Annotated in this window: 52 protein-coding genes and 4 pseudogenes (1 of these 56 only partly in view); 26 read left to right on the plus strand and 30 right to left on the minus strand. The window is 65.4% G+C overall.

The window, feature by feature from the left end; translation table 11 throughout:
• Positions 1–40: 40 nt before the first annotated feature.
• Positions 41–631, minus strand: coding sequence for a polyhydroxyalkanoate synthesis repressor PhaR (phaR, locus tag A5906_RS39930; protein ID WP_080140538.1), 591 nt, complete (start codon positions 629–631; stop codon positions 41–43).
• Between the two features lie 316 nt (positions 632–947).
• Between phaR and A5906_RS39940 the strand changes: the two genes are divergently transcribed.
• The 3 genes from A5906_RS39940 (at position 948) to yddG (ending at position 4,127) form a co-directional block, all read left to right on the plus strand.
• Positions 948–2,126, plus strand: a complete 1,179-nt coding sequence (locus tag A5906_RS39940) for an acetyl-CoA C-acetyltransferase (RefSeq protein ID WP_080140540.1) — start codon at positions 948–950, stop codon at positions 2,124–2,126.
• 240 nt (positions 2,127–2,366) lie between these two features.
• Positions 2,367–3,092 carry an acetoacetyl-CoA reductase gene (gene phbB, locus A5906_RS39945; RefSeq protein WP_080140541.1) on the plus strand — a complete coding sequence of 242 codons (726 nt, stop codon included), beginning with the start codon at positions 2,367–2,369 and terminating at the stop codon, positions 3,090–3,092.
• Positions 3,093–3,257: 165 nt separating this feature from the next.
• Positions 3,258–4,127: an aromatic amino acid exporter YddG gene (yddG, locus tag A5906_RS39950; protein ID WP_080140542.1), complete on the plus strand. Its 870-nt coding sequence runs from the start codon at positions 3,258–3,260 to the stop codon at positions 4,125–4,127.
• Positions 4,128–4,169: 42 nt separating this feature from the next.
• Here yddG and A5906_RS39955 read toward each other — a convergent pair whose 3' ends face one another.
• Both A5906_RS39955 and gloB read right to left on the minus strand, forming a co-directional pair.
• Positions 4,170–4,592: a cupin domain-containing protein gene (locus A5906_RS39955; RefSeq protein WP_080140543.1), complete on the minus strand. Its 423-nt coding sequence runs from the start codon at positions 4,590–4,592 to the stop codon at positions 4,170–4,172.
• 37 nt (positions 4,593–4,629) lie between these two features.
• Positions 4,630–5,397 carry a hydroxyacylglutathione hydrolase gene (gloB, locus tag A5906_RS39960; RefSeq protein WP_080140544.1) on the minus strand — a complete coding sequence of 256 codons (768 nt, stop codon included), beginning with the start codon at positions 5,395–5,397 and terminating at the stop codon, positions 4,630–4,632.
• 108 nt (positions 5,398–5,505) lie between these two features.
• Here gloB and A5906_RS39965 point away from each other — a divergent pair, with 108 nt between their 5' ends.
• On the plus strand, positions 5,506–6,252 hold the full coding sequence (locus A5906_RS39965; protein ID WP_080140545.1) for a methyltransferase domain-containing protein: 747 nt from the start codon (positions 5,506–5,508) through the stop codon (positions 6,250–6,252).
• 126 nt (positions 6,253–6,378) lie between these two features.
• On the opposite strand, the gene A5906_RS39970 is transcribed toward A5906_RS39965, so the two are convergent.
• The 5 genes from A5906_RS39970 to A5906_RS39990 all read right to left on the minus strand — a co-directional run bounded on the left by A5906_RS39970 (position 6,379) and on the right by A5906_RS39990 (position 13,519).
• The gene (locus A5906_RS39970; RefSeq protein ID WP_080140546.1) at positions 6,379–7,149 is read right to left on the minus strand and encodes a DUF4167 domain-containing protein; all 771 of its coding nucleotides are present in this window, start codon (positions 7,147–7,149) and stop codon (positions 6,379–6,381) included.
• 458 nt (positions 7,150–7,607) lie between these two features.
• Positions 7,608–8,498, minus strand: a complete 891-nt coding sequence (prmC, locus tag A5906_RS39975; protein ID WP_136615835.1) for a peptide chain release factor N(5)-glutamine methyltransferase — start codon at positions 8,496–8,498, stop codon at positions 7,608–7,610.
• Complete coding sequence (prfA, locus tag A5906_RS39980; RefSeq protein WP_080140547.1) at positions 8,495–9,580, minus strand: peptide chain release factor 1; 1,086 nt, start codon at positions 9,578–9,580, stop codon at positions 8,495–8,497. Before prfA ends, prmC begins: the two co-directional genes overlap by 4 nt.
• Positions 9,581–9,639: 59 nt before the next feature.
• Positions 9,640–11,907, minus strand: coding sequence for a phosphoenolpyruvate--protein phosphotransferase (ptsP, locus tag A5906_RS39985; RefSeq protein ID WP_080140548.1), 2,268 nt, complete (start codon positions 11,905–11,907; stop codon positions 9,640–9,642).
• A gap of 355 nt (positions 11,908–12,262) precedes the next feature.
• Positions 12,263–13,519 (minus strand): aspartate kinase, encoded by a 1,257-nt coding sequence (locus A5906_RS39990; RefSeq protein WP_080140549.1) that lies wholly within the window; start codon positions 13,517–13,519, stop codon positions 12,263–12,265.
• Between the two features lie 151 nt (positions 13,520–13,670).
• Here A5906_RS39990 and A5906_RS39995 point away from each other — a divergent pair, with 151 nt between their 5' ends.
• From A5906_RS39995 to A5906_RS40005, 4 genes and pseudogenes are all read left to right on the plus strand, one after another.
• A complete protein-coding gene (locus A5906_RS39995; RefSeq protein WP_080140550.1) occupies positions 13,671–14,138 on the plus strand; it encodes a PH domain-containing protein in 468 nt (155 codons plus the stop codon).
• A 14-nt stretch (positions 14,139–14,152) separates the two neighbouring features.
• A pseudogene (locus tag A5906_RS45880) lies at positions 14,153–14,395 on the plus strand (bifunctional 2-polyprenyl-6-hydroxyphenol methylase/3-demethylubiquinol 3-O-methyltransferase UbiG); the annotation flags it as partial.
• 1 nt (position 14,396) lies between these two features.
• Positions 14,397–14,903 (plus strand): annotated as a pseudogene (gene ubiG, locus A5906_RS40000) (bifunctional 2-polyprenyl-6-hydroxyphenol methylase/3-demethylubiquinol 3-O-methyltransferase UbiG); the annotation flags it as partial.
• Between the two features lie 282 nt (positions 14,904–15,185).
• On the plus strand, positions 15,186–16,085 hold the full coding sequence (locus tag A5906_RS40005) for an EamA family transporter (RefSeq protein WP_080140551.1): 900 nt from the start codon (positions 15,186–15,188) through the stop codon (positions 16,083–16,085).
• Here the strand turns inward: A5906_RS40005 and A5906_RS40010 are convergent.
• Genes A5906_RS40010 through A5906_RS40025 form a run of 4 tightly spaced genes read right to left on the minus strand, consistent with a single transcriptional unit; the run spans position 16,082 to position 18,556 of the window.
• Positions 16,082–16,564, minus strand: coding sequence for a DUF1178 family protein (locus A5906_RS40010; protein WP_080140552.1), 483 nt, complete (start codon positions 16,562–16,564; stop codon positions 16,082–16,084). The genes A5906_RS40005 and A5906_RS40010 overlap by 4 nt on opposite strands.
• Complete coding sequence (locus A5906_RS40015; RefSeq protein WP_080140553.1) at positions 16,561–17,439, minus strand: carbon-nitrogen hydrolase family protein; 879 nt, start codon at positions 17,437–17,439, stop codon at positions 16,561–16,563. Before A5906_RS40015 ends, A5906_RS40010 begins: the two co-directional genes overlap by 4 nt.
• Positions 17,436–17,711, minus strand: coding sequence for a glutaredoxin 3 (gene grxC / locus A5906_RS40020; protein ID WP_080140692.1), 276 nt, complete (start codon positions 17,709–17,711; stop codon positions 17,436–17,438). The genes A5906_RS40015 and grxC overlap by 4 nt, the downstream gene beginning before the upstream one ends.
• A 47-nt stretch (positions 17,712–17,758) precedes the next feature.
• Positions 17,759–18,556, minus strand: a complete 798-nt coding sequence (locus A5906_RS40025) for a ComF family protein (RefSeq protein WP_080140554.1) — start codon at positions 18,554–18,556, stop codon at positions 17,759–17,761.
• A gap of 206 nt (positions 18,557–18,762) precedes the next feature.
• Here A5906_RS40025 and A5906_RS40030 point away from each other — a divergent pair, with 206 nt between their 5' ends.
• The gene (locus tag A5906_RS40030; protein ID WP_167523715.1) at positions 18,763–19,632 is read left to right on the plus strand and encodes a methyltransferase domain-containing protein; all 870 of its coding nucleotides are present in this window, start codon (positions 18,763–18,765) and stop codon (positions 19,630–19,632) included.
• A gap of 134 nt (positions 19,633–19,766) precedes the next feature.
• Here A5906_RS40030 and A5906_RS40035 read toward each other — a convergent pair whose 3' ends face one another.
• The 3 genes from A5906_RS40035 to A5906_RS40045 form a co-directional block, all read right to left on the minus strand.
• Positions 19,767–20,177, minus strand: coding sequence for a (deoxy)nucleoside triphosphate pyrophosphohydrolase (locus A5906_RS40035; protein ID WP_080140555.1), 411 nt, complete (start codon positions 20,175–20,177; stop codon positions 19,767–19,769).
• A gap of 105 nt (positions 20,178–20,282) precedes the next feature.
• Positions 20,283–21,524, minus strand: a complete 1,242-nt coding sequence (gene argJ, locus A5906_RS40040) for a bifunctional glutamate N-acetyltransferase/amino-acid acetyltransferase ArgJ (RefSeq protein WP_080140556.1) — start codon at positions 21,522–21,524, stop codon at positions 20,283–20,285.
• Positions 21,525–21,626: 102 nt separating this feature from the next.
• On the minus strand, positions 21,627–22,541 hold the full coding sequence (locus A5906_RS40045; RefSeq protein ID WP_080140557.1) for a peptidylprolyl isomerase: 915 nt from the start codon (positions 22,539–22,541) through the stop codon (positions 21,627–21,629).
• 352 nt (positions 22,542–22,893) lie between these two features.
• Between A5906_RS40045 and secA the strand changes: the two genes are divergently transcribed.
• Complete coding sequence (secA, locus tag A5906_RS40050) at positions 22,894–25,734, plus strand: preprotein translocase subunit SecA (protein WP_080140558.1); 2,841 nt, start codon at positions 22,894–22,896, stop codon at positions 25,732–25,734.
• Positions 25,735–26,251: 517 nt separating this feature from the next.
• Here the strand turns inward: secA and A5906_RS45885 are convergent.
• From A5906_RS45885 to A5906_RS40070, 4 genes and pseudogenes are all read right to left on the minus strand, one after another.
• A pseudogene (locus tag A5906_RS45885) lies at positions 26,252–27,640 on the minus strand (L,D-transpeptidase family protein); the annotation flags it as partial.
• A gap of 330 nt (positions 27,641–27,970) precedes the next feature.
• On the minus strand, positions 27,971–28,933 hold the full coding sequence (locus A5906_RS40060; protein ID WP_080140559.1) for an acetyl-CoA carboxylase carboxyltransferase subunit alpha: 963 nt from the start codon (positions 28,931–28,933) through the stop codon (positions 27,971–27,973).
• Between the two features lie 303 nt (positions 28,934–29,236).
• On the minus strand, positions 29,237–30,196 hold the full coding sequence (gene xerD / locus A5906_RS40065; protein ID WP_080140560.1) for a site-specific tyrosine recombinase XerD: 960 nt from the start codon (positions 30,194–30,196) through the stop codon (positions 29,237–29,239).
• 17 nt (positions 30,197–30,213) lie between these two features.
• Complete coding sequence (locus tag A5906_RS40070; RefSeq protein WP_080140561.1) at positions 30,214–30,360, minus strand: histidine kinase; 147 nt, start codon at positions 30,358–30,360, stop codon at positions 30,214–30,216.
• Positions 30,361–30,569: 209 nt separating this feature from the next.
• On the opposite strand from A5906_RS40070, the gene A5906_RS40075 reads away from it, so the two are divergent.
• Genes A5906_RS40075 through A5906_RS40085 form a run of 3 tightly spaced genes read left to right on the plus strand, consistent with a single transcriptional unit; the run spans position 30,570 to position 33,662 of the window.
• Complete coding sequence (locus A5906_RS40075) at positions 30,570–31,193, plus strand: shikimate kinase (protein WP_080140562.1); 624 nt, start codon at positions 30,570–30,572, stop codon at positions 31,191–31,193.
• Positions 31,190–32,338 carry a 3-dehydroquinate synthase gene (gene aroB, locus A5906_RS40080; RefSeq protein WP_080140563.1) on the plus strand — a complete coding sequence of 383 codons (1,149 nt, stop codon included), beginning with the start codon at positions 31,190–31,192 and terminating at the stop codon, positions 32,336–32,338. The genes A5906_RS40075 and aroB overlap by 4 nt, the downstream gene beginning before the upstream one ends.
• A gap of 19 nt (positions 32,339–32,357) precedes the next feature.
• Positions 32,358–33,662: an HlyC/CorC family transporter gene (locus tag A5906_RS40085; protein WP_080140564.1), complete on the plus strand. Its 1,305-nt coding sequence runs from the start codon at positions 32,358–32,360 to the stop codon at positions 33,660–33,662.
• 89 nt (positions 33,663–33,751) lie between these two features.
• Here the strand turns inward: A5906_RS40085 and A5906_RS40090 are convergent, their stop codons facing one another.
• A complete protein-coding gene (locus A5906_RS40090; RefSeq protein WP_136615858.1) occupies positions 33,752–34,021 on the minus strand; it encodes a BolA family protein in 270 nt (89 codons plus the stop codon).
• A gap of 156 nt (positions 34,022–34,177) precedes the next feature.
• Here A5906_RS40090 and A5906_RS40095 point away from each other — a divergent pair, with 156 nt between their 5' ends.
• Positions 34,178–34,807 carry a J domain-containing protein gene (locus A5906_RS40095; protein ID WP_080140566.1) on the plus strand — a complete coding sequence of 210 codons (630 nt, stop codon included), beginning with the start codon at positions 34,178–34,180 and terminating at the stop codon, positions 34,805–34,807.
• A gap of 207 nt (positions 34,808–35,014) precedes the next feature.
• Here A5906_RS40095 and A5906_RS40100 read toward each other — a convergent pair whose 3' ends face one another.
• The gene (locus tag A5906_RS40100; RefSeq protein WP_080140567.1) at positions 35,015–36,109 is read right to left on the minus strand and encodes a citrate synthase/methylcitrate synthase; all 1,095 of its coding nucleotides are present in this window, start codon (positions 36,107–36,109) and stop codon (positions 35,015–35,017) included.
• A gap of 81 nt (positions 36,110–36,190) precedes the next feature.
• On the opposite strand from A5906_RS40100, the gene A5906_RS40105 reads away from it, so the two are divergent.
• The gene (locus A5906_RS40105) at positions 36,191–37,420 is read left to right on the plus strand and encodes a citrate/2-methylcitrate synthase (protein WP_080140568.1); all 1,230 of its coding nucleotides are present in this window, start codon (positions 36,191–36,193) and stop codon (positions 37,418–37,420) included.
• A 133-nt stretch (positions 37,421–37,553) separates the two neighbouring features.
• On the opposite strand, the gene A5906_RS40110 is transcribed toward A5906_RS40105, so the two are convergent.
• Complete coding sequence (locus A5906_RS40110; RefSeq protein ID WP_080140569.1) at positions 37,554–38,525, minus strand: LysR family transcriptional regulator; 972 nt, start codon at positions 38,523–38,525, stop codon at positions 37,554–37,556.
• Between the two features lie 111 nt (positions 38,526–38,636).
• On the opposite strand from A5906_RS40110, the gene A5906_RS40115 reads away from it, so the two are divergent.
• Both A5906_RS40115 and A5906_RS40120 read left to right on the plus strand, forming a co-directional pair.
• Positions 38,637–39,371: an SDR family oxidoreductase gene (locus A5906_RS40115; RefSeq protein ID WP_080140570.1), complete on the plus strand. Its 735-nt coding sequence runs from the start codon at positions 38,637–38,639 to the stop codon at positions 39,369–39,371.
• Between the two features lie 71 nt (positions 39,372–39,442).
• Entirely contained in the window at positions 39,443–39,823 is a 381-nt protein-coding gene (locus A5906_RS40120) for a nuclear transport factor 2 family protein (protein ID WP_080140694.1), read from the plus strand.
• Between the two features lie 11 nt (positions 39,824–39,834).
• On the opposite strand, the gene A5906_RS40125 is transcribed toward A5906_RS40120, so the two are convergent.
• Entirely contained in the window at positions 39,835–40,494 is a 660-nt protein-coding gene (locus A5906_RS40125) for a DedA family protein (protein ID WP_080140571.1), read from the minus strand.
• A 295-nt stretch (positions 40,495–40,789) separates the two neighbouring features.
• Here A5906_RS40125 and cobS point away from each other — a divergent pair, with 295 nt between their 5' ends.
• From cobS to A5906_RS40155, 6 genes are all read left to right on the plus strand, one after another.
• Positions 40,790–41,788 carry a cobaltochelatase subunit CobS gene (cobS, locus tag A5906_RS40130; protein WP_025032652.1) on the plus strand — a complete coding sequence of 333 codons (999 nt, stop codon included), beginning with the start codon at positions 40,790–40,792 and terminating at the stop codon, positions 41,786–41,788.
• Positions 41,789–41,931: 143 nt separating this feature from the next.
• Positions 41,932–43,836 carry a cobaltochelatase subunit CobT gene (gene cobT, locus A5906_RS40135; RefSeq protein ID WP_080140695.1) on the plus strand — a complete coding sequence of 635 codons (1,905 nt, stop codon included), beginning with the start codon at positions 41,932–41,934 and terminating at the stop codon, positions 43,834–43,836.
• Positions 43,833–44,903 carry an esterase-like activity of phytase family protein gene (locus A5906_RS40140; RefSeq protein WP_080140572.1) on the plus strand — a complete coding sequence of 357 codons (1,071 nt, stop codon included), beginning with the start codon at positions 43,833–43,835 and terminating at the stop codon, positions 44,901–44,903. Before cobT ends, A5906_RS40140 begins: the two co-directional genes overlap by 4 nt.
• Positions 44,904–44,979: 76 nt before the next feature.
• A complete protein-coding gene (locus tag A5906_RS40145; protein WP_080140573.1) occupies positions 44,980–45,675 on the plus strand; it encodes a hypothetical protein in 696 nt (231 codons plus the stop codon).
• 306 nt (positions 45,676–45,981) lie between these two features.
• Positions 45,982–47,094 carry an NADH:flavin oxidoreductase/NADH oxidase gene (locus A5906_RS40150; protein WP_080140574.1) on the plus strand — a complete coding sequence of 371 codons (1,113 nt, stop codon included), beginning with the start codon at positions 45,982–45,984 and terminating at the stop codon, positions 47,092–47,094.
• Positions 47,095–47,409: 315 nt separating this feature from the next.
• Positions 47,410–47,817: a hypothetical protein gene (locus A5906_RS40155; protein WP_080140575.1), complete on the plus strand. Its 408-nt coding sequence runs from the start codon at positions 47,410–47,412 to the stop codon at positions 47,815–47,817.
• 184 nt (positions 47,818–48,001) lie between these two features.
• On the opposite strand, the gene A5906_RS40160 is transcribed toward A5906_RS40155, so the two are convergent.
• The 3 genes from A5906_RS40160 to A5906_RS46070 all read right to left on the minus strand — a co-directional run bounded on the left by A5906_RS40160 (position 48,002) and on the right by A5906_RS46070 (position 50,421).
• The gene (locus tag A5906_RS40160) at positions 48,002–48,247 is read right to left on the minus strand and encodes a PilZ domain-containing protein (RefSeq protein ID WP_026312067.1); all 246 of its coding nucleotides are present in this window, start codon (positions 48,245–48,247) and stop codon (positions 48,002–48,004) included.
• Between the two features lie 460 nt (positions 48,248–48,707).
• Complete coding sequence (locus A5906_RS40165; protein ID WP_080140576.1) at positions 48,708–50,051, minus strand: T6SS phospholipase effector Tle1-like catalytic domain-containing protein; 1,344 nt, start codon at positions 50,049–50,051, stop codon at positions 48,708–48,710.
• Positions 50,052–50,286: 235 nt separating this feature from the next.
• Positions 50,287–50,421, minus strand: coding sequence for a hypothetical protein (locus tag A5906_RS46070; RefSeq protein WP_260387632.1), 135 nt, complete (start codon positions 50,419–50,421; stop codon positions 50,287–50,289).
• Positions 50,422–50,744: 323 nt separating this feature from the next.
• On the opposite strand from A5906_RS46070, the gene A5906_RS40170 reads away from it, so the two are divergent.
• The 3 genes from A5906_RS40170 to A5906_RS40180 all read left to right on the plus strand — a co-directional run bounded on the left by A5906_RS40170 (position 50,745) and on the right by A5906_RS40180 (position 52,339).
• Positions 50,745–51,041, plus strand: coding sequence for a hypothetical protein (locus A5906_RS40170; RefSeq protein WP_080140696.1), 297 nt, complete (start codon positions 50,745–50,747; stop codon positions 51,039–51,041).
• A 253-nt stretch (positions 51,042–51,294) separates the two neighbouring features.
• Positions 51,295–51,573: a DUF1488 family protein gene (locus A5906_RS40175; protein ID WP_080140577.1), complete on the plus strand. Its 279-nt coding sequence runs from the start codon at positions 51,295–51,297 to the stop codon at positions 51,571–51,573.
• 217 nt (positions 51,574–51,790) lie between these two features.
• Positions 51,791–52,339 (plus strand): hypothetical protein, encoded by a 549-nt coding sequence (locus A5906_RS40180; RefSeq protein ID WP_245327149.1) that lies wholly within the window; start codon positions 51,791–51,793, stop codon positions 52,337–52,339.
• Between the two features lie 302 nt (positions 52,340–52,641).
• On the opposite strand, the gene ftsZ is transcribed toward A5906_RS40180, so the two are convergent.
• The 4 genes and pseudogenes from ftsZ to A5906_RS42330 form a co-directional block, all read right to left on the minus strand.
• Positions 52,642–53,898, minus strand: a complete 1,257-nt coding sequence (gene ftsZ / locus A5906_RS40190) for a cell division protein FtsZ (RefSeq protein ID WP_080140579.1) — start codon at positions 53,896–53,898, stop codon at positions 52,642–52,644.
• A 200-nt stretch (positions 53,899–54,098) separates the two neighbouring features.
• On the minus strand, positions 54,099–54,614 hold the full coding sequence (locus tag A5906_RS40195; RefSeq protein ID WP_080140580.1) for a hypothetical protein: 516 nt from the start codon (positions 54,612–54,614) through the stop codon (positions 54,099–54,101).
• 162 nt (positions 54,615–54,776) lie between these two features.
• A pseudogene (locus tag A5906_RS45890) lies at positions 54,777–54,923 on the minus strand (DUF2235 domain-containing protein); the annotation flags it as partial.
• A 55-nt stretch (positions 54,924–54,978) separates the two neighbouring features.
• On the minus strand, positions 54,979–55,580 hold the 3' portion of the coding sequence (locus A5906_RS42330; RefSeq protein WP_136615839.1) for an HhH-GDP family DNA glycosylase. 52 nt of this gene lie beyond the right edge of the window; only the last 602 of its 654 coding nucleotides appear in the window; the start codon falls outside the window, past its right edge — the gene reads right to left on this strand; its stop codon occupies positions 54,979–54,981.

The following is a 55,580-nucleotide window of genomic DNA, read 5'->3' on the forward strand; positions in this document are numbered from 1 at the left end:
GCGCCCGCCGCTTGCGGACGCGCCGGCACGAACGGAGGACCTACTCGTCCTTCTTGGACATCCGCTCGAGGCGCTCCTGCATTTCCTTCATCTGCTGGCGCAGGTCGTCGATGTTGCTGTCCTTGGGCGCCTCGGCGTTGGCGTCGGGCTCCGGCTCGGGACTGGCCGCCGGGCGGGGCGCGGCGAACGGCTTGAACATCGAGAAGGTCTGCTGGAACAGCTCCATGTTGCGGCGGACCTGCTCCTCCAGCGGCGCAAAGGGCGTGCCGGACAGCGTGTTGGCGATCTGCTTGCGGAATTTCTCCTGCTCCTGGGTCAGCGTCGCGATCGACTGCTCCAGATATTTCGGCACCACCATCTGCATGCTGTCGCCGTAGAAGCGGATCAGCTGGCGCAGGAAGGTGGTCGGCAGCAGGTTCTGGCCGGCCTTGTTCTCCTGCTCGAAGATGATCTGGGCCAGCACGGAGCGGGTGATGTCGTCGCCGGTCTTCGCGTCGTAGACCAGGAAATCTTCGCCGTCCTTGACCATGGCGGCGAGGTCTTCCAGCGTCACGTAAGTACTCGTTCCGGTGTTGTAGAGCCGGCGGTTCGCGTATTTCTTGATCGTGGTGGGTTGGTCTGATTTCGCCATGGGCTCTCACTTGCAAAAACGCTGAGAACGGGAACCCGGCGGTCGATGCCGCAGGGCGGGAAGAGTACGCAACGCAACAAAATAAGCATTTTCAAAGGGGTCACGCTACCGTTTTGTGCGCCACGGTTAATCGGGCAGCAAAATCGTGCTTGCGAAAGCGCCAAGAACGCTATTTTGAATGCGCTGCGGCATGAATTCGGTCCCCCGCCGATTGACATGCCTCAACGACGTTAACAGGATGGCTGACGAGACTGGCGAGCGTTTTTCCAGCCCCGCCTGCCCCTTCACAAGAACCTCAAGCCCCAGGAGATGCCCCATGTCAGACGATGTCGTCATCGTCAGCGCCGCCCGCACCCCGGTCGGAAGCTTCAACGGAGCCTTCGCGACCCTTCCTGCCCATGACCTCGGCGCGATCGCCATCAAGGCCGCGCTGGAGCGCGGTGGCATCGAGCCCGGCCGCGTCTCGGAAGTCATCATGGGTCAGATCCTGACCGCCGCCCAGGGCCAGAACCCGGCCCGCCAAGCCTCGATCATGGCCGGCATTCCGGTGGAGAGCCCGGCCTGGGGCGTGAACCAGCTTTGCGGCTCTGGCCTGCGCACGGTCGCACTCGGCTACCAGGCGCTGCTCAACGGCGATTCCGAGATCGTGGTCGCTGGCGGCCAGGAATCCATGAGCATGGCTCCGCACGCCCAGCACCTGCGCGGCGGCGTCAAGATGGGCGGCCTCGAACTGGTCGACACCATGATCAAGGACGGCCTGTGGGATGCCTTCAACGGCTACCACATGGGCAACACCGCCGAGAACGTCGCGCGCCAGTGGCAGATCACCCGCGCGCAGCAGGACGAGTTCGCGGTCGCCTCGCAGCAGAAGGCCGAGGCCGCGCAGAAGGCCGGCAAGTTCAACGACGAGATCGTTCCCGTCACCATCAAGACCCGCAAGGGCGACGTGGTCGTCAGCGCCGACGAATATCCGCGCCATGGCGCCACGCTCGACGCGATGGCGAAGCTGAAGCCGGCCTTCGAGAAGGACGGCACGGTCACCGCGGGTTCGGCCTCGGGCATCAACGACGGCGCTGCCGCCGTGGTGCTGATGACGGCGAAGCAGGCCGCCAAGGAAGGCAAGAAGCCGCTCGCGCGCATCGTGTCCTGGGCGCAGGCCGGCGTCGATCCGAAGATCATGGGCTCGGGTCCGATCCCGGCCTCGCGCGCCGCGCTGAAGAAGGCCGGCTGGAACGTCGGCGATCTCGATCTGATCGAAGCCAACGAGGCCTTCGCGGCGCAGGCCTGCGCCGTCAACAAGGACCTCGGCTGGGACACCTCGAAGGTCAACGTCAATGGCGGCGCGATCGCGATCGGCCATCCGGTCGGTGCCTCCGGCGCGCGCGTGCTGGTGACGCTGCTGCACGAGATGCAGAAGCGCGATTCGAAGAAGGGTCTTGCTACGCTGTGCATCGGCGGCGGCATGGGCATCGCGATGTGTCTGGCGCGCGACTGAGGATCGCTGACGCGTGCGCTGCACGCGTCGGTGAGTGCGTTGCACGCGACTAAAAAGGCAGCGGTTGCAAATCAAATATTCTTCGCAACTTTGCAAGCCTCGACTAAAGAGAAACGCCCGGCTCACGCCGGGCGTTTTGTTCTTGATGTCCGTCAAACGACCCGCATAATCCGTAGCTAAAAACGATCACTCAAAAGCGTCCGAAGAGTCCAAGGAAGAGTCCAAGGGAAGGAATACGATATGGCACGTGTTGCACTGGTGACGGGTGGTACGCGGGGCATCGGAGCTGCGATCAGCAAGGCGCTGAAGGCGGCCGGCTACAAGGTCGCGGCAAGCTATGCCGGCAACGATGCGGCGGCCGAAAAATTCAAGGCCGAGACCGGCATCGCCGTCTACAAATGGGACGTCAGCAATTTCGACGCCTGCGCCGAAGGCGTGAAGAAGGTCGAGGCCGAGGTTGGCCCGGTCGACGTGCTCGTCAACAATGCGGGCATCACCAAGGACGGCGCCTTCCACAAGATGAGCCTCGAGCAATGGAACGCCGTGATCGGCACCAATCTCGGTTCGCTGTTCAACATGTCGCGCCAGGTGATCGAAGGCATGCGCGGGCGCAAGTTCGGCCGCATCATCAACATCTCCTCGATCAACGGCCAGAAGGGCCAGTTCGGCCAGGTGAACTACTCCGCGGCCAAGGCCGGTGAGATCGGCTTCACCAAGGCTCTGGCGCTGGAGAACGCCAAGGGCGGCGTCACCGTGAACGCGATCTGCCCGGGCTACATCAACACCGAGATGGTGCAGGCGGTCCCGAAGGACGTGCTGGAAAAGGCCATCCTGCCGCTGATCCCGATCGGCCGGCTCGGCGAGCCCGAGGAAATCGCGCGCGCGGTCGTATTCCTGGCCGCCGATGAAGCCGGCGCCATCACCGGGTCGACGCTGTCGGTCAACGGCGGCCAGTACATGGTGTGATGCATCGCATCACGTCTGATCTCGAGGCCAACGTCTCGCGATGCCTGGGCTTGTCTTGGGCATCACGACCTGTCATTCCGGGGCGCCGCGACCGCGGCGAACCCGGAATGTTGAGATTCCGGGTCTGGCGCCACGCGCCATCCCGGAACGATGAGACCTTCTGCAATGACTCCCCGCACTGCGACGCTGATCGGATTGACCGCAATCCTGATGTGGTCGCTGCTGTCGGTGATGACGGTCGCGACCGGGAAGATCCCGGCGTTCCAGCTCGCAGCGATGACTTTTGCGATCGGCGGTCTGGTCGGCCTGCTGACCTGGATCGGCCGCGGCGATGCCGCCAAGAGCCTGCGTCAGCCGCTGGTGGTGTGGGCCGTCGGTGTCGGCGGATTGTTCGGCTATCACGCGCTGTACTTCCTTGCGCTACGCTTCGCGCCGCCAGCCGAGGCCGGCCTGCTGAACTATCTCTGGCCACTCCTCATCGTGCTGTTCTCGTCGTTCCTGCCGGGCGAGCGGCTGGCCGCGCATCATGTCATCGGCGCCGTGCTTGGGCTGATCGGCACGGTGCTGCTGTTCGCCGGCAACACCAGCGGTTTTGCGCCCGGAGCTGTGCCGGGACTGATCGCGGCCTTCATCGCAGCCTTCGTCTGGGCCGCCTATTCGGTGCTGTCGCGGCGGTTGAAAGCGGTGCCGACCGACGCGGTCGCGGGCTTCTGTCTCGCTACATCAGCGCTCGCCGCGCTGATGCATGGCGCGCTGGAGACCACGGTGTGGCCGGAGACCACGCTGCAATGGCTTTCCGTGATCGCGCTCGGCATCGGGCCGGTGGGCGCCGCGTTCTACGCCTGGGATATCGGCATGAAGCGCGGTGACATCCGCGTGCTCGGTGCCGCCTCCTACGCGACGCCGCTGCTCTCGACCGGCTTCCTCATCGCCGCCGGCTTTGCAAAAGCCAGTGCCAACATCGCCATCGCCGCAATCCTGATCGCCGGCGGTGGCCTGATCGCGGCGAAGGACATGGTGCTGAGGAAGCGATGACTGTTCGCCGCTTGCGCGGCGTCCTGGAATAACGGTGTAGAGCTACGGCTCCCAGCCCTTCGGCGCGAGCTCGAACTTCGCGAACTCGAACGCCGGCGCCACGGTGCAGCCGACCAGTGTCCACTCGCCCGTGGTCTCCGCCATCTGCCAGGCGTTGGCCGGCACGATTCCCTGAGGCCGTTCGCCGCTGACGAGATCCGTGCCGAGCCGCACCTCGTGCTGCGAGCAGCCCTCATGGGCAATGCGCAGCATCAAGGGGCTGCCGGCGTAATAGTGCCAGGTCTCGACTGCGTCGATGCGATGCCAGTGCGAACGTTCGCCGCGCGCGAGCAGGAAATAAATGAGGGTCGAACGCGAACGGCCATTGGTGTCCGTGGTCTGGTCGCGAAACGTCTCGCGATAGTGCCCGCCTTCGGGATGCGGGCGGAGTTCGAGGCGTGCGATGATCTCGGCTGCGGTCGGCATCGATTCCCGTCAGGACTTGTTCTTCAGGATTTGTGCTTCAGGACTTGTTCTTGCGCTCGCGGAGCTCGCCGAACACCGTGGCAGCATCGGCCCCCTTCATGTGGAGCCTGGCTGCAACCGACGGCTCATCCGCGCGGAGGAACACGTTCGCCCGCTTCTCGTCACCGAGCAGCGAGGGAATGGTCGGCTTGTTCTCGGCCCGGAGCCTGGTGACCTCCGCCGCGCGCGCCTGCAGCGCCGCATTGTCGGGGTCGACGGTGAGGGCGAACTTGACGTTGGACGCGGTGTATTCGTGGCCGCAATAGAGCTTGAAGTCGTCGGGCAGGGCCCGCAGCTTCAACAGCGAATCCCACATCATCGGATAGGTGCCCTCGAACACGCGGCCGCAGCCGATCGAGAACAGCGTGTCGGCGGCGAACACCGTCTTCTCATTGTCGAACACGTAGGAGACGTGGTCGAGCGTGTGGCCGGGCGTCTCGACGACGCGCGCCAGCAGATTGCCGACCTTGACCACGTCGGCATTGGCGACGCGCAGATCAACGTTGGCGATCTTCGTCGTCTTGTCATGCGGCGCGACGACGCGGCAATTGTACTTCTGCTTGAGTTCGGCGACCCCGCCGACATGATCGCCATGGTGATGCGTGATCAGGATGTCGGTGAGCTGCCAGCCTTCGCGCTCCAGCGCCTTCAGGATCGGGCCGGCCTCCGGCGCGTCGATCGACGCCGTCGCCTTGGTTTCCACATCGTGGATCAGATAACCGAAATTGTCGTTTAAACAGGTGAAAGTACGAATTTCGGCGGCCATGACCTCTCCATCGCGCTCAGCCCCGTCAGACAAATATGGCGTTAACGTTGCGCAGGCAATGCAATATTCCGCGCGCAGGCGCGCCCCCGCGCATGTTACATTGCCGTCATGACCATCGATGTCGTCGACCTCCGTGAGTTCTATTCCCGCCGCCTCGGGATTGTGGCGCGGCAAATGATCAATCGCGGCATCCGGGAGCGCTGGCCGGGCGCCAAGGGCCAGCGCGTCCTTGGGATCGGTTACCCCACGCCGTATCTTGGGTTGTTCCGCGAAGATGCCGAGCGCTGCATCGCCTTCATGCCGGCGGCCCAGGGCGTCCTGAAATGGCCGACGGGACGGCCGGCGCTGGCCTCGCTGGTCGATGAATTCTCGCTGCCGCTTCCTGACGCCGCGGTGGACCGCATCCTGCTGGTTCACGCGCTGGAGATGTCGGACGATCCGGCCGCGCTGCTGCGCGAGGTGTGGCGGGTGCTGTCGGGTTCGGGTCGCGTCATCGCGGTGATCCCGAATCGGCGCGGCGTGTGGACCCGCACCGACAGTACGCCGTTCGGTCACGGCCGGCCGTATTCGCGCTCACAGATCACCGACCTGCTGCGCCAGACCTGGTTCACGCCGACGGCGTGGGGCGAAGCGTTGTTCATGCCGCCTTATGCCGGCGGCTGGGTGCTGAAATCCGCGCAGATGTGGGAGCGTGCCGGTGCGGCCCTGTCGCTGCCCTTTGCCGGTGTGCACATCGTCGAGGCCACCAAGCAGGTCTATCGCGCGATCCCCGCCAAGCGCGAGCGGGCGCGGCTGATTCCCTCGCTGGCCAAGCCCGTGCTGGTGCCGTCCTCGACGACCGTGACGCGCAGTTAGCTTCACCTCTCCCCACGGGAGAGGCGGCCAGTGCCAGCGGCTCTCACCGATTCAGCTGACGACATCCTCAAAAACAAATCGTCCCGGCGGGGCCGGGACGATTCAGGTCAAAAAATCGGAAGAGGCTTACTCGCCCGAGGCGACCTCGTCGCTGGGCGCGGCGGGCGCCGCTTCACGATCGGGACGCGGCCCATGCGGCCGGCGACGCCGGCGCGGATAACGCTCGCCGCCACCACCGCCCTCGAAGCTGCCCTGGCCGCCATTCGCCTGCGGCTGTGCGCCGGTGATGAAGGAGGGCAGGCGGTCGACGCTGCCGGCATCGGCGATGACGGGCTGCGGCTGGTTCGCGGGTTGCGGCTGCGGCTGATATTGCGGCTGCGGACGATGGTCGCGTTCGCGGTGCTCGCGCGGCTGCTGGTTATCGCGCTGATAGGGCTGCTGATTGTCGCGCTGCTGGTGATCACGCTGGTGATGATCGCGCTGGCCGTCGCGGTCGCGCATGAAGGGCTGCTGCTGCGGCTGCGGCACGAAGCCAGGTTCCTGGCCGAACGCCGAGAAGTTCTCGCCGTCGTCGTCGCTGTCGTCGCTGGTGTTGCTGACCGGCTCGTCGCCGCGCGGCTGCTGGTTCTGGCGGAACTGTTCCTGGGCCGCCGCGATCAGGCGGAAATAATGCTCGGCGTGCTGGTAGTAGTTCTCGGCCGCAACGGGGTCGCCGGAGGAGCGCGCATCGCGCGCGAGCTGGAGATACTTTTCGGCGATATGCGAGGCCGTGCCGCGGATCTTGATGTCCGGTCCGTTGGACTCATAGACCCGGGTCATCGGGTTCTGGCCGCGCCGGTTGTTGTTGTTATTGTTGTTGCGGTTGCGCATCCGCTGCTTGTTCTGACCGTTTCTCATGTCCTGCCTTTAATTCCAGCCCTAAAGGTTGCACGCATTACTGATTGCCGAGACTGACCTGGTGACAGCGGTTCACATCGCTCGTACGCGCCGCGCACGAGAGCGGATTGAACCCTGCCGATGTTCGTCGACCGTCGCGTTCAACAAAGACGCGTTCCCCACCCGCCAGCATCCATTGCCAGCGAACCCATTCATATCGCCTGCCGAAACAAGCCCAGCTTTCTTGCGTAAGTCTTCAAGCGCAATATCAGGCTTTCGTTCACGTTGCGGTCGGAGAGCAGCGCAGCTCACTGGCCATCGCGCTCAACCCTGCGGCTTGGAACCATTAAATCAGTAAAGCTCTCGCCTGAGAGCCCGGCTTTCGCCCGTAGGTCTACGGGGCCGGCACCGATCTGTTGATCGGAACGTAGTCGTTCCCAAGGGATATTCCAAGAGCTTTTTACAGACCAAACCGGCTTTTATGGGGGCATTTTTCGGGCCGAAACGGCCCGTGGGATACCCGCCAAATCGGCCTTCGGTGGCCTGTCCACCACTAACGCGGCAGCGGCCATCAAGGTTTCAATATTCCGGGCCTGGCCCTGTCCGGCCTCGACGATCAGCGCGCCGCCGAGGGCGAGGCGCTCGGCCGCCTGCGGGATCAGGCCGCGGTAGGCATCATATCCGTCATTGCCGCCGTCGAGCGCCAGATGCGGATCGTGGTCGCGCACCTCGACGCTCAATTTCGGAATTTCGCCCGAGGGAATATAGGGTGGGTTCGACACGATGAGATCGAACGGACCCGAGAGCGCGGCCAGATAGGAGCAGGCGGCGAAGGCAGAACGATTGCCGAGGCCGAGGGCTGCGGCATTGCCCCGCGCGGTGCCGAGCGCGGTGAGGCTGAGATCGGTGCCGACACCGAAGGCGTCGGGAATCTCGTGCAGCAGCGCCAGCAGTATCGCGCCGGAGCCGGTGCCGATGTCGGCGATGCGGGGGCGGTGGATCTTCTGTTCGCGAAAAAGCTCGAGCGCACGCTCGACCACCGTCTCGGTGTCGGGGCGCGGGACCAGGGTAGCCTCCGAGAGGCGGAACGGCAGGCCCCAGAATTCGCGCGTGCCGAGAATGCGCGCTACCGGCTCGCCCGCGATGCGGCGCCCTGCATATTGCGCCAGCTGCAACGCCTCGGCGCTCGTGAGGGGGCGGGTGGCCTGCGCAATGAGGCCGGTGAGATCAAGGTCAAGCACGGCACTGATCAGGATGCGGGCATCTAACTCGGCTTCGTCGATCTGTGCCGATCGCAGCTGCGCCGCCAGCGCGCGGCGCGCGCTCTCGATGGATTGTCCTGCGAAGGGGTTGCTCACGCAGCCCGTCACGCAGCCGCGCCTTGCGCGGCGAGCTGCGCGGCCTGGTGCTCGGTGGTCAGCGCGTCGATCAATTCGCCCAGCGCTTCACCGGCGATCACCTGCGGCAGCTTGTAGAGCGTCAGGTTGATGCGGTGGTCGGTGACGCGCCCTTGCGGGAAATTGTAGGTACGGATGCGCTCGGAGCGATCGCCGGAGCCGACCTTCTCCTTGCGTTCGGCCGAGCGCGCGGCGTCGACGCGCTGGCGCTCGGCGTCGTAGATGCGCGAGCGCAGGATGTTCATGGCCGAGGCGCGGTTCTTGTGCTGCGAGCGGCTGTCCTGCATCATCACCACGATGCCGGTCGGGATGTGGGTGATGCGGATTGCCGATTCGGTCTTGTTGACGTGCTGGCCGCCGGCGCCCTGCGCGCGCATGGTCTCGATGCGCAGGTCCTCGTTCTTGATGTCGACGTCGACATCCTCGACCTCCGGCAGCACCGCGACGGTGGCGGCGGAGGTGTGGATGCGCCCTTGCGTCTCGGTGTCGGGCACGCGCTGCACGCGGTGCACGCCGGATTCGAATTTCAGCTTCGAGAACGCGCCGCGGCCCTGCACCTCCGCGATGATTTCCTTGTAGCCGCCGACGGTGCCTTCGCTCGCCGAGATCACCTCGACCTTCCAGCCCTGAAGGTTTGCGAAGCGCTCGTACATCCGGAACAAATCGCCAGCGAACAACGACGCCTCGTCGCCTCCGGTGCCGGCGCGGATTTCCAGCATCACGTTGCGGTCGTCCATGGCGTCCTTGGGCAACAGCGCGACGCGGATCTTCTGGACCAGCTCCTCGATCCTGGGCGTCAGCTCGTCGCGCTCGGCCTCCGCCATGCCGCGCATCTCGGCATCGGTCGCGGGATCGGCGATCAGCGCCTCGGTGTCGGCGAGCTCCTTGACGGCGGACCGGTAGGTTTTGACCGCCTCGATCAGCGGGGTGATCTCGGCGAGCTCGCGCGTGATCTGCACATAGCGCTCCGAGGCGAGCTGTCCGAGCGATTCGGCCTCAAGAGAGGCATGATGTGCAAGGAGCACGTCCAGTTTGGCTTCGGGGAGTGACGACATCGGTTCAGTCTCAAAAGGGCGGAAGGAGGCGAGGGCGGCGGAGAGCGGCGACAGGCCCGCTACAACGCAAGGCCCTCGGCCTCGGCAAATTCCGTCAGCTTCTGCCGGATCGAGACGCTGCCCGCAGGCGCGTCGAGGAGCGGGCCGAGCATCGCTTCGGCCTTCCTGGCATCGAGATCGAGCACCATCGCCTTGACCGGGCCGAGCGCGGTCGCCGAGAGCGACAGCGAGCGATAGCCCAGCCCGATCAGCGCCAGTGCGCCGATCGGCTTGGAGGCCATCTCGCCGCAGAGCGAGAGCGACTTCTGCGCGCCTTGCGCCTTGCGCGCGATGTCGCGCAGCGCGCGCAGGATCGGCGCCGACATCGTGTCGAAGCGCTCGGAGACCTTGGCATTGCCGCGGTCGACTGCGAACAGGAACTGGAACAGATCGTTGGAGCCGACTGAGATGAAATCGACCTTCTTGAGCAGCTCGTCGAGCTGATAGAGCAGGGCCGGCACCTCGACCATGGTACCGATGTCGATTCGTTCAGGCAGCGTGTGGCCGTGCTGGCGTAAGTATGTCAGCTCGCGCTCGACCAGCGCCTTGGCCGAATCGAATTCGGCGACCTCCGAGATCATCGGGAACATGATGCGCAGCGCGCGGCCGCCGCCGGCGCGCAGCAGCGCGCGGATCTGGCCGCGCAAAAGGCCGGGACGGTCCAGCCCGAGCCGAATTGCGCGCCAGCCAAGCGCGGGATTTTCCTCGATCACCGCTTCCATGTAGGGCAGCGCCTTGTCGCCGCCGATGTCGAGGGTGCGGAAGGTGACGGGCTTGCTGCCCGCCGCATCCAGCACGGTGCGATAGAGCGCGAGCTGGTCGCTGGTGCGCGGCAGGCTCTGGCCGACCATGAACTGCAGCTCGGTGCGGAACAGGCCGATGCCGGCGCTGCCGGTGTCCTCGATATGCGGCAGGTCGATGGCAAGACCCGCATTGATCATCAGCTCGACCTTCTGGCCGTCCCTGGTGACGCAGGGCCGGTCGCGCAGCGCCAGATACTGGGCCTGGCGGCGGGCGCGGAAGCGCACGCGCTCGGCGAAGGCGGCCTCGATCTCCTGCGACGGACGCACATAGATCGAGCCGGACGTGCCGTCGACGATGATGGCATCGCCGGGATCGGCGATGCCAGGCGCGTTCGGCACCTCGCCGACCGCGGGAATTCCGAGCGCGCGCGCCACGATCGAGACGTGGGAATTGGCGGTGCCTTCCTCCAGCACGATGCCGCGCAGGCGCTTGCGGTCGTAGTCGAGCAGCGCCGCCGGGCCCATCGCGCGGGCGATGACGATGGCGTTGTCGGGCAGTTGCTCGCGCGAGGGCGCGTGATCCTGGCCGACCAGCTGCCGCATCAGGCGATAGCCGAGATCCTCGAGATCGTGCAGCCGGTCACGCAAATAGGGATCGGTCGAGCGCAGCATGCGCGCGCGCGTGTCCGACTGCACGCGCTCCACCGCCGCTTCCGCGGTGAGACCGGTGGCGACCGCCTCGTGCAGCTTGTGCGACCAGCCCTGGTCGTTGGCGAACATGCGGTAGGCTTCAAGCACCTCGCGATGCTCGCCTCCTTCCGCGACGTCGCCGCGCTCCAGCATGCGGTCGAGATCGGCGCGCAGCTTGGCCAGCGCGGTGTCCAGCCGTTTGATTTCCTTCGGCAGGTCCTCGGCGATGTAGTCCTTGATGACGACGCGCGGCTCGTGCAGCACGACATGGCCGAGCGCGATGCCCTCCGACAGGATGGCGCCGACCTTCTGTGCCGAATGGCGCGCGGCGGGCTCCAGGCCCGGCTGGGCGAGGGCGGACAGCTCGCCCGAGGCGATCAGCTCGGCCAGCACCATCGCGGTGGTCTGCAGCGCCTCGAGTTCCTCCTCGACGTAGTTGCGCTTGGCGCGGTTCTGCACCACCAGCACGCCGAGCGTGTTGCCGGCGCGCAGGATCGGCACGCCGAGGAAGGAGTGATAAATTTCTTCGCCGGTCTCGGGACGGAACGAGAAGGCCGGATGGCTCTGCGCGTCGCTGAGGTTGAGCGGCGTCGCCTCGCTGGCGACGAGGCCGACCAGGCCCTCATGGGCGCTGAGCACGGTATGGTGCACAGCCTCGCGGTTGAGACCTTCGGTGGCGTAGAGCTCGAGCGTGTTGTCGATGCGCAGCACGTAGACCGAGCACACCTCGGCCACCATGTTGGCGGCGATCAGCACCACGATCTTGTCCAGCCGCTCCTGGGCCGAGACCTGCTCCGCCATGGTTTCGCGGAGCCGTCTCAACAAGACGCGGGGACCTCCCGACGCGCTCCGCATGTAGCCTCAATCTCCTCCGTCTGCCCGGCCCGGCGGTATCGGCCGGCGGCTGGCCTAAAACTCCAGAAAAACAACCAATTTGTTTGTCCGGCGCAGGCGCAAACTCTCGCTTGCACCGAATCAGCGCCGCCTGAACTGGGACACAGTTTGCGGCAGCCCACCCTCTTCGCCGTATAGCGAACTGGGGCTTGTTTTGCCAAGCAAAACGCCTGCCAAACGCGAAGGTGTGTACACCTTCGCGTTTGCTGCGACCGCTAAGAGAAAATTAGCCCTGGCATGGCCCGGAAAAGTGCGAAGCGGTTTTCCGGAAAGACCATGCTCAAAGGTCAATCTGAAGCGCGACGACGGCCGCGCTTCAGGCCTGATCGAGGCCGTAGAGCGTATGCAGGGTGCGCACCGCCAGCTCGGTATAGGCGGTGTCGATCAACACCGAGAATTTGATCTCGGAGGTTGTAATGGCCCGGATGTTGATATTCCGCCCCGCGAGAGCCGAAAACGCCTGGGCGGCGACGCCGGCATGGCTGCGCATGCCGCTGCCGATCACCGAGATTTTCGCGACGTCGGTCGCGGTATCAAGCCGGGCATAGCCGATCCTGGCCTTGGCAGCGGTAATCGTGTCCTTGGCGCGGGTGTAGTCGGCCGCCGGGACCGTGAACGTCAGGTCGGTGGTCTTGCCGTCCTCGGAGACGTTCTGCACGATCATGTCGACGTTGATGTTGGCTTCCGCCAGCGGCCCGAAGATCGAGGCCGCAACGCCCGGCTTGTCTTCGATCTGGCGCACCGAGATCTGGGCCTCGTCCTTCGAAAAGGCGATGCCGGTGACGACGTGGTTTTCCATGATCTCCTCCTCGCCGCAGATCAGGGTGCCGGGCGGCTGGTTGGCATGCGGGTCGATATCCTCGGGCTTGTCGAAGCTCGATCGGACGAAGATCGGCATATTGTGGACCATGCCCAGTTCCACCGAGCGGACCTGGAGCACTTTCGCGCCCTGCGAGGCCAGTTCCAGCATGTCCTCGAATGCGATCTTGCCGAGCCTCTTGGCCTTCGGCACGATTCGCGGGTCGGTCGTATAGACGCCATCGACGTCGGTGTAGATGTCGCAGCGGTCCGCCTTGACGGCTGCGGCGACCGCCACGGCCGAGGTGTCCGAGCCGCCGCGGCCGAGCGTGGTGATGCGGCCCGTCTCGGCGTTGATGCCCTGGAAGCCGGCGATGACGGCGACCTCCTTGCGCTCCTGGAAGCGCTTGATGATCTCGCTGCCGTCGATGTCCTCGATCCGGGCCGAGGCATGGGCGTCGCTGGTCTTGATCGGGATTTGCCAGCCCTGCCAGGAGCGGGCCTGGATGCCCATGCTCTGCAGCACGATGGCCAGCAGGCCGGACGTCACCTGCTCGCCGGAGGCGACGACGGCGTCGTATTCGCGCGCGTCGTGCATCGGCGAGGCCTCGGTGCACCAGGCCACCAGCTCGTTGGTCTTGCCCGACATCGCCGAGACGACCACGGCCACCTCATGGCCGGCGTCGACCTCACGCTTGACGTGGCGTGCGACGTTGCGGATGCGTTCGATGTTGGCGACGGATGTGCCGCCGAATTTCATCACGAGGCGGCTCATGACGACGCGTGCATTCCCTCATAAGGATCAGTATGGTGACCCGCATTGGACGGGCCTCGCGGATACCGACCGCGCGTATACAGAGCGGCGGGGCCGGGGGCAAGCGGGTTCCTGCGGGGGCAGGTCCGGGGATAGTGGGTTAACCGAGATCATGGCGCGCTATATCGACGAGATCCTGCAGCCCGGCGAGCGGGTCCTGTATTCGACCAATGCGCACTGGATCTTCTATTTCCCGGCGATTGTGGCCTGGATCGTGGCGCTGGTCCTGTTCGTTCTGTCCCGGCAGGCCACCGCCGATGGGCTTGTCTTGCTTTGCCTCGTCGCTGCGGGCCTCGTGGCTCTGGCGGCCTTGTATTGGACCCTCAAGGGCTGGTTCCATCGCTTCACCACCGAGACCGACGTCACCAATCTGCGGGTTGTGCACAAGACCGGGTTCATCAAGCGCCGCACCTTCGAGATGGCGCTGGACAAGGTCGAGAGCGTCGACGTCGACCAGACCATCCTTGGACGTATTCTCAACTACGGCGACGTGACGATTCGCGGCGTCGGCGAGGGGATCGAGACGATCAAGACCATCGCCTCGCCGCTCGCTTTCCGTAGTTCGATCACCACGCGGTAGGACCGCGCGTAACCATGAGCATGCAGCAAAATACTTCCCTCTCCGCCCAGCCGGGCTCGACCGTCGATGCCGCCGAGATCGCGAAATTCTCAAAACTCTCGGCGGAGTGGTGGGACCCCAAGGGCAAGATGGCGCCGCTGCACCGGATCAACCCGCTGCGGCTCGGCTATATCCGCGACGCCGCCTGCCGCAAGTTCGAGCGCAACGTGCGCAGCCTCAACTGCCTCGGCGGTTTGCGCGTGCTGGACATCGGCTGCNGAGCCGCTGTCGCGGCTCGGCGCGCAGGTCATCGGCGTCGATCCCTCGCAGAGCAACATCGCCGCCGCCAAGATCCACGCCGACAAGGGCCATCTTGCGATCGACTATCGCTGCACCACGGTGGAGGAGATCGACCCGCGCGAGCGCTTCGACATCGTGCTGGCGATGGAGGTGGTCGAGCACGTCACCGACGTCGGCATGTTCCTGAAGCGCTGCGCCTCGATGCTGAAGCCGAACGGGCTGATGGTGGTCTCGACGCTGAACCGGAACTGGAAGAGCTTTGCGCTGGCCATCGTCGGTGCCGAATACGTCCTGCGCTGGCTGCCGCGCGGCACCCACGAATGGAACAAGTTCGTCACCCCCGACGAGCTGACCAAATACCTCCTCGACAATCGCCTCGTCATCACCGAACAGACCGGCGTCGTCTACTCGCCCTTCGCCGACAAATGGAGCCTCTCGTCCGACATGGACGTGAACTACATGGTGGTGGCCGAAGGAATGGTGTGAGAGGGCGCAGCTTGTAGGGCTCCGCTGCCTCACCACCAAAGGTGTCGTCCTGGCAAAAGCCAGGACCCATTACCCGAGGGAGAAGTTGTGGCGCGAAGCTCGTAACCACGAGTCTTCGCCAAACCGCTCCATGGGGTAATGGGTCCTGGATCGGCGCTTCGCTTGTCCAGGGCGACGGCGGAGTTTGTGGCGCGAGCATCGCTCCCATGACATCCCCGCGGTTGACCGCGCAGGGCGCAACTTGCAGGTTGCTCGCGAATTCTTTCCTGACCATCCACCCCCATGCTCACCGTCACCAGCCTCTGGATTCCCTTCACAATCATTGCTGCGCTCGGCCAGGTCGCGCGCAACGCGATGCAGCGGTCGTTGACGAAGCCGCTGGGGACCTGGGGCGCGACCAATATCCGCTTCCTGTTCGGCTTCCCGTTCTCGCTGCTGTTCCTCGCCGTGGTGCTGGTCGCGACCGGCGATCATATCGGGATGCCGCCGGTCGTGTTCTGGCCGTGGCTGCTGCTCGGGGCGCTCAGCCAGATCGTGGCCACCGGCCTGATGCTGCTCGCGATGAACGACCGCTCCTTCGTGGTGACGACGGCGTACCTGAAGACCGAGGCGATCCAGACCGCGATCTTCGGCTTCGTCTTCCTCGGCGACCACCTCACCTGGCTGAAGGTGCTGGCGATCGTGATCGCGACCGTCGGCGTCGTCATCACCGCGCTACGTCCCGGCGGCGAAAAGAGCTTTGCCGAGCTGAAGCCGTCCATCACTGGCCTCGTTGCGGCTGCGGCCTTCGCGCTGTCGGCGGTGGGTTTTCGCGGTGCCATCATCACGGTGCCGAACGTGTCGTTCGTGACGGCCTCGTCCTTCACGCTGGTGCTCGGCCTGTTCGTGCAGACGCTGGTGCTGACGATCTACCTGCTCTGGCGCGCGCCCGACGTGCTGCGCGGCATCCTCGGACTATGGCGGCCGTCGATGCTCGCCGGCTTCACCGGCGCCTTCGCCTCGCAATTCTGGTTCCTGGCCTTCGCGCTGACGGCCGCCGCCAATGTCCGCACGCTCGCGCTGATCGAGGTGCTGTTCGCGCAAGGCGTGGCCTACTACTCGTTCAAGCAGCCGATCGCGCCGCGCGAGCTTTTGGGCATCGTGCTGATCGTGATCGGCGTGGCGGTGCTGGTGGGGGCTTAGTTACGGTCTTCCGGAAGCGTCGGCAGCGGCGAGACCTCGATGCCTTCCTCGATCAGCGACTTCGCCTCTTCCGGCGAGGCCTCGCCGTAGATCGGGCGGTGCTCCTTGTCGCCGTAATGCATCGCGCGCGCTTCGTTCGCAAAACGCTCGCCGACATTGTCGGCGTTCTTGACGATGTGATCGCGCAATTCCTTCAATTTCGCGCGCAGCTCCTTCTCCTGCGCCATCAGCAGCGAGGTCGGCGCTGACGGCGTGGCCTCGGGCGCGGTCGCAGCCACGGGCTCCGGCGGCGGTGTCGCGCGCCCGCGGCCCTTCTTGCCGACGATGCGCGGCGCCATGATCGCCTTGTCGACCTTGGCCGATCCGCAGATCGGGCAGGTCACGAGCTTGCGCTTCACCTGAGAATCATAAGCCGACGAGCTCTGGAACCAGCTTTCGAATGCGTGGTTGCGGTCGCAGTGAAGTGCGTAGCGGATCATGCCGATCCCCGTACGAGGTGCAGATGGTCCGGCCCGGTCTTGGGATCGGCGACGCCGAAACGGCGGCCGTGCTGCAGCGATGGTATCGCCCGGCGCGCGGTCTCGACCTTGGCCGGATCAATCTTCGCCATGATGATGCCGGGCTCGACATCGCCCTCGGCGAGGATCTCGCCCCAGGGGTCGATGATCAGCGAGTGACCATAGGTCTCGCGCTTGTTCTCGTGGGTGCCTGCCTGTGCCGCGGCGAAGATGAAGCACCCGGTCTCGATCGCACGCGCACGCAGCAGCACGTGCCAATGCGCTTCGCCGGTCTTGCGGGTGAAGGCCGACGGTACCGTGATGAAGTAGGCGCCGCTCTCGGCGAGCGCACGGTACAGCGCGGGGAAGCGCACGTCGTAGCAGATCGTTAGGCCCACCCGGCCCCAGGGCAGGTCGGAGATCACGGCGGTCTCGCCCGGCTGATAGTTGGCGGATTCGCGATAGCTCTCGCCATCCGGCAGCTCGATGTCGAACATGTGGATCTTGTCGTAGCTCGCGAGCACATTGCCCTCGGGCCCGATCAGGAAGGAGCGGTTGACCGCTTTCTCCTCTGAGAATCGCAGGGCCAGCGAGCCGACATGGATGTGGATCTTCAATTCCGCCGCCAGCGCGCGGTAAGCCTTCAGCGAGGTGTCGTCCTCTTCGCTCTGCAGACGCTCGAACAGCGCCTTGCGGTTCAGCTGCATCATGTTGCTGACCTCGGGCGTCTGCACATAGTCGGCGCCGCCCGCCGCCGCCTGCCGGATCAGCCTGGTGGCCTGCGCGAGGCTGGGCTCCGGCATCAGGCCGGTGCGCATCTGCACCATCGCGGCGGTGAAGGTCCTGTTGTCGCTCATGATACCGCCTTCACGCTTTCGAGCATGCCGTCGAGCTTACCCTCGCGGTCGAGCGCGTAGAGGTCGTCGCAGCCGCCGACATGGGTGCCGCCGATCCAGATCTGCGGGAAGGTCGAGCCCTCGCCGGCGCGGTCGTACATTTCCTGGCGCCAGGACGGGTTCTTGGCGACGTCGAACTCGGCGAAGGCCGCCTTCTTGCGGGTCAGCAGGGACCTCGCAGCGGAACAATAGCCACAGCCCGGCCGGGTGTAGATTTCGACAGCAGCAGTCATCTCGTATGGCGCTTTCATGTCATGAATTCATTGAATTATATGGGACTTTACCTGACCTCCACAACCCGGGCGAACACCAGCACGTCGACCTGGGCTGCCTTGGCGCGGAGCAGGGCCCGCGCGCAGGCATCCAATGTCGCACCTGAGGTCAGGACGTCGTCGATCAGGACGACGCGGCGGCCCTGGACCTCGGCCTGACGGTCGGGAGATACCTGGAATGCGCCCTGCACATTGGTGGCGCGCTGGGCTCGCGACAGGCCGATCTGCTGCTCGGTGGCGCGCACCCGCCGCAGCACGTCGCCCCGCACCTTGACCCCGCTCTGCCGTTCGATGATGCGCGCCAGCGCGCCGGACTGGTTGTAGCGGCGGCGCCAGGCTCTTCGCCAGTGCAGGGGCACCGGCACCAACATGTCGGCGCCCGTCAGCAGCTCGCCGCCCGCGCGCGCCATCCAGCGGCCCATGGCCGGCGCCAGGTCGGTGCGGTCCTGGTATTTCAACGCATGCACCAGCGTGCGCGCGACATCGTCATAGCGCACCGCCGCGCGCGCCCGCTGGTAGGCCGGCGGGCTCGCGATCGCCTCCATCGACAGCATGTCGGGGCCGGGGTCATAGACGAAGGGAATGCCGAGCCGCGGACAATAGGGCCGTTCGATGAACGACAGCCGCGCCCAGCAGGAAGCGCAAACGCCTTCGCCGTCGACCGGCTCGCGGCAGGACACGCACAATGTCGGCAGCGCGATGTCGAGGGCGAGCCGTGCCGCACGCGCCAGCGCATCGCGGCCGGCTGTCCATGCGGCGCGGATCGGTGTGGTGATGAAACGGGAAGGGGCGGCGTCAGCTTCCATGAGGGGAAGCTAGCGTTCCCGTCGATGGCGCTCAAGCCACGCTCTCGTGCCCCGGACGCAGCGCAGCGCTTCTACAGCGGTGCGCTGCAGAGCCGGGGCCCATCTCACCGCGATTTGCCATGCACCCCCTGGGTCCCGGCTCCGCGCAGCAGCGGTAAAGAGCGCTGCGGCGCCTCCGGGGCACGAGAGTGATTGCCATGGCCAGCATGATCGGCGTAACCAGCGGCATGGCCCAGAACTCTCAAACCCCGCCCGCTCTATTTGATCGTGCCTTGCTGCACGCTCGGCAGCAGCGCGCGCAGGCGCAAGGCGCCGTGAGCTTCCTGCTTGACCGGGTCGCCGAGGACATGTCCGACCGCTTGGCGGCGGTGATGCGAGAGTTTCACGCCGCGGTCGATCTCTGGACGCCCGTTGACGGTCTGGCGGCGTTGCGCGCGCGGCTTCCCTCCAGCGAACGGAACGCGCTTGACGCGGCCGGCGCGGAGAAACTTCCTTTCGCACCAGAAAGCCTCGATCTCGTCGTCTCGGCGCTGGCGCTGCAATTCGTCAACGATCTGCCGGGTGTGCTCGCGCAGATCCGTCGCGCGCTGAAGCCGGACGGGCTCTTACTCGCCGCGATGATCGGCGGCGACAGTCTCACCGAGCTGCGGCAGGCATTTGCCGCGGCGGAAGCGGAGTGCGAGGGTGGCGTGTCGCCGCGCGTTGCGCCGTTCGCCGACCTGCGCGATATCGGCGCGCTTTTGCAGCGGGCGGGCTTCGCGCTGCCGGTCACCGATGTCGACCGGGTCGTGGTGCGCTATGGCAGTGCCTTCGCGTTGATGCAGGATCTCCGCCGCATGGGTGCGGCCAATGTGCTGGTCGAGCGCCGCCGCACACCAACGCGCCGCGCGACGCTGCTGCGCATGGCCGAGATCTATGCCGAGCGCTTTGCCGATGCCGACGGCCGCATCCGCGCGACGTTCGACATCATCTGGCTCTCGGGCTGGGCGCCGCATGCGAGCCAGCAGCAGCCGCTGAAACCGGGATCGGCGAAAGCGAGCCTGGCGGAGGCGGTGAAGAAGGCGGGGAAGGAGTGAGGCGTGTCCCGGACGCGCTGCAGCGCTCTTGCGCTGCTGCGCAGAGCCGGGACCCAGCCTACCGCTGGCGTGGGCCCCGGCTCAGCAGCGCACCGCTGAAGAAGCGCTGCGCTGCGTCCGGGGCACAGTGCAACTCACATCAACAAATCAATCAGATGCGGGATCAGCGGGATGTCTGCGGGCGGCATCGGGTAGTCGCGCAGTTTGTTGGCGCGGACCCAGGCGAGGTTCTGGCCTTCGCGTGGAGTGACCATCCCTTCCCAGCGCCGGCAGATATAGAGTGGCATCAACAGGTGGAAGGTCTCGTAGCCGTAGCTGGCAAAGGTCAGCGGCGCGAGGCACGGCTCGGCGACGGTGATGCCGAGCTCTTCATGCAACTCGCGGATCAGGCTCTGCTCCGGCCGCTCGCCGTGCTCGAGCTTGCCGCCGGGGAATTCCCACAGGCCCGCCAGTGTCTTGCCTTCCGGGCGCTGCGCGATCAGGACGCGCTTGTCGGCGTCGACCAGCGCGCAGGCCACCACGAGTGTCAGTTTGAGATCGGCCATGCCTGAAGTCGCTCGCTGTGTATGGTCCGTAACGGTTCTCGAGCCGCATAAACCTCCAGATTCCGGGTTCTCGCTTGGCGAGCCCCGGATTGACGTCTGCAAAGACTACGACCTGTAATCCCCGTTGATCGCCACATATTCCTTGGTGAGGTCGCAGGTCATGACGCGGTCGCGGCCCTTGCCGAGGCCGAGCGACACCTTGATCGCGATCTCCGGCGCCTTCATCGCTTCCGACACCTGCGCCTCGTCGTAGTCGGGATCGCGCGCGCCGCTCTTGGCGACGCGGATGCCGTTGAAGGAGATCGAGAGCTTGTCGCGATCGGCCGGCTCGCCGGCCTTGCCGACCGCCATCACCACGCGGCCCCAATTGGCGTCCTCGCCGGCGATCGCGGTCTTGACCAGCGGCGAGTTGGCGATCGACATCGCGATCTTGCGGGCGGAGGCCTTGGTCTTGGCGCCCTCGACGGTGATCTCGACCAGCTTGCGCGCGCCTTCGCCGTCGCGGGCGACCTGCTCGGAGAGGTTGGCAAGGGTCTGGTTGAAGGCCTTGACGAAGGCCTTCAGGCGCGGATCGCTGGCGCGGCTGATTTTTGGCGCGCCGTGCTCAGCGGCGGCACCGGTGGCAAAGGCCAGCAGCGTGTCCGAAGTGGACGTGTCGCCGTCGATCGTGACCGCATTGAACGTGTCCTCGACGCCGGCCTTGAGCAGCGCCTGCAGGGCAGCAGGCGCGATCGGCGCGTCGGTGAAGATGAAGGACAGCATCGTCGCCATGTCGGGGGCGATCATGCCGGCGCCCTTGGCCATGCCGTTGATGGTGACCTTGGCCTTGCCGAGCTTGACGGTCGCGGTCGCGACCTTCGGGAAGGTGTCGGTGGTCATGATTGCCTTTGCCGCGGCGAGATAGTCGCCGGGCTCGGCGGCTTCGGCGAGGCGGCCCAGCACGCCGTCGAACTTGCTGGCGTCCAGCGGCTCGCCGATCACGCCGGTCGAGGCCAGGAAGATCTCGCTTTCGCTGCAGCCGACCGCCTTGGCCGCGATCTTCGCGGTCAGCGCGGTGGAGGCGCGGCCGGTCTTGCCGGTGAAGGCGTTGGCATTGCCAGAATTGACCACCAGCGCGCGCGCCTTGCCGCCCTTCAGCTTGGCGCGGCACCATTCGACCGGAGCGGAGGGGCATTTCGACTTGGTGAAGACGCCGGCGACCGCCGTGCCCTTGTCCATCACCGCGAGCAGCACATCGGTGCGGTTCTTGTAGCGGATGCCGGCCTCGGCCGTCGCAAGGCGGATGCCCGCGATCACGGGCATGTCGGGAACGTTCTTCGGAGCAAGGGGAGAGACGGAGGAGGACATCGCGGGGCGCCTTGGTGAGGTCTGGATATGCAGATGGCCGGGCATTTGCCCGGCCATTGCGACGTTAGATACTATCGGCGTCCGTGAAGTGACAGCGAATTCTTACTTCTTCGCCGGCGGAGCCATCTTGCTGTCGGAGGGCTTGGCTGCGTCAGCGGGCTTCGCGTCCGCCGCCGGCTGGTCCAGCCGCTCGACCTTGGCCTCCGCGCGCAGCTTGGCGACGTAGTCGGCCTGGGCCTTGCGGGTGACGTAGTTCTCGATCTGCGCCTTGACCTGCTCGAAGTCCGGCGCCTTGCGGGCGCGCTTTTCCTCGACCTTGATGATGTGCCAGCCGAACTGAGACTTCACCGGCTCGGAGATCTTGCCCGGCTCGAGCGCGAAGGCCACGGCCGAGAATTCCGGCACCATCTGCTCCTTGGTGAAGAAGCCGAGGTCGCCGCCGTCGGCGGAGCCCGGATCCTTGGACTTCTTCTTGGCGAGCTCGGCGAAATCGGCGCCCTTGTCGAGCTCGGCCTTCACCGCCTTGGCCTCGTCCTCGGTCTCGACCAGGATGTGGCGGGCGCGCACCTCCTGCTCGCCGGTGATCTGCTTGGAGGCCTCCTCATAGACCTTCTTCATGGCGTCCGGGGTGGTGGCGGTCTTGCCCTCGTTGGCCAGCAGGCTGTCCATCAGCAGGCGGTTGCGAGCGAACGCCAGGCGCTTCTTGAACTCCTCGCTGTCGGCAACCTTCTTGTCCTCGGCGGCCTTGGACACGATTTTCATGTCGATCAGGAACGACAGGACGTTCTCGTCCTTGGTCGCCGGGTCCATCTGGGCGAGGCTCGGTCCGAGTTCCTCCTCGGCCATGGCAACGTCGCTCTTCTTGATTTCAGCGCCATTGACCTTCGCCAGCACCGGATCGTCGGCCGCCCGGAGCGGGCCCGCGAACGCCAGGGTCAGCGCCAGAGCGAGGCTGCCAGCCAGGGCGGACGCATGGCGGAAACGCTGGCCGGTGGTTACCGGGAACGAGGTGGTCATGGAAAATCCTTTTGTTGAAGCAGGGGGCTGCTCGAGCGGGGCGGACACTCGCCCAATCAGGGGGGCTTGGCAACGCGAAAAGTCTGTCAAAATGATGAATTAGCCGCAACGCGGCCGCCGTTGACAAGGCCCTGACCGGGCCATATCTCTGCCCGGTCGCGACCATGGCGATGGCGTTTATTTTGCTGCGTTTTTGGCCGTTGAACCCAGACTTGCAAAATTCCCACCCATATGGCGGATGACCCCCGCAGTTCGGGCTCTGATGCCATCAGGCGTCACGGTGAGTTGATAGGCAGGCGGGTGACAACTTCTTGGCTGCAACGCGGTTGAATCGCGAACACAGGAACTAGGCATGATCGGCGCGCTCGCCCGCAAGTTTTTCGGCTCCGCCAACGACCGGCGGGTGAAGGGATATCAGTCCCGCGTCAACGCGATCAACGCGCTGGAGCCCGAGCTCGTCAAACTCTCCGACGACGAGCTCAAGGCCCGCACCGCCGAGTTCAGGAAGCAGCTCGCCGAAGGCAAGACCCTCGACGACCTCCTGGTGCCCGCCTTCGCCACCGTGCGCGAGGCCGCCAAGCGCACGCTCGGCCAGCGCCATTTCGACGTCCAGCTGATCGGCGGCATGGTGCTGCACGAGGGCGACATCGCCGAGATGAAGACCGGTGAAGGAAAGACGCTGGTCGCAACGCTCGCGGTCTACCTCAATGCGCTCGCCGGCAAGGGCGTCCACGTCGTCACTGTCAACGATTACCTCGCCCGCCGCGACTCCGGCTGGATGGGCCAGATCTACGGCTTCCTCGGCATGACCACCGGCGTGATCGTGCACGGCCTCGACGATGCCGAGCGCAAGGCGGCCTATGCCTGCGACATCACCTACGGCACCAACAACGAATACGGCTTCGACTACTTACGCGACAACATGAAGTACCGGCTCGAGGACATGGTCCAGCGGCCGCACTTCTTCGCCATCGTCGACGAGGTCGACTCCATCCTGATCGACGAAGCGCGCACGCCGCTGATCATCTCCGGCCCGCTCGACGACCGCTCGGATTTCTACAACACCATCGACGGCTTCCTGCCCAAGCTCGACAAGACCGATTTCGAGGTCGACGAGAAGCAGCGCACGGTGACGCTGACCGAAGCCGGCATGGAGAAGATCGAGACGCTGCTGCGCGACGCCGGCCAGCTCAAGGGCGAGTCGCTCTACGACGTCGAGAACGTCTCCGTCGTGCACCACATCAACCAGGCGCTGCGCGCTCACACGCTGTTCACCCGCGACAAGGACTACATCGTCCGCGACGACGAGGTCGTCATCATCGACGAGTTCACCGGCCGCATGATGCCGGGCCGCCGCTATTCGGAAGGCCTGCACCAGGCGCTGGAGGCCAAGGAGCACGTCCAGGTCCAGCCCGAGAACCAGACGCTGGCCTCGATCACCTTCCAGAACTACTTCCGCATGTACGAGAAGCTTGCGGGCATGACCGGTACGGCCGCGACGGAAGCGGACGAACTGTTCGACATCTACAAGCTCGAGGTCGTGGAGATCCCGACCAATTTGTCGATCGCGCGCCTCGACGAGGACGACGAGGTCTACCGCACCCAGAAGGAAAAATACGCCGCCATCCTCGCCGAGATCGAGCGCGCCAATGCGCGGCTGCAGCCGGTGCTGGTCGGCACGGCCTCGATCGAGAAGTCGGAAGTGCTCGCCGAATTCCTCAAGGCGCACGGTTACAAGCAGATCGATTTCGGCAAGGAGAACGCGCTCGACAAGCTCTATGCCGCCGCCCGCGCCGGCAAGCCGTCGAAGCTGTTCGCGGTGCTGAACGCGCGCTTCCACGAGCAGGAAGCCTATATCGTCGCCGAAGCCGGCGTGCCCGGCGCGATCACGATCGCGACCAACATGGCCGGCCGCGGTACCGACATCAAGCTCGGCGGCTCGCTGGAGATGCGCATCCAGCAGGAGACCGCTGCGATCACCGACGAGGCCGAGAAGGCCAAGAAGATCGAGCAGATCAAGGCCGACATTGCGCATTTCCGCGACATCGTGCTGAAAGCGGAAGAAATCGTCGAGATCGAGCCGGCGAAGGGGTCCAAGCCCGCCAAGACCGTGAACAAGCCTGGCGGCCTCTACATCATCGGCTCCGAGCGCCACGAATCCCGCCGCATCGACAACCAGCTGCGCGGCCGTTCCGGCCGTCAGGGCGACCCTGGCCGGTCAAAATTCTTCCTGTCGCTGGAAGACGATCTGATGCGCATCTTCGGCTCGGATCGCCTCGACAGCATGCTCCAGCGTCTCGGCCTGCAGGAGGGCGAGGCGATCATCCATCCCTGGATCAACAAGGCGCTCGAGAAGGCGCAGCAGAAGGTCGAGGCCCGTAACTTCGACATCCGCAAGAACCTGCTCAAGTTCGACAACGTCCAGAACGACCAGCGCAAGGTGATCTTCGACCAGCGCGTCGACCTGATGAAGGACGACAGCGTCGCCGAGACCGTTGCCGACATGCGTCACGCCTTCATCGACGACCTCGTCGCCAAGCACGTGCCCGAGCATGCCTATGCCGAGCAGTGGGACGTCGCGGGGCTGAAGGAGGAATTGAAGCGCGTGCTCGATCTCGACCTGCCGGTCGACGAATGGGCCAAGGAAGAGGGCATCGCCGACGAGGAGCTGCTCACGCGCATCGAGACCAAGGCCGACGAGCACATGGCGGCCAAGGTCGCGCAATGGGGTCCCGACGTGATGCGTTACGTCGAGAAGACCATTTTGCTGCAGACGCTCGACCATCTCTGGCGCGAGCATCTGATCATGCTCGACCATCTGCGCCAGGTCATTGGCCTGCGCGGTTACGGCCAGCGCGATCCGTTGCAGGAGTACAAGACCGAGGCCTTCAATCTCTTCCAGGAGATGAGCGCGCATCTGCGCGAGGCCGTCACCGCCCAGCTGATGCGCGTCGAGATCGTCCCGCCGGAGCAGGAAGCACCCATCCTGCCGCCGATGGAAGCACACAAGTTCGACCCCAACACCGGCGAGGACGAGATGGCCCTCGCCAGCGTCACGCTCGGCGCGCAGGCCACCGACGCCGCCCTGCGCGATCCGAAGAACCCCTCCAGCTGGGGCAAGGTCGGCCGCAACGAGGATTGCCCCTGCGGCTCGGGCAAGAAGTACAAGCACTGCCACGGGCGGTATGCGTAAGGCGAAGTACGCCTGAGGCGCGAAGCTCGCGCCTCAGCTTCCGCCGTCGTCGCCCGGCTTGACCGGGCGACCCAGTACGCCGCGGCCTCTCGGCTCAATCACATCCTTCTCTGGAATACTGGATCGCCCGATTAAATCGGGCGATGACGGTCGTGCGCGTGGCGCACGGTTCGGCCCGACAAGGTCGTGCTGGCGAAAGCCGGGACCGATTACCCCAAGGCGAAGTTGTCGCGTGAAGCTGGCGGCCGCGAGATCATCTTGGTCAGCGTCGGATGATTGAGCAGCACGGCGTCATGCCCGCGCAAGCGGGCGATGACAACTGATTGTAGAGCGGGAGCGAAGGTCGAGCGCCCCTTACTTCACCGCCCCGAAGCGGCTGTCGAACGAGTTCGACGACACCACCGGCGCGGCGCCCGCCATCTGCCCGCTGTCACCCGCACCATCGTTCACCGACGGCTTCAGCGCCGGTCGCGTCTGGGCGAGCCGGGTGTCGGGCTGCTTCGGCGGCTCGGCGGGNCGCCGGCTTCGGCACATCCTTCGCGGCGTCCTTGGATGTGTCGCGGCCAGGCACGAACCTCGTCACGGCGGCCTTCAGCCGCGATGCCGCGGTCGGCGGCGTGGTGGACGTTGTGGGCGGGGCCACCGACGCGGTCGCCTGCGGCGGCGGAGGCGTGGTGGTCGCCGTGGTGTCGGCGCTACTGAAGCCCATCTTGCGGCCGAGATTCGAGAAGAAGCCGCCGGATTTCTCGGCCGGCTGAGCCGCGGCGACGCGGGTGCTCGCGGCGGGCGCGCTGACGGCGACAACCGGCTCTTCCTGCGGCGCAGGCGCGGTCGCAACCGCGTCGAGATTCGGCTTGGGCGGATTGACGTGTCCGGGGATCGTGCCTGGCGCCTTCGCCATCGCCAGCATTTGCAACGTGGTGCCTTCGGCGCCTTCCGACAGGCCGGTCGAGCCTTCCGGAATCTTGGCGGCGAAGATCTTGTTCATGCCGCCATCGATGCCGGTGTTCATGCGCGCCACCGGCGTACCCTTGGCGACCAGCTTGGCGTATTCGGCTTCATCGCGCGCCTGCTTCTCGCGCACGGCGCTGGCGACGTCCTCGGGGATCACATAGGCCGGGCATTTTGCCGAGGCGTCGAACACCGGATCGCGCTTGGCGTCGGCAGGCTTCGTCGCATCGAAGACGTATTTCTTCTCGCAGAAATCGACCTTCGGCTCCTGCCGCGTCACCTCGAAATGATCATAGCCTTCCTTGATCATCTTCCAGAAGGCCATGTTCGGATTGTTCCGGTGCTTGGCCATGTTCACCGGCGTCATCTTGAACGGATAGGCCTGGAGCTGGAACGCCTTCTGGCCGCCGAAGAAGGATTCGCGGCCGAGCGAATAGATCTCCGCGATCTGCTCGTCCGTCATCGCGTAACAGCCGCGCGACGAGCAGTCGCCATGCACCATCAGCTGCGAGCCGGTGCGGCCCAGCGCCTTGTCGAACGCGTTCGGGTAGCCGGTGTTGAAGGAGAGGTAATAGGCCGACTGCGGATTCATCTGGCTCGGATTGATCGAATAGAATCCTTCCGGCGCCTGGCGGTCGCCTTCGCGCACCTTGGGGCCGAGATCACCCGACCAGCGGCAGATCGGATAGGTCTTGAGCAGCGCGAACTGGCCGTTGCGGGTCTGCTTCCAGACCTCGAGCTCGGCCTCCTGTTTGAACAAGCGCACCAGGATCGGCGATTGCAGGTCCATGTCCTTCTCGACCATCGCGGCGAGAAGTTTTGGCGGCACCGGCTGGTTGGCCTTGGCGTTGGTCGCGAGCGAGACCTGATCGGTATCGCAGCCGGACAGCATGACGCCGGCCGTCATCAGCGCAACCGAAGCCAAGAGCGCGCGAGCAAGCGAACGAGAAATCAAGATGGACCCCACACCGTGCCGGGCAGAGAGCGCGAACCCCAATTCTTTTGGCGCATGATCCGACCGGAAAACCACCCGCCATGGCGGGCTCGTTCAGACCACGCTCCAGCGCTTATGCCCTGAAGCCATTGATTAAAATTCTAACCTCTGGGTCATGTGGTCGCAACCCGAGCGGGGATCACGAGGGCGTTGGCCCAGTGGCATGGTCAACAGAGACTAAATGGACGCGACTTTGGGCCTTACTTGGGCTTTTCGGCCCAATCCGGACTGAGATCGCCGATTTGGGCAAAAAAAGGGTTAACGCGGGGTTACCGGGGGTGAAAAGCCGAATTAGCCCAGTTTCCGGCCGATCTCCAGGAATTTCTGCCGCCGCTGCTTGCGGATGGCGTCGCCGTCGAGGCCTTTGAGCTCGTCGAAGGCCTTGGCGATGGCGTCCCCGGTGGTCGCGATCATGGCGGCGGGGTCGCGGTGGGCGCCGCCGACCGGCTCCTTCAGGATGCTGTCGATCACCCCGAAGCGGAGCATGTCCTGGGCGGTGATCTTCATGTTGTTGGCGGCTTCCTGCGCCTTGGTGCCGTCGCGCCAGAGGATGGAGGACGCCGCTTCCGGGGAGATCACGCTGTAGATGGCGTGCTCCAGCATCAGCACCTTGTTGGCGGTGGTGATGGCGATGGCGCCGCCGGACATGCCCTCGCCGGTGATGATGGCGACGTTGGGCACGGTCAGCGCCATGCAGGCATCGGTCGAGCGCGCGATGGCCTCGGCTTGTCCCCGCTCCTCGGCGCCGATGCCGGGATAGGCGCCGGCGGAATCGGCGAGCGAGAGCACCGGCAGGCCGAACCGCTCGGCCATTTCCATCAGCCGCACGCATTTGCGATAGCCCTCGGGCCGCGCCATGCCGAAATTGTGCCGGATGCGGCTCTCGGTGGAATCGCCCTTCTCCTGGCCCATCACGCAGATCGGCTCGCCGCGGAAGCGGCCGAAGCCGGCGACCAGCGCCTCGTCCTCGCCGAACTTGCGGTCGCCGGCGAGCGGGGTGAATTCGGTGATCAGGCCCTTGATGAAGTCGTTGAAATGCGGCCGTTGCGGATGCCGCGCCACCAGCGTCTTCTGCCATGGCGTCAGGTTCGTATAGAGGTCCGCCAGCGCCTGCGCCGCCTTGTCCTCGATCCGGCCGATCTCGTCGCTGATGTCGGTGCCGGAGGCGGCGAGCGCGCGCAATTCGTCGACCTTGGAGTCGAGCTCGGCGACGGGCTTTTCGAAGTCGAGATAGCTGCGCATCTGGTCTTGCATCAACTCAATATAGGGGGACGGGGCGAGAGAAGCGAAGCGAGGTTGGGGCCGCGGAAAGAAGTGTAGCTTCTTCAACGAGTTGGCTTGTGCACTGGTCGCAGTCGGCCAAATCAGTCGTGAAGCCCCGGCTCTTTCTGCGGAGATGTGGTCGAAGTCAAGGCGGTTTCATCGTCCCGGTTGAGCTCCCGTGTCCCGGACGCTCTACAGCGCTGCTGCGCAGAGCCGGGACCCAAGCGGCCTGGGCCCCGGCTCTGCGGCGCACCGTTTCACGCTGCGCCGCAGAGCCGGGGGCACGAGACCCGATTACTTCTCCGCCAGCGGGTGCAGGTCGCGCACCAGGCTCTTCAGCCGCTCCTCGACCACATGGGTGTAGATCTGCGTGGTCGAGATGTCGGTGTGACCCAACAGCGTCTGCACGATGCGCAAATCGGCGCCGTTGTGGAGCAGATGGCTGGCGAAGGCATGGCGCAGCACGTGGGGAGAGACCAGCCGGGCCTGCAGGCCCGAGGCGACCGCGAGCTCCTTGAGGTCGCGGGCAAAGTGCTGGCGCGTCAGATGTCCGCTCTCGCCGAAGGAGGGGAACAGCCATTTTGAGGCGGCGAGGCTGTCTTTCTTCTTCTCGGTTTTCGCGGCTTCCGTCGCGGCGAGGTAGTCCGCCATCGCCTGCCGTGAGGCCTCGTTGAGCGGCACCAGGCGTTCCTTGTTGCCCTTGCCGCGCACCACGATCATGCGCGCATCGCGCTTCGCCGCCGAGCGCGGCAGCGCCACCAATTCGGAGACGCGCAGCCCTGTGGCGTAGAGTACCTCGAGCAGGCAATAAAGCCGCAACGCCCGCAGTCGTTTCGACGCCGAGGCATCTTCCGCCTCGCTCAATTCCTTGGCGCGGCGAAGCATGCGGTCGACATCGGCGATCGACAGCACCTTCGGCAGGCCGCGGCCGCGTTTCGGACCGGACAGGATCGCGGCGGGATCGTCGGTGCGGATCCGCTCGTTCAGCAGGAAGCGGTAGAGATGCCGCATCGCCGACAGGCGGCGCGCGACACTGGTGGATTTGAAGCCGCGGGCGTCGAGATCGGCGAGATAGTCGCGCAGGACTTGCGTCTCCGCGTCCGCAAAACTGTGGCCGACCCGGCCCAAAAACTCCGAGAAATCGGTGAGGTCGCGGCGGTAGGCATCGAGCGTATTGGGGCCGGCGCCCTGTTCCGCCGCGAGCATGTCGAGGAACAGGCCGGTGAGCTTGCTGTCGGAGGGCTTTGCGCGCATGCCCCGGAGCCTAGCTGCTATTTCTTGAGAAACTTATCCGGCGGGATCGTCACCGTCATTTCCCGCGGCTTGGGGCTCACGAAGTTCGCCAGCGCGAAAATCACGCCATAGACGATGCCGGCGATCACGGCGACGACCGTCAGGAAGCGGAACAGGCTGGGCATCGGTCTGGGGTCTCTGCAGGGGACTTGATACTGGACTTGATAGTGGGCTTGGCGGGCAAATTAACCAATGAAATCATCCAACATGTTCGCCGTTTCGTGGCAAGAGTCCACTGGCGAGGGTCCTTGCGGGGTCGTATAGGTGGCCAAACCGTGCCGCCTTTGGCGGCAGATCGAGTGAGATCCAGAAAGCGAGATTCAGAGCAATATCCATGTCCGACGCCGCGTTGCCGATTCCTGCTTCGCCCGAAGCCGACATCCTGTCGGCCCTCGGCGCGCGCTCGATCGTGCTCGTCGGCATGATGGGCGTGGGCAAATCCACCATCGGCCGCCGCATGGCTCTCCGGCTCAAGCTGCCCTTCGTCGATGCCGACACCGAGATCGAGGCGGCGGCCGGCATGACCATACCGGAAATCTTCGAGCGCCACGGCGAGGCGCATTTCCGCGACGGCGAGGCCCGCGTGATCGCGCGCCTGCTCGAGGGCGGCCCGGTAGTGCTGGCGACCGGCGGCGGCGCCTTCATGCGCGAGGAGACGCGGACCCGCATCGCCGCCAAGGCGATCTCGATCTGGCTCAGGGCGGAGCACGACGTCATCATGCGCCGCGTGCGCCGACGCGCCGATCGTCCGCTGCTCCGGACCGCCGATCCGGAAGGAACCGTCACGCGCCTGCTCACCGAGCGCGAGCCGATCTACGGCAAGGCCGACCTCACCATCGCCTCGCGCGACGTGCCGCACGACAAGATCGTCGAGGAGTGCATCGAGACGCTGCACGCCCATCTTTGCGGCGAGCAGCCCGCCCCACCCCCTGTCGACGTTGCGAGTGCCGCACGATGACCGCGCCCTTGAAACTCTCCGATCCCGTCAAGGTCGACGTCGCGCTCGGCGACCGCGCCTATGACATCGTCATCGGCCGCGGCGTGCTGTCTTCGCTGGGCGAGCGCGTCGCGGCCTTGCGGCCGGGCGTCCGCACGGCCATCGTCACCGACCGCACCGTTGCAAAACACTGGCTCGAGCCGGCCGAGGCATCCCTTGCTGCCGCCGGCATTCCGACCTCGCGCATCGTGGTCGAGGAAGGCGAGATCTCCAAGACCTATGCGGGCCTGGAAAAGGTCAGCGAAGCCCTGATCGCCGCGAAGATCGAGCGCAACGATCTCGTCATCGCGCTCGGAGGCGGCGTGGTCGGCGACCTCGCCGGCTTCGCCGCGGCGATCCTGCGCCGCGGCGTCGATTTCGTGCAGGTGCCGACCTCGCTGCTGGCGCAGGTCGATTCATCCGTCGGCGGCAAGACCGGCATCAACTCGCCCCAGGGCAAGAATCTGCTCGGCGCCTTCCACCAGCCGGTGCTGGTCATCGCCGACACCGCCGTGCTCGACACGCTGTCGCCGCGCCAGTTCCGCGCCGGCTATGCCGAGGTCGCCAAATATGGCGTGCTCGGCGACGAGGCCTTCTTCACCTGGCTGGAGAAGAACCATTCCGACATCTTCAAGGGCGGCTCGGCCCGCGAGCATGCGATCGCGACCTCCTGCCGCGCCAAGGCCGGCGTCGTCTCGCGCGACGAGCGGGAGACCGGCGAGCGCGCGCTGCTCAATCTCGGCCACACCTTCGGCCACGCGCTGGAAGCGGCGACCGGTTTCTCCGACCGCCTGTTCCATGGCGAGGGCGTTTCGATCGGCATGACGCTGGCGGCGCAGTTCTCGGCGAAGCTCGGCATGATCGGCGAGGCTGATGCCGCGCGCGTCGGGCGACACCTGATCGAGGCCGGCCTGCCGACCCGTTTGCAGGACATCGCCGGCTTTGCCCAGGAAGGTCTTGCCGACGCCGACGCGCTGATGGCCCTGATGGCGCAGGACAAGAAGGTCAAGCGCGGCAAGCTCACCTTCATCCTGCTGGAAGCCGTCGGGCGCGCCGTCATCGCGAAGGACGTCGAGCCGGCGCCGGTGCGCGATTTCCTGAAAGAGAAGCTCGCGCAAAAAGCGTGAACGTTCTGTTGAGTGGTGCATGGACTGGCTCGGATTCACCATCGTCGTCCTCTGCCTGCTGGTCTCGGCGTTCTTCGCCGCGAGCGAGACCGCGCTGACCGGCGCCTCGCGCGCCAGCATGCTGCGGCTCTCCAAGCAGGGTAACCGCGACGCCGACGTCGTCTCGCAGCTGCTCGACATGCGCGAGCGCCTGATCGGCGCCCTCCTGCTCGGCAACAACATCGCCAATATCGGCGCATCCGCGCTCGCAACCGGCATCTTCACGTCGTGGTTCGGCGATGTCGGCGTGCTCTATGCGACCGGCGTGATGACCGCCCTGGTCGTGATCTTCGCCGAAGTGCTGCCGAAGACCATCGCCATCAATGCGCCGGATCGCATGGCGCTCGCGGTTGCGCGCCCGATGCGGCTGACGATGTATGTGCTGGGGCCGCTGCTCAAGGTCGTCGAAGTCATCGTGCGCCTGCTGATGCGGCTGTTCGGCCTTGCCGGCGAGCATCAGGCGATCCTGTCGCCGACCGAGCGCCTGCGCGGCGCGGTGGACCTCTTGCACCACGAGGGCAAGGTCGAGAAACAGGACCGCGACATGCTCGGCGGCCTGCTCGATTTGCGCGAGCTCCAGGTCTCCGACGTCATGATCCATCGCACCGAGATGATGATGATCAACGCCGACCTGCCGCCGGACGATCTGGTGCGCGAGGTGCTGGCGACCGAATACACCCGCATTCCGCTCTGGCGCGAGAAGCCGGAAAACATCATCGGCGTGCTTCACGCCAAGGACCTGTTGCGCGCGATCCGCGCCTCCGACGGCGACACCTCGCGCATCGACGTCTCCACCATCGCGCTGCCGCCCTGGTTCGTGCCGGAGATGCGGCCGCTCGCCGAGCAGCTCAAGGCGTTCCGCCGCCGCAAGACCCATTTCGCGCTCGTCGTCGATGAGTACGGTGAAGTTGAAGGCCTCGTGACGCTGGAAGACATTCTTGAGGAGATCGTCGGCGACATCTCCGACGAGCACGACGTCGTGGTCGCCGGCGTGCGTGCCCAGCCGGACGGCTCGGTCGTGGTCGACGGCTCGGTGCCGATCCGCGACCTCAACCGTGCCATGGACTGGCACCTGCCCGACGAAGAGGCAACCACGGTCGCCGGCCTCGTTATTCACGAGGCGCGCTCGATCCCCGATCGCGGCCAGAGTTTTACGTTCCACGGCTTCCGCTTCCGCGTCCTTCGCCGCGAGCGCAACCGCATCACCGCGCTCCGTATTTCACCGGTGCCGCGTGAGGCGGAGATGGAAGAACCCAGGCCGAGAAGGGCGGGGACGTCGTTTTAGACCCTCAGTCATTCCGGGGCGATGCGCAGCATCGAACCCGGAATCTCGAGATTCCGGGTTCGGCTCTTCGAGCCCCCGGAATGACTGGACTAATTTTCCCCCGGCGCCTGCGCATGGATCGCCAGCGCGTGCACGCTGCCGGAAAGTTCCGCAGCCAGCGCCGAATTTATCATGCGATGGCGCTCGACCCGGGTCTTCCCTTTGAAGGCATCAGACACGATATAAACGCGAAAGTGCGTCTCGCCGCTCGGCCGGTGGCCGGCGTGGCCCTCATGCAAATGTGACTCGTCGACGACCTCGAGGCTTTCCGGGGTGAAAGCTTCCTGCAACTTGTTGCTGATAGTATCTTTCATAACCATGAGTGCCATTAAGGTGCGTCGTCGCGCCCCGTCAATGCCGTAGGCCGCCTCTGGCGGCCGTTCTGAAGACGTCGAAGTGAAACTTCGGCTACGGGTTAGCAGCTAAATGCAATGTCAAGACTTGAAGGTTTTTGCATTGCGTAGTCAAAGTCAGCCATGCCGATCGATTCATCAAAGTTCTTCGACTCCATCCGCGTGAAGCCGCGAGGCAAGCAGCCGGAGGTGAAGCCGCGCGACACCGTGGTCAACTGCGAGTGGGCGGGCTGCACGAACAAGGGCGCGCATCGCGCGCCGAAGGGCCGCGAGAACCAGCGTGAGTATTGGCACTTCTGCCTCGACCATGTGCGCGAGTACAACCAGAACTACAATTTCTTCTCCGGCATGAATGCCGACGCCGTCGCGCGCTACCAGAAGGACGCGCTGACCGGTCACCGCCCGACCTGGAAGATGGGCGCCAATGGCGGCAAGAAGGGTGCGGAAGAGATCGACATGGCGTCCGATCCTTTCAGCATGTTCTCGGAGATCAACGGCCGCGCCAACTGGCGCAAGGGCCCGGACGCCCCGCCCAAGGCCGAGACGCGCAAGGTGATGAACGCCGAGCGCAAGGCGCTTCAGGTCATGGGCCTCGGCCCCGACGCCACGCTCGCCGACGTCAAGAGCAAGTACAAGGCGCTGGTCAAGCAGCACCACCCCGACGCCAATGGCGGCGACCGTTCGACCGAAGACCGCCTGATCGAGATCATCAAGGCGTATAATTATCTGAAGACGGTGGTGCGGGAGGCGTAAGGGCCTCCAGCCTAGCCCTGGGTGTCGTCCCGGCGAAGGCCGGGACCCATAACCCCAGGGAGTAGTTTGGCGAAGACTCGCAGTGAAGAGTCTTGCCGTGGTACTCACATCTACCTTCATCGATAGATCACGCGGTATGGGTCCCGGCCTTCGTCGGGACGACGACGGAGTGTATCGCTCCGTCATCGCGTCTCACTCGGTCACGGATCACCCCTCCGGCATCGCCCCCACATAGGACGAACTCGGCCGGATCAACCGCCCCGTCCGCTGCTGCTCGCGCGCATGCGCGGTCCAGCCTGCGCTGCGGGCCACCGCGAAGATCGGCGTGAACGCCTGCCGCGGGATGGCCAGCGCATCGAGCAGGATCGCGGTGAAGAACTCGACATTCGTCTCCAGCGGCCGGTCCGGGTTCTTCTTGCGCAGCGCGCTGCGGATATAGGCCTCGACCTCGCCGGCGAACGGCAGGTCGGTGCCATTGGACGCCAGTGCCTCGACCGCGGTCTTGAGCACGTCGGCGCGCGGATCGCGCACGCGATAGACGCGGTGGCCAAAGCCCATCATCCGCTCGCCGCGCGCCAGTGCCGCATCCACCCACGGCTGGATGCGCTCGCGCGAGCCGATCGCGTCCAGCATTTCGAGCACCGGTTCCGGCGCGCCGCCATGCAGCGGGCCGGTGAGCGCGCAATAGCCGGCGGTCACCGCGGCGAACAGATCGGCCTGCGTCGAAGCCACCACGCGCGCGGTGAAGGTCGAGGCGTTCATGCCGTGGTCGCTGGCGGTGACGAGATAGGCGTCCAGCGCCGTGACCTCGCGCGCTGCGGGGCTGCGTCCGTGCAGCAAGCGCAGCGTGTCGGCGGCATGGCTCACGTTCGGATCGGGCGCGACCGGCGCGAGCCCCTTGGCGCGCCGCACCAGCGCACCCGCGATCACCGGAAACGCGCCGACGATGGTCGCCTCGTGCTCGAGCCCGTGCTCGGCGCGAAGACCGGCGACCGCCGCGCGAAACCCGTCGACGATGCCCATGCCACGCGTTGCCGGCAGCAACTCGTCCAGCCGCGCGAAGGCGCGCTCGCGCGCTGCGCCCAGGCTCGCCCGCACATTGGCTTCGCTGAGTGTGGTCCTGCTGGCGCCGTTCCAGAGCCGGGCGGTGACGCCCTCGAAGCTCGATTTGGCGGCGAGGCGGCCGACATGCTCGCCGGCGATGATCAGCTCGCCGCGCTCGCCGTCGACATGGCTCAGCACGGTCTCGGCCGCGGGAACGCCATCCAGCCCGATCTGGCTTTTGGTGAGGTGGATATTCATGGCCAATCTCCCTTTTGCATTGCACGCAGGGAAAGGTCGGCCCTCTCGACAGATTGATCAATCTTGATTACATCAATCAATATGAATAATTCGGAAGGGCTCTACCTCTCCGCGCGGGAGGCCGCCGCCGAGCTCGCGATCTCGCCGGCCACCCTCTACGCCTATGTCAGCCGCGGCCTGATCCGCTCCGAGCCGACGCCGGACTCGCGCAAGAATCGCTACCGCGCCGAGGACGTCCGCGCCCTCAAGGAGCGCCGGGTGCCATCGCCGGAGCCGCGGGGCCTGCGCAGCTTCGATGCCGATTTGCCGGTGATGGACACGGAGATCTCGACCATCACCGAGGACGGCGCGATCTATCGCGGCGTCAATTGCGTCGATCTCGCCGAGAACGACACGCTGGAGCACGCCGCGACGCTGCTCTGGGACGTCGCCGGCGTCGATCCCTTCGCGCCCGACAATCAGCCCGAGGTCTCCAAGGAGATGCGCACGATCGCGGAAGCTGCGCGCCGCGCCGCGCCGATCGATCGCGCCATCGCGGTGCTCGCGCTCGCCGCCGGCGCCGATCCCCGCGCCTTCACACGCGCCCCCGACGGTCGCGCCATGGTCGGCGCGCGCATCGTCCGCCTCCTGGTCGCGACCATGCTCAATGCAGAAGCCTCGGGCGAGCCGCTGCATCAGCAGGTCGCGCGCGTCTGGGCGCCCGACAACAAGCATGCGCCCGATCTGATCCGCCGCGCACTCGTTCTGCTCGCCGATCATGAGCTGAACGCCTCGACCTTCACCGCCCGCTGCGCGGCCTCGACCGGCCTCAACCTCTATGACTCCGTGATCGCCGGTCTCGCCGCGCTGAAGGGGCCAAAGCATGGCGGCGCGGGCGTGCTGGCATCGCAGCTCGTCAAGACGCTGGTCGATCGCGACGTCGAACCCGTGGTACGCGAGCGTGTCGCGCTCGGCGAGCGTTTTGCCGGCTTCGGCCACGGCGTCTACAAGCGCGGCGATCCCCGCGCACAATCGCTGCTCAACGCACTCTCGCGCGCCGGTGCGCCGCGAAAATTCACCAGGGAAGTGCCGGAACGGATCATTGAAGCGACCGGCGAGTTCGTCAACATCGACTACGCGCTCGCCGTGCTCGTGCACGCCCTGCGCCTGCCGGCGGGCAGCGAGCTTGCACTGTTCGCGATGGCCCGCAGCGTCGGCTGGATCGCGCATGCCAGCGAGCAGCTACAGCACGGCAAGCTGATCCGCCCGCGGGCGAGGTATGTGGGGCCGGCGCCGGGACGGAGGGCGCGAGCTACGCCGCCGAAGGGCTAAGGGGTGTATCCACAAGTCCGCGAGACCCCACTTGTGATGTTTGTTGTGACGCTTCGAAACGGAGGTCCGCGCCGGCCTCCGGCCTCGTGGCAAGAGCGCACAGTCGATTCGCGAGCCGATGCCGTCGCGAACCTCAGGGCTTCGGCCCTCTCGTGGTCCCCGACCTTGGGGCCCTGGCAAATACGTCGTCCCATGGCGGATCCGGCGGAAAAACCTCACCCAGGAACGCGACGAAGGCCTTCACGTTTGGATTGCCTCGACGGCTTTCCGGCCATAACGCGGTGATGTTGGTTCTAGGGACGACGAAATCTTGCAGGACGGGTACGAGTTCGTTGCGTCTGACATAAGGAGCTGCGACGAAAGTGGGGGTAACACCGATGCCGCCGCCCGACGCAATGACGGTGGCCACAGCCTCGCTAACATCGGTGATGATGGCCGCGTCGGGCATGATCTCGACCAGGCGATCGCCGATGAGGAAGGGCCAGCGAAATGTCTGGCCCGAACTCTGGAAGCGAAAGTTCACACAGTCATGGTTGACCAGTTCGTCCGGATGGATCGGCGTGCCGCGCCGGGCCAGATAGCCGGGGGAAGCGAAAGCGCAGATGCGGTGCGGCGCGAGCTGACGCGAGATCAGCCGGGAGTCCGCGAGATCGCCGACGCGGATCGCGACATCGATGCCCTCTTCGATCAGATCAACGTAGCGGTCGCCGATCCGCAACTCGATCATGAGCTTTGGATAGCGTTGCCGAAAGCGTGGCAGGGCCGGCGAGAGAATATTCACGCCGATAGGTAGCGGCGCGGCGATCCTCAGCGTGCCGGCAGGTTCGGAACGCGCCGCCACCGCCGCTTGCTCGATCGCGTCCGCCTCGCGCAAAAGCCGCAGCGTCCGCTCGTGCAGGTCCCGCCCCTCTGGCGTCAGAGTAAGCGAGCGCGTCGTGCGGCTGAACAGGCGCAGGCCGAGGTGCTGCTCCAGCCGTTGCACGCTCTTGCTGATCGCAGATGGCGAGACACCAAGTGCACGCGCGGCGGCTGAATAGCTGCCAAGCGAGCCGGAGCGGGCAAACGCGATGAGACCGGTCAGTCGATCGAGGGCGATTTGTGCCATGATGGAATAACAAAACCGAAGACTGGCTCAATTTTCAAGTAAAACTCATTGGCCTAGGTTTCCATTCATCGGCGGCGCGTTGCGCGCCCGCGCTTGAAAGGACCGACTCCCGTGACCGACCCTGCTCCGCAGACCCTCAAAGATCGCAACGTCGTCATCTTCGGCGGCACTTCCGGCATCGGCCTGGCTGCCGCGCAGCAGGCCAAAGCGGCGGGCGCCAAGGTTATCGTTATCGGTTTCGACGCCGCCGGAGCCGAGCGAGTTGCCGCGGAGAACGGATTCGCCGGCTGGCGGGCTGCGGACGTGACCAAGCCCGAGACCCTTGCCACCGCCCTTGCCGACATCCCGCAAGTCGACCATCTCGTACTGCTTGCGGGCAGCTTCGTCGCAGGCAAAGTGTTGGAGGCAGATGTCGCCTACCTGCGCCGCGCCTTCGATGAGCGAATCTGGGCGGCCGTGCATGTGTTGCGAAGCCTCGGGGACCGGCTCGCTGCCGACGGGTCCGTCACGTTCATTTCCGGAGCCCTGGCCGATCGACCCAACGCATATGGCACGTCCGTGCTCGCGGCCGCCTCCGCTGCGATGGAGGCCTTCGCCCGCGGCCTTGCGCTGGAGCTGGCACCACGCCGCGTGAATACCTTGTCGCCTGGGACGATCGACACCCCGCTCCTTGCACGCACGCTTGGCGAGGGCCGTGATGCCTACGTGGCGGCGCTGAAAGAAAAGCTTCCGCTGCACCGTGTTGGCACTGCGCAGGACGCCGGGAATGCCGTGGTCTTCCTGATGAGCAACGAATTCATGAACGGCGAGACGCTGCATGTCGATGGCGGTGCGCGTCTGATCTGATTGTCCCTGTGTCCGCGGCTTTGTTTCCGCGGCGCCGCCCCCAACAAGATGAGATTACGAAAGGCCGCGAGATGACGACCGACGATATCGATTTCGACCATCTGCTGCGCTCAAATCTGGAGCGCGTCTTCAACGAGCGGGACGACGACAAACGTCGAACCGCCATCGCCGAACTGTTCGTTGAGGAGCCAGTCATGTACGAGCCGACGGATATCGTTCAGGGACGGGCAGAAATTTCGCGTGTTGCCGCAAACCTTTTGAAGCAGTTCGGGCCGACGTTCCGTTTTATCCCCGACGGCATCGCTGTCGGGCATCATGGCCTGGCGCATCTGGCTTGGCACGCGGGGCCCGAGGACGGGCCGGTCGCGGTGACGGGGGCGGACGTGGCCGAAATTGAAGGCGGTAAGATCGCGCGGCTATGGGTGCTACTCAATGCGCAGAAGAGCAAGTAGCGTCGCCGCCTCTAACCTCGGGGCTTCGCCTCCGCGACGCCACCACCATTCCGGCGGCGATAGAGCCACACCGCCACGCCGCCTACGATCGCCACGGCAACCACGGTCAGCATCCAGATATGCTTGCCGACATGCCCATGATGATGCAGCCCGGCATATTCGTGCAGCGCCGAGACCGCCAGCACGCCCGGCAGCACATGGGCGGGGGCCCAGACCAGGATCGCCGGGATGTTCACTGTATAGAATCTGGTGGGCGACATCCCCAGCGCGCCGGCGGTCACCGGCACGAAGGCGCGGATCGGCGGCACGAAGCGGGCGAAGAACACGGCCCAGGTGCCGAAGCGCTTGAAGAAGCTTTCGCTCTCGGCGACCACCCGGGGATAGTTGGTCAGCGGCCAGGTGTTGAGGATCTCGCGCTGCTGCCGGTGTCCGACCCAATAGGCCGAGCCGTCGCCCAGCACCGCGCCGAGGGCGGCGGCCAGCAGCACCCAGGGCAACTTCAGCTCGCCGCCCGGAACCAGGGCGCTGAGTGCCAGGATGATGGTCGAGCCGGGGATGACCGATCCCACCACCGGTACGGCCTCCAGCAGCGCCGCCAGGAACAGGGTCAGATAGGCCAGCCACGCATGGGCCGAAACGAACGCGATGAAGGGATCGAGGAAGGATGTCACGTCGTCTCTGTGGTGGGCTGGGGCTTTTCGGTTCGGACCCTACATAAGTAGGGAGAGGCGGTGAAAGTGCCATTTGCGTGGGCAGCCCCGTTACCCCGCCCGAAATTCGAGCGCGATTCGCAAGGCAGCCCTCCAAAAACTGCGTTCCTCACCTATCTAAATGAAAAGACAACGGAACTTTGATTGAGGGGCGGGCTTCTGCCGGCACGTTGTCTCTGATAGGTTCGAAAGTGCACCCAGCCGCAGCCAACGTGCAATAACTGGTCTCGGGATCGCCCGGGACCTCGGAGGATTGATGACGACCGCCGCCCTGTCCAAAGTTGAGGAAGTTTCCGGTCTGCCCGACATGAAGGTGTCGGTCCGCCAGGTGTTCGGGATCGATAGCGATCTCGAAGTGCCGGCCTATTCCGAAGTCGATCCTCATGTGCCCGAAGTCGATTCCGACTACCGTTTCGACCGCGCCACCACGCTCGCCATTCTCGCCGGCTTCGCGCGCAACCGCCGGGTGATGGTGACCGGCTATCACGGCACCGGCAAATCCACCCATATCGAGCAGGTCGCCGCGCGCCTGAACTGGCCCTGCGTGCGCGTCAACCTCGACAGCCACATCAGCCGTATCGACCTCGTCGGCAAGGACTCCATCGTGGTCCGCGACGGCAAGCAGGTCACCGAATTCCGCGACGGCATCCTGCCCTGGGCGCTGCAGAACAATGTCGCGCTGGTGTTCGACGAATACGACGCCGGCCGCCCGGACGTGATGTTCGTGATCCAGCGCGTGCTCGAAGTCTCGGGCCGCCTGACGCTGCTCGACCAGAACAAGGTGATCAAGCCGCATCCGGCCTTCCGGCTTTTCGCCACGGCGAATACGGTCGGCCTCGGCGATACCTCCGGCCTGTATCACGGCACCCAGCAGATCAACCAGGGCCAGATGGACCGCTGGTCGATCGTCACCACGCTGAACTATCTCAGCCATGACGAGGAAGTGGAGATCGTGCTGGCCAAGGCCAAGCACTATCGCACCCAGGAAGGCCGCGACATCGTCAACAAGATGGTGCGCCTTGCCGATCTCACCCGCAACGCCTTCGCCAACGGCGATCTGTCGACGGTGATGAGCCCGCGGACGGTGATCACCTGGGCGGAAAACTCCGACATCTTCGGCGATATCGGCTTCGCCTTCCGCGTCACCTTCCTCAACAAGTGCGACGAGCTCGAGCGTCCCCTGGTCGCCGAGTTCTATCAGCGCTGCTTCAATGCGGAGCTGCCGGAATCGGCGGTCAACGTGGCGCTGTCCTGATCTGTCCCGGTGTGTCGTCCCGGCGAAGGCCGGGACCCATACCGCGTGATGTATCAGTGAAGCGACGCGGTTAGTTTCTCCTGACGCAATGACCGCCGGTGGTTATGGGTCCCGGCTTTCGCCGGGACGACGGTGAGATCGAGATGAGCACCACCTCCAACTCCAAATTCCGCAGCAGCAAGGAAGCGCCGACCGAGCCGTTCAAGCGGTCCGTGGCCTCCTGCCTCAAGGCGATCGCGAAATCGCCCGAGCTCGACGTCTCCTTTGCCGCCGAGCGCCCGGGCCTTGCGCCCGGCAAGGCGCGGCTGCCGGAGCCGGCGCGCAAGATGACCAAGCGTGACGCCGCCATCGTGCGCGGCCACGCCGACTCCATCGCGCTCAAGATTGCCTGTCACGATCCCAAGGTTCATCGCAAGCTGATGCCCGGCAATCCGCAGGCGCGCGGCGTGTTTGAGGCGGTGGAGCAGGCGAGGGTCGAGGCGATCGGCGCGCGCCGGATGGCGGGCGTTGCCAAGAACCTCACCGCGATGCTCGATGACCATTTCCATCGCGGCAAGTTCGACGAGATCACCGACCGCGCCGATGCGCCGCTGGCCGACGCGCTGGCGATGCTGGTGCGCGAGCGCCTCACCGGCATGGCGCCGCCGACGGCCGCCAAGAAGATGGTCGATCTCTGGCGTCCGATCCTCGAAGACAAGATCGGCAAGCGGCTCGACCGGCTCGACGGTGTGGTCGAGGACCAGGCCAGGTTCGGCGACGCCGTGCATGACCTGCTCTCGGCGCTCGAGCTCGGCGACGAGCGCAATGCCGACAGCGAGGACAATGAGGACAACGACGAGAACCAGGACGGCGACAACGACCAGTCCGGCGCCGAAGGCTCGCCCGATTCCGATGCCGCGCAGGAGATGAGCGCCGACCAGGCGCAGGCGAGCTCGGAAGAGATGAGCGAGAGCGCGATGGAAAGCGCGCAGGCCTCGACCTCCGACACCTTCGACGACGGCGAGCTCGGCGACGACGAGACGCCTGGCGAGGCGACGCGTCCGAACGCGCACGGCAGGAACGAGCCGCGCGGGCCGGAATATCACGCCTTCGCGCCGAAGTTCGACGAGGTGATCGCCGCCGAAGACCTCTGCGACCATGACGAGCTGGAGCGCCTGCGCGCCTATCTCGACAAGCAGCTCGCGCATCTGCAGGGCATCGTCGCCCGTCTTGCCAACCGGCTGCAGCGCCGCCTGATGGCGCAGCAGAACCGCGCCTGGGAGTTCGATCTCGAAGAGGGCATCCTGGACCCCGCACGCCTGTCGCGCGTCGTCACCGATCCCTATCACCCGCTGTCCTTCATGCACGAGAAGGAGGCGACGTTCCGCGACACCGTGGTGACGCTGCTGCTCGACAATTCCGGCTCGATGCGCGGCCGCCCGATCACGGTCGCGGCGACCTGCGCCGACATTCTGGCGCGCACGCTGGAACGTTGCGGCGTCAAGGTCGAGATCCTCGGCTTCACCACGCGCGCCTGGAAGGGCGGGCAATCGCGCGAGGCGTGGCTTGCCGCCGGCAAGCCGGCCAATCCCGGTCGCCTCAACGATCTCCGCCACATCATCTACAAGTCCGCCGATGCCCCCTGGCGCCGTGCGCGGAAAAATCTTGGCCTGATGATGCGCGAGGGGCTGCTGAAGGAGAACATCGACGGCGAGGCGCTGGACTGGGCGCACAAGCGCCTGCTGGCGAGGGCCGAGCAGCGCAAGATCCTGATGATGATCTCGGACGGCGCGCCGGTCGACGATTCCACGCTGTCTGTCAATCCCGGCAATTATCTCGAGCGGCACCTGCGCCACATCATCGAGGAGATCGAGACCCGCTCGCCGGTCGAGCTGATCGCGATCGGCATCGGCCATGACGTGACGCGCTACTACCGCCGCGCGGTGACGATCGTGGACGCCGAAGAACTCGGCGGCGCCATCACCGAAAAGCTCGCCGAGCTCTTCAGTGAGACCAACACCGCACCAACCCAGCCGGCCGGTCGCCCGCGACGCAAACTGCATTCGTGAGCACGAACCCATCCCGCCGCAGCTTTCTTGGCCACGCGGCGGCGGGATTTTCCTTTCTGGCGACCTCGCGCCTCGCGCGGGCGCAAGCGGCGACCGAGCCGCCGCCGCGCCCGCTCCAGGTCGAGCATGCCGTCACGGACCCCGTCAGCATCGAGGTCAATGCGCGCCAGATTCCGAGTTTCGAGCCGCGCGACCGCTCGCGCACGCGCTTCGGTTCGCTGGATTATCGCAGCGGCCTGGTGCTGACCTCGCCTTTTCGCGGCTTTGGCGGCCTCTCCGGCATCCGGCTCGACGCCAGGGGCGAGCGCTTCCTCGCGATCTCCGACCAGGGCGGCTGGTTCACCGGCCGCATCCGTTATTCCGGCAAGGCCATGGCCGGACTCGACGACGTCGAGGCCGCGCCGCTGCTGGGCGCGGAGGGGCGGCCGATCACCGAAAAGCGCATGTGGTGGGATTCGGAATCGCTGACGCGCGAGGGCAACCTCGTCTATGTCGGGCTCGAGCGCGTCAACCAGATCCTGCGCTATGATTTCGCCAAGGGCGGCGTCCGCGCCCGCGGCGAGCCGATCCCGGTGCCCCCTGGTGTGCGCAAGCTGCCGCACAACAAGGGGCTGGAAGCGCTGGTCCTGGTGCCGAAAGGCCAGCCTCTCGCCGGCAGCCTGATCGCGTTCTCCGAGCGCGGGCTGGACGCCGACGGCAATCTACTCGCCTTCCTGATCGGCGGTCCGACGCCCGGCCAGTTCAGCGTGCGCCGGACCGAGAAGTTCGACATCAGCGACGCGGTGCTCTTGCCCTCCGGCGAGCTCCTGATCCTCGAACGCAAATTCTCCTGGTTCACCGGCGTCGACATCCGCATCCGCTCGATCCCGCTCAAGTCCATCGCGCCGGGCGCGGTGGTCGACGGCCCCGCGCTGTTCAAGGCCGATCTTGGCCAGGAGATCGACAACATGGAAGGCATCGATGCCCACGTCACCGCCGAGGGCGAGACCGTGCTGACGCTGGTCTCGGACGACAATTTCTCCATGCTCCAGCGCACGCTGCTGCTGCAGTTCACGCTGGTGGAGTAGTTCTCCGCCGTGGTCCTGGCGAAGGCCTGGGCGACGACGAAGTGAACGTCCGCGCAATATGCCGCGACAAACCGCCATGCCCCAGCTCCGCGCCATCGCTGCCGCGCTCCTCATCCTGCTTGCCGCGTCACCGCAGGCGCACGCCACGGCCGAGCACACCTATGCGAAGGGCGAGTACCCCATCATCGCGGGCGGGTGGGCGCCGAACCAGCGGCTCGCCATCGCCGTCCATGGCGAAGGCGAGGGCGCGCACGACAGGTTTCACGCCTATCTGATGTCGGAGCCGCAGCATCGCCGACTGGCGGTGCTGGACAACATCAGCCACGAGAACAATCTCGACACCGATGCCGACGCCTATTACGCGGAGTGGTCGCCCGACTCGCGCTATGTCGCGGTCTCCTTCCGTACCGAGCGTCACATCATGACGCTGAACATCTATGCGATCGAGGGCGACCGCGCGCGGCTGATCGGGACGCCGGACTTGTTTCGCAAGGCGACCGGCCGCACCGTCGTGGTCAAGACCGACGGCGACATGCGCACCTATGTCCCCACGGTAACGTGGCGGGGGCCGCGCCGCTACGACTTCAACGACTACCGTCTGTTCGTCGAGGACGACAGGACGCTGGCCGACAAGATCGACGAGCTCTGCAGCGTGACCAGAATGGAGGACGGCCGCTATTCGATCGAGTTTGCGGCCCACGCCACTGTGAGGATCGGGCGGGGGAAGCGCAACCGCATCGGCAAGCTGCGGCTCGGGGTTTTCCAGCGGTAATCGTTCCCGCGAGGTCGTGTCTCAATCGCCCCCGTCGTCCCGGGGCGCGCCAGCGCGAGCCCGGGACCCATAACCACAGGGAGAGGTTTGGCGAAGACTCGTCGCTGCCAATCTTCGCCAAACACGATTCCGTGGCTATGGATCCCGGGCTCACGCTTCGCGTGCCCCGGGATGACAGCTGAGACTGCAGTAACCCGCATGCATGGCCTCAACAGCGGCCATGCCGCCTGCGCAACTGGCAATTCGCCATCGACCGACTAAACTTCATGCAATCGCTTCCATCCCTCCTTCTCCGGAACTCCCCGCATGAGCGCCCTGTTTTCCCCGATCAAGCTGCGCGGCCTGACGCTGAAGAACCGCATCATGGTGTCGCCGATGTGCCAGTATTCGGCCGACGACGGCGTCGCCACGGACTGGCACTTCACTCACATCAACAATCTCAGCCTGTCGGGCGCGTCGATGTTCTGCATCGAGGCGACCCATGTCGAGGCGATCGGCCGCATCACGCCGGGCTGCCTCGGGCTCTACAGCGATGCCTGCGAGGCCGCGCTGAAGCAGATCCTCACCTCGGTGCGCAAGCATTCCTCCACCGCGATCGCGATGCAGCTTGCCCATGCCGGGCGGAAAGCGTCGAGCGCGCGGCCCTGGGACGGCGGCCAGCTCATTCCGGAATCGCAAGGCGGCTGGCAGACGGTGGCGCCCTCGGCGCTGCCGCACAAGGAGGGCGAGGCCGCCCCGCTGGCGCTGGACGCAGCGGGCCTGAAGCGCATCCGCGACGCCTTCGTCGACTGTGCGAAGCGCGCCGACCGGCTCGGCATCGACGCCATCGAGCTGCACGGCGCGCACGGTTATCTCATGCATCAGTTCCTGTCGCCGATCTCGAACCGGCGCACGGATGAATATGGCGGCAGCCTGCAGAACCGCATGCGCTTCCCGCTCGAGATCTACGACGCCGTGCGCGCGGTGTTCCCCGCCGACAAGCCGATCGGCATGCGGGTGTCGTCGACCGACTGGGTCGAGGGCGGCTGGGATCTGCCGCAGACCATCGAATTCGCGAACGCGCTGAAGGCGCGCGGCATCGACTGGATCGATGCCTCCTCCGGCGGCGTCTCGCCGCTGCAGAAGATTCCGCTCGGCCCCGGCTATCAGGTGCCGTTCGCCGAGGCCATCCGCCGCGAGACGGGAGTGACCACCATCGCCGTCGGCCTGATCTCCGAGGCGAAGCACGCCGAGGAGATCGTAGCTGGCGGCAAGGCCGACATGGTCGCGCTCGCCCGCGGCATGCTCTACGACCCCCGCTGGGGCTGGCACGCCGCCGCCGAGCTCGGCGGCGAAGTCGAAGCCCCACCGCAATACTGGCGCTCGCAGCCCTCGACGCAAAAGGCGCTGTTCGGCAAGACCACGTTCGGAGCGCGGTGAGGGGGCGTTCGCAGCGTACCTGCTGCACCTGCGGCGCGATGACCGCCCCGCACCCTCCGTCATTGCGAGCGCAGCGAAGCAATCCAGAATCCCTCCGTGGAAAGTCTCTGGATTGCTTCGCGGACCATTTCATCGGGCCGCGCTTCGCACGGACCCGTTCGCTCGCAACGACGGTGGAAGGCAGGCGTGCGTCACACGCCTAGTTCGTCGCCCCCATAAGAGTTACTCCTCACGCATCCGTAACTCGCCTCACCTTCCACGCACCGCAAAACTGGCCTACCCTCTCTGGGAGTCAACGCCTCACGGAGGCCGGCCATGCGGTTTGGTGTTCGCAAAACTGCCCACGTGTTCGAGCGCGTGGGCCTCGCGATGGCGGGGGCCGCGTGCGGGCTGTTCGTCGGCGCATATGTCGGATCGGCGATCGCGCACCTGACCACCCAGGGCTTCCTTCTGCTGATGATGCTGCTCGGCGCGGTCGGCTTCTATCTCGGCATCGACACGCCGCAGATGCCGTTCGACGAGGCGCACAGTTCCATCGACGCCGCCGAGTTTCTGAGCTCCGCCGGCACGCTCTGCGCCACGCTCACCGCGCTCGCCTCCGTCGCCGTCATCGTGCTCCGCCTCGACCCGCACATGGCCTGGAGCTGGCTCGTCCTGGTCGGCTGGACCGGCGGCGTTGCCATGCAGATCATCGCCGGCGCCAAGGCGCGGATGCGGAAGTAGCTTTCTTGATTGTCGGAAGAGATCGTGCCGCAAGCACACTGCGTTCCCACTCTGTTGCCGTGACCTCGCAAATCACCAGCACCGTTTGGTCGGCCCCCTCTCCCCAACCCTTCCCCGCAAGGGGGGAGGGAGCCGAGCGGAGTGCCCGGCGCTGTTTTTGATCTGCAGTAAGAAGGACGTCCCTCTAAAACACCACGCCCACCCGCGTGCCGCGCTTCCACGCGATGCGGCAGCGCTTCTTGGTGTTGACGTGCAGCAGCTCGAAGCGATCGGGGATCTGCACCTGGCCGCCGAGATCGACGCAGGCCCCGCCCGGCGAATAGTCGATCAGCGTGCAGGGGATCACCGGCGCGCGTGGGTCGGTGATGATCTTGGCCTGGCGGGACACCAGGCCTGCGGGTTTCACGCGGGCATATTTACGCGGATGCATTGGCACATCTCCTCCAACTCCGCTGTCGGCATGATCTTCGAAAAGTGTGAAGCGGTTTTCCGAAAGATCATGCCGAACCAAAAAGGCTCGGCGGACTCTGTGCAGGATGATGCGGAGGAGTTGATGCGATCCGGCTAAGGTCGGCGGGAGAATTTTAATGAAAAGTGGCGGCGAGCGCGGAAAGTGGCGGTAGCGGGGTGCGGTGATGATGAGTTGCCCAGCCGTAATCTCAACCTCCGCCGTCGTCCCGGCCCCCGTGCGCAATTGCGCACTAGGCCGGGACGACACTGATCGTGTGGCGCGACTCTGCCCACCAGCGTCATTGCGAGCCAACAGGTCCGCGCGAAGCGCGGCCCGATGACAGGCTCCGCGAAGCAATCCAGAATCTTTCCGCGGAGGGACTCTGGATTGCTTCGTCGCAAGAGCTCCTCGCAATGACGTGTGGAGAGGCCGCGCCCCATCACCCCGTCACCCCCTCATCCACCCCGGCCGCCGCCACATCAGCCCCCGGCGGCACCGGCATCGGCACGGTCACGTAAGCCTTCGGCAAGTTCACCGGCTTGTAGTCCGGGTCCACCGCCATCCGCTTCAACACGCTCTCATGCACATGCGCGCCTTCGGGGATGACGCGCGGCTCGCAGTCGGGGATGTAGAAGCCGAAAGTGACCCGCCGCTCCGGCCACTCCTTGTACTTCGCGCTCTTCGGCAGATATTCCAGCAGCCGCCAGGCCGCCGTCATCGAATTGTGCAATTCGCCCGACTTCCCCTCATAGGCCGGCGGCACATATTTGAACGGCGAGTTCTTGCGCGGGACGCCCCAGGCGAGCTGGTTCACGGTGCGCGGGTTGAAGTTCAGCCCGGCCTTCTCGGCCTCCTTGATCATCCAGATCAGCGGATATTTCGATTCCCCGCTTTCCGCCTCCGGATAGCCGCCGCCGACGTCGCAATGCACGCCGGCGAACCACACCTGCAGAATGTCCTGCGGCACCTTCTTCTCGTCCGGCACATAGCGGTTGCTCCAATAGTCCTGCGGCTCCCGGTACTGCTTCAGGCGGAACATGCAGCGCTGCTCGTCGATCGCGATCGCCTGCCGGAAGATCTTGACGCTCGGATTGCGCAGCGTGAAGGCGAGCTCCTCCAGGCTGATCACGAAGAAGAAATTGTCGCGCCGCGGCACGATCACGCTCGCCACCGTGTCCCAGACGCCGATGAAGTGGATGGTCGGCCAGCGCGTCGAGGTGATGCGCGCGAACTGCGCGGCGAGGTCGAATTCGTCCTTCGGCAGCGGCCCGTTCTCGTCGGTGACGATGTCCTTGAGGTCCTCGACGTCGTTGCCGCGCCCGGTGCCGGAATATTGCTTGTAGGCGACGAGGCCCGAGCCTGCGAGGTTCGCCTGCTCCGGCGAGATCAGGCCGATCTTGTGAATGAGCCCCGCCAGCACGCGCACCGTGTAGGCCCCGCGCGAAAAACCGAACAGGTAGATCTTGTCGCCGGGCGCGTAATGCTCGACCAGGAAGCAATAGGCCGACAGCACGTTGGCATCCAGCCCGTAGCCGGTGGCGAGCCCCAGCACCAGGTTGATGTTGGCCTTCCAGCGGTGCCACGTCGTCGGCTCCGTCACCGTGCCGACCCCGGGATCGTAGAACACCATCTGCCGCGGATGCGTCTTGTCCGTCTTGCGCAGGCAGCGATAGAGCTTCAGGACGTTGGAGATGTTCTCCGAAATCTCGTTGCCGGTGCCGTCACAACAGATGACGAGGTTTTTCGGATCAAGCTTGTGGCCGGTATTGGCTGCGTGCTCCATGGGATGCGCCTCCGGGTGATGCTACCCGGGCGAGTATAGCGGAGTTGCGCGACGGAGTGGAGACGATGGTGGGCGTTGCGACGGCGGTGCGCTCCCTCGCCCCGCCCTTCGCGGGGAGAGGGTTGGGGTGAGGGGCTGCCTCCACAAAAACGGTGGCAGAGTGACTCGCGGACCCGGAATTTGCTCCGCAAATTTCGCCTCTCCCCGCAGGCGGGGAGAGGCGAAGAATCCCACCCTACTTCTTCTTCGCCGGCCCGAAATCCGGCTGCCAGGCCGCCTCCTTGCGGCTTGGTGCCGCGGCGATCACCTTGGCTTTGTCCTTCTTCGGCTTCTTGGCTTCGCGATTGCTGCGTTGCTGTCCCTTGGCCATGACGTTCGTCTCCTCTGCCATTGAACGCGCGAGAATGCGACAGCGTACGCCTGTGGCCCGGCGATAGCGAGCGCAAAGGCGGACGCCTGCGCGCCGATGTCGCCCGAGAGAACGTCCAAGAGAACGTCCATGAGAACGTCCGAGAGAACGTCCAAGAGAACATCCAAGAAAGCGTTGGCTATTGCCGCTCAATGAGCGCATGCTTTGCACCAGCGAGCGTTGGTTTGGGGCCAGGCTTCGCGAAAGGCAGGCCTGCATGACCATCCGCTCGCGGCGCGAAACCATCACCGCGGATGCGCGAGCGTCCGACGGGAGCGCCGCCCATGACTGACCATCCCGTCGATCTCGACAAGCATCGCGGCATGGCCGCGCAGAAGGCGACCGACCTGCGCCGCGCGCTGGCCGAGGTCGAGAGCAATGCCAGGCAGCTGCGCGAGCGCGAGGCCGATCTCGAAAACCGCCTGATGACGGTGCCCGCCGCCTCCTGGTCCGAAGCCGCGGTGAAGGCGCGCTACCTCCTCAACCTCTACGCCGCGAGCCTGCCGGTCGAGGACTCTCGCCACCGCGCACTGGTCGCCGCGCTGTTCGACGATTTCGCCCGGCTCAACGGGGAGAGCTGAAGGCGGCCCGGCTGCGTGCGGCAACGAAGGTGCGGGCGTGGGAAGCTGTCGTCCTGGCGACGGCCAGGACCCATAACCACCGAAGCGCGTTGTTGCGAAAGATCGTGCCACAGCGTGCCTCGACAACACTCACCGGGGGATGGGTCCTGGCGCCCGTGCGCAATTGCGCACCAGGCCAGGACGACGTCGAGGTGAGTTTACGCGCCTCACGCGATCATCGCGTTGCCAGGCAACCCGCGAAAGGACTTTCCCCATGACCCTCACCAGCGGCCGCTACATCGGCCTCGAATACGACCGGATGATCGTGCTGTTCTCCATGCAGGACGGCCCGCGCGAGATCGGTTGCGCGATCTCGACCTCGGCGATGGACGATCTCGAACGCGGCCCGAAGGTCGCCCCCGAGCATCGCGAAGCCCAGTTCACCCGCCTGCGCGACCGCATCGAAGCCTGCGCCGCCAGCAAATACCGCGCCTGCGAATTCGAAGGCACCCCGCCCGGCATCGTGCTGCGCAGCATCGATTTTCGGGGGTAGGGGGAGGCGGCTACCGCGGCAGTGTCGTGACATTAACCGTCTGTTAACCATGCGGTCGCCTAATGTTGACGATGGGGGGATCACCATGTCGGCCCATGTGACGCGACCGAAGTTGATGCCTGTTTCGGCCGATCCGGCCATCCGGTCGGTGGCGAGGCTGGCGGTTCGCGCCAAGGCCGTCCTACAGGGCAAAGCGCCTGTCCTACGGAGCAAAGCCATGTTCGGAAAGGACGACTTAGTGGACAATCTCAGCCGCGATCTCGATCGCGCGCGCGGAAGACGAGATGCGCTCGCATCCGAAGCCACGACCCTGGCGGCCCAGATCGCCGAAATCGAAGCCCGCCTTTCGGAGGAGAAGAAAAGGCGTGAGCGTGAGCGCGTCTTGAGCGAGGTCGAAGCGATCAAGACGCGAATCAAGCAGGCCGCCGGCGCGTTTGCGCCTGTCGTCGATGGTCTCTCGAGGGCGATCGAGCAGGCTGCGGCGGTCGTGCCCGAGGCGCGCGAGCTCAATAGTTTCCTGGTGTCGGTGGCGAGCGAGATCGACAGCGTGCTCGATCCCCTGCTCCGCGAACTGGATCAGCGCGCGGATGCGGTGCGAACCGGACAGGCGGCGCTGGACCTGCCGAGTTCGGCCATTGAAGCGCCGCCCATCGAGCTGCCAAAGGACACCAACGAGCGCCTGCTTCGTTTTCCGGCGTGGCTGTCCCGCGACAAGGAAACGGACAGGAAGGACGCCGCCGAGAGCCCGCGCAGCACGGCGGCGTGAAGCATCGGCGCGCTCTAAGCGCGCGGTCTTCCGGAGCAGAATGGCTTTTGGTTGGATCGATCGGGCTGCGGGCTCGTTCAACCTCTCCCGCTTGCGGGGGAGGTCGGCGCGAAGCGCCGGGTGGGGGCTCTTTCCACATTGGAGTGTCCCATTGCGGAAACACCCTCTCCCCAACCCTCTCCCGCAAGCGGGAGAGGGAGCCCACCGCGTGCGTGGCTAGAACAAGGCTGATCTCAGTGTTGTCGCGTAGCAGCGATTTAGTTCCGGCATCGGAGCCGGGCGACCCCGGCTGTCGCCACCGCTCAGTTGGCGGCGCGGCGCAGGAAGGCCGGGATATCGAGAACGGCCTCGTCGGGCGCATTGCGCGCAGGGGCGCGGCGTTGAGGATCGAGCGGCTGCAGCGCCGCCTGCCGCGCATAGTCCAGGCCCGGCCTTGCCGGTGGCCCCACGGGGTGGTGCGGCTGCGGGCGGAGCGGCGGGCTTGCCGCTTGCGGAAGGGGCGCACTGCGCTCGATGCGATCGGCGATGCGACGGCCGTCGTTGCGCAGCCTGCCGGCGAGCTGGGTGAGGGCGGTTTCCACCGGGTGCGCCTGCGCCGGATCGAGATTATCGATCCCGGTCGCCACCACCGAGACGCGGACGATGCCTTCGAGGCTTTCATCGAACGAGGCGCCGACGATGATGTTGGCGTCCGGGTCGGCCTCGTCGCGAATGCGGGTCGCGGCTTCGTCGACCTCGTACAGCATCAGATCCTTGCCGCCGGTGATGGAGATGATGAGGCCACTGGCACGCTTGATCGAGGGATTCTCGATCAGCGGATTGGAGATCGCGGCCACGGCGGCGGCGAGCACGCGCTTCTCGCCGGAAGCCTCGCCCCGTCCCATCATGGCCTTGCCCTTCTCCTTCATGACGGAGAGGACGTCGGCAAAATCGAGATTGATCAGCCCTTCCTTGACGATGAGGTCGCTGATGCAGGCCACGCCCGAATAGAGCACCTGGTCGGCAAGGGCGAAGGCATCGGCGAACGTGGTCTTCTCGCTGGCCACCCGGAACAGGTTCTGGTTCGGGATGATCAGGAGGGTGTCGACCGTCTTCAGCAGCTCCTCGATGCCGGCTTCGGCAAAGCGCATGCGGCGCTGGCCCTCGAAGTAGAACGGCTTGGTGACCACGCCGATGGTGAGAATGCCGAGCTCGCGCGCGATCCTGGCGACGATGGGGGCAGCCCCGGTGCCGGTGCCGCCGCCCATGCCGGCCGTCACGAACACCATGTGCGCGCCGGTCAATTGCTCGCGGATCGTGTCGATCGCCTCTTCGGCCGCGGCGCGTCCCAGTTCCGGCTGCGAGCCGGCGCCGAGGCCTGCGGTCACCCTTGTGCCGAGCTGGATGAGGCGCTCCGCCTTCGACATCGCCAGCGCCTGTGCGTCGGTGTTGGCGACGACGAACTCGACCCCTTGCAGCCCCGCCGTGATCATGTTGTTGACGGCATTGCCGCCGGCGCCGCCGACGCCGAACACGACGATGCGGGCCTTCATTTCATGGATATCGGTATTGCCTGCCATTTTCCCCTCGCGATTGCTCCGGCAAGCCGGGAATTAAAGAAAGTCTCGAGTGCTACCTGCGGGCCGCATGATCCGGACCCGGAGGGCCGCGCCAGCGCAAAGCGCGCCGCGGTTTCCCCTCGCGACAAACGCGGAACGCGTTTGCGCGGAGATCATGCGCAAACAACGACCTGAGGCGCGATGACGATTCATCGATGATCTCATCGCGCTCTCGCCGTGCGGTCCGCTTGCACGATGGAAGCGGCCAGATGTCCCAATCGGCGCGCGGCGTATCCCGCGATCGTCCCGCCGGGGCGGCGATCGTTCCGCAGCGCCGTCACTTCGTCTTCCAGTCGTGCCGCCCATGCATTGGCGGCCGTCGTCTCGGCGGCCGCCTGCGTCAGCTCGACGGCGAGGCGATCGGCACGCTCGCGCTCGCGCTCGAACACGGCCCTGTAGGCGGCCGCGACGTCTTCGAGCCGCGCGATCTCCGCCTTGAAGGCCTGGGTCTTGATTGCCTCGATCCTTGCCATGGAGGCATCGATGGGGTCTATGCAGCGGCCCCTTCGTGGGCGGGGCGTGTACCGGAGCGCGGCGAGATCAACGCTCACCAGGGCTTTGCCGTCCTCCGAGCGCGAGCGCGGCAGGCGGCGACGTCTCGCCAGCGACCGCGCGGCCTCGCGCGAGATATCGAGGCGGGCACTGAGATCGGCATACGTCAACAACTCAACGCACATCGGCGCTTCTCCTGGAGCGAACCGGGAAGGCATTTCGAGCTAATGATGGCTGGACGATTACCGCAGGCTAGGCTGCGTTGGTTAATGCAAGGTTAACGGGCGCGGGGTGCTGTTTACGGGTGGCGTAGCTGTGCCGGCCTGGGGATCGCAGGGCACCATCTACCGCGGCCGCGTCTTGTCCGTCTTGCGCAGGCAGCGATGGAGCTTCAGGGCGTTGGAGATGTTCTCCGAGATCTCGGTGCCGGTGCCGTCACTGCGGATGACGAGGTTTTTCGGTGAGGGCTTGTGGTCGGTGTCGCGCGGGGTGATGCTATCGGAGCGAGTATAGCGGAAAATTTGAAGATTTTGGTGACTAGCTTGCGAACTAAGCCCTAGCAGAATTCGACGCGATCGAGTTTTGCCAAACCCATTGATCGAAGCTACGGCGGGGGAGGCCTAACAAATCGGCCGCATACGAAAAGACCAATTTCAGACGATCGTAGTCTTTTACCTCAATACCTGCATCAGCGGCGAAAGATCGGAGGTGTCTGTCAATCGGAATACAATCAACACCTACTAAGCACGCAAGATAGTCAACCGTTTTGGGTCCAATCCCGGGTATCAATAGGAGCTCCTTGCGAGAGCTGTCGTCCTGAATCCAAACGCGGAGCTGTGCGGTCTCGTGCACGCCAGCTTGCTCAAGCAGAAGTACCAATTTGACAAATCTGTCGATCTTCTCTGGATGCTTCCACATCAAGAAATCAGAAATCATTCCAGAATTGACGATCGATACGACGCCGCCGAGAGTCTTGGCATGTGGAAAGAGATCGACAATTCTCGTAACCCTCGCATGAACGACAGTGCGATAGTTTAGTCCCGCTTGAAGAATGCTGTCTGCTAAAACTGCTCCCAAATGTGTTGACGTAGATCGTCGATCAATTAATGAGTTAGTCGCTCCTCGATTGCGTGCGTATGTAGCAATCTCTC

Origin of the sequence: Bradyrhizobium sacchari (assembly GCF_002068095.1) — a bacterium.
Taxonomy (GTDB): Bacteria; Pseudomonadota; Alphaproteobacteria; order Rhizobiales; family Xanthobacteraceae; genus Bradyrhizobium; species Bradyrhizobium sacchari.

Bases quoted from the DNA above. Each gene is read 5' to 3' on its own strand.
- argJ (WP_080140556.1), bottom strand. From the start codon at position 21,524: ATGTCCTCCTCCGTCTCTCCCCTTGCTCCGAAGAACGTTCCCGACATG.
- A5906_RS39995 (WP_080140550.1), top strand. From the start codon at position 13,671: ATGGCGCGCTATATCGACGAGATCCTGCAGCCCGGCGAGCGGGTCCTG.
- A5906_RS40160 (WP_026312067.1), bottom strand. From the start codon at position 48,247: ATGCATCCGCGTAAATATGCCCGCGTGAAACCCGCAGGCCTGGTGTCC.
- A5906_RS40170 (WP_080140696.1), top strand. From the start codon at position 50,745: ATGACTGACCATCCCGTCGATCTCGACAAGCATCGCGGCATGGCCGCG.
- A5906_RS40015 (WP_080140553.1), bottom strand. From the start codon at position 17,439: ATGAGCGACAACAGGACCTTCACCGCCGCGATGGTGCAGATGCGCACC.
- A5906_RS40120 (WP_080140694.1), top strand. From the start codon at position 39,443: ATGACGACCGACGATATCGATTTCGACCATCTGCTGCGCTCAAATCTG.
- A5906_RS39965 (WP_080140545.1), top strand. From the start codon at position 5,506: ATGACCATCGATGTCGTCGACCTCCGTGAGTTCTATTCCCGCCGCCTC.
- aroB (WP_080140563.1), top strand. From the start codon at position 31,190: ATGACCGCGCCCTTGAAACTCTCCGATCCCGTCAAGGTCGACGTCGCG.
- secA (WP_080140558.1), top strand. From the start codon at position 22,894: ATGATCGGCGCGCTCGCCCGCAAGTTTTTCGGCTCCGCCAACGACCGG.
- A5906_RS40180 (WP_245327149.1), top strand. From the start codon at position 51,791: ATGTTCGGAAAGGACGACTTAGTGGACAATCTCAGCCGCGATCTCGAT.
- A5906_RS39990 (WP_080140549.1), bottom strand. From the start codon at position 13,519: ATGAGCCGCCTCGTGATGAAATTCGGCGGCACATCCGTCGCCAACATC.
- grxC (WP_080140692.1), bottom strand. From the start codon at position 17,711: ATGACTGCTGCTGTCGAAATCTACACCCGGCCGGGCTGTGGCTATTGT.
- A5906_RS40195 (WP_080140580.1), bottom strand. From the start codon at position 54,614: ATGTGCGTTGAGTTGTTGACGTATGCCGATCTCAGTGCCCGCCTCGAT.
- A5906_RS46070 (WP_260387632.1), bottom strand. From the start codon at position 50,421: ATGGCCAAGGGACAGCAACGCAGCAATCGCGAAGCCAAGAAGCCGAAG.
- phaR (WP_080140538.1), bottom strand. From the start codon at position 631: ATGGCGAAATCAGACCAACCCACCACGATCAAGAAATACGCGAACCGC.
- prfA (WP_080140547.1), bottom strand. From the start codon at position 9,580: ATGTCGTCACTCCCCGAAGCCAAACTGGACGTGCTCCTTGCACATCAT.
- A5906_RS40005 (WP_080140551.1), top strand. From the start codon at position 15,186: ATGCTCACCGTCACCAGCCTCTGGATTCCCTTCACAATCATTGCTGCG.
- gloB (WP_080140544.1), bottom strand. From the start codon at position 5,397: ATGGCCGCCGAAATTCGTACTTTCACCTGTTTAAACGACAATTTCGGT.
- A5906_RS40105 (WP_080140568.1), top strand. From the start codon at position 36,191: ATGAATAATTCGGAAGGGCTCTACCTCTCCGCGCGGGAGGCCGCCGCC.
- cobT (WP_080140695.1), top strand. From the start codon at position 41,932: ATGAGCACCACCTCCAACTCCAAATTCCGCAGCAGCAAGGAAGCGCCG.
- A5906_RS40155 (WP_080140575.1), top strand. From the start codon at position 47,410: ATGCGGTTTGGTGTTCGCAAAACTGCCCACGTGTTCGAGCGCGTGGGC.
- yddG (WP_080140542.1), top strand. From the start codon at position 3,258: ATGACTCCCCGCACTGCGACGCTGATCGGATTGACCGCAATCCTGATG.
- ftsZ (WP_080140579.1), bottom strand. From the start codon at position 53,898: ATGGCAGGCAATACCGATATCCATGAAATGAAGGCCCGCATCGTCGTG.
- A5906_RS40110 (WP_080140569.1), bottom strand. From the start codon at position 38,525: ATGGCACAAATCGCCCTCGATCGACTGACCGGTCTCATCGCGTTTGCC.
- A5906_RS39955 (WP_080140543.1), bottom strand. From the start codon at position 4,592: ATGCCGACCGCAGCCGAGATCATCGCACGCCTCGAACTCCGCCCGCAT.
- cobS (WP_025032652.1), top strand. From the start codon at position 40,790: ATGACGACCGCCGCCCTGTCCAAAGTTGAGGAAGTTTCCGGTCTGCCC.
- A5906_RS40010 (WP_080140552.1), bottom strand. From the start codon at position 16,564: ATGATCCGCTACGCACTTCACTGCGACCGCAACCACGCATTCGAAAGC.
- A5906_RS40150 (WP_080140574.1), top strand. From the start codon at position 45,982: ATGAGCGCCCTGTTTTCCCCGATCAAGCTGCGCGGCCTGACGCTGAAG.
- A5906_RS40175 (WP_080140577.1), top strand. From the start codon at position 51,295: ATGACCCTCACCAGCGGCCGCTACATCGGCCTCGAATACGACCGGATG.
- A5906_RS39940 (WP_080140540.1), top strand. From the start codon at position 948: ATGTCAGACGATGTCGTCATCGTCAGCGCCGCCCGCACCCCGGTCGGA.
- A5906_RS40090 (WP_136615858.1), bottom strand. From the start codon at position 34,021: ATGGTTATGAAAGATACTATCAGCAACAAGTTGCAGGAAGCTTTCACC.
- A5906_RS40070 (WP_080140561.1), bottom strand. From the start codon at position 30,360: ATGCCCAGCCTGTTCCGCTTCCTGACGGTCGTCGCCGTGATCGCCGGC.
- A5906_RS40045 (WP_080140557.1), bottom strand. From the start codon at position 22,541: ATGACCACCTCGTTCCCGGTAACCACCGGCCAGCGTTTCCGCCATGCG.
- A5906_RS40095 (WP_080140566.1), top strand. From the start codon at position 34,178: ATGCCGATCGATTCATCAAAGTTCTTCGACTCCATCCGCGTGAAGCCG.
- A5906_RS40145 (WP_080140573.1), top strand. From the start codon at position 44,980: ATGCCCCAGCTCCGCGCCATCGCTGCCGCGCTCCTCATCCTGCTTGCC.
- A5906_RS40025 (WP_080140554.1), bottom strand. From the start codon at position 18,556: ATGGAAGCTGACGCCGCCCCTTCCCGTTTCATCACCACACCGATCCGC.
- A5906_RS40100 (WP_080140567.1), bottom strand. From the start codon at position 36,109: ATGAATATCCACCTCACCAAAAGCCAGATCGGGCTGGATGGCGTTCCC.
- A5906_RS40075 (WP_080140562.1), top strand. From the start codon at position 30,570: ATGTCCGACGCCGCGTTGCCGATTCCTGCTTCGCCCGAAGCCGACATC.
- A5906_RS39970 (WP_080140546.1), bottom strand. From the start codon at position 7,149: ATGAGAAACGGTCAGAACAAGCAGCGGATGCGCAACCGCAACAACAAT.
- A5906_RS40165 (WP_080140576.1), bottom strand. From the start codon at position 50,051: ATGGAGCACGCAGCCAATACCGGCCACAAGCTTGATCCGAAAAACCTC.
- A5906_RS40035 (WP_080140555.1), bottom strand. From the start codon at position 20,177: ATGGCCGATCTCAAACTGACACTCGTGGTGGCCTGCGCGCTGGTCGAC.
- A5906_RS40030 (WP_167523715.1), top strand. From the start codon at position 18,763: ATGATCGGCGTAACCAGCGGCATGGCCCAGAACTCTCAAACCCCGCCC.
- xerD (WP_080140560.1), bottom strand. From the start codon at position 30,196: ATGCGCGCAAAGCCCTCCGACAGCAAGCTCACCGGCCTGTTCCTCGAC.
- ptsP (WP_080140548.1), bottom strand. From the start codon at position 11,907: ATGCGGAGCGCGTCGGGAGGTCCCCGCGTCTTGTTGAGACGGCTCCGC.
- phbB (WP_080140541.1), top strand. From the start codon at position 2,367: ATGGCACGTGTTGCACTGGTGACGGGTGGTACGCGGGGCATCGGAGCT.
- A5906_RS40085 (WP_080140564.1), top strand. From the start codon at position 32,358: ATGGACTGGCTCGGATTCACCATCGTCGTCCTCTGCCTGCTGGTCTCG.
- A5906_RS40060 (WP_080140559.1), bottom strand. From the start codon at position 28,933: ATGCAAGACCAGATGCGCAGCTATCTCGACTTCGAAAAGCCCGTCGCC.